The sequence below is a fragment of the Acidiphilium sp. MT5 genome, from assembly GCF_054767495.1.
Map to the genome: position 1 here is coordinate 57166 of NZ_BAABMR010000012.1, position 55141 is coordinate 112306.

At 61.7% G+C, this 55141-nt stretch carries 59 protein-coding genes (2 of these 59 running past the window's edge); 38 read left to right on the plus strand and 21 right to left on the minus strand.

Going from position 1 to position 55141, the window contains the following annotated elements:
* Positions 1 to 669 carry the 5' portion of a sulfite dehydrogenase gene (soxC, locus tag ACYUCQ_RS13315; RefSeq protein WP_460255035.1) on the minus strand. 582 nt of this gene lie to the left of the window's left edge, so 669 of the gene's 1251 nt are visible here — the first part of the coding sequence; the start codon lies at positions 667 to 669; its stop codon lies off the left edge, out of view.
* Positions 670 to 926: 257 nt separating this feature from the next.
* Here soxC and ACYUCQ_RS13320 point away from each other — a divergent pair, with 257 nt between their 5' ends.
* The 13 genes from ACYUCQ_RS13320 to phbB all read left to right on the plus strand — a co-directional run bounded on the left by ACYUCQ_RS13320 (position 927) and on the right by phbB (position 11270).
* Positions 927 to 1520: a methyltransferase family protein gene (locus tag ACYUCQ_RS13320; protein WP_460255036.1), complete on the plus strand. Its 594-nt coding sequence runs from the start codon at positions 927 to 929 to the stop codon at positions 1518 to 1520.
* A gap of 70 nt (positions 1521 to 1590) precedes the next feature.
* On the plus strand, positions 1591 to 2031 hold the full coding sequence (locus ACYUCQ_RS13325; protein WP_460255037.1) for a YeeE/YedE family protein: 441 nt from the start codon (positions 1591 to 1593) through the stop codon (positions 2029 to 2031).
* Entirely contained in the window at positions 2031 to 2447 is a 417-nt protein-coding gene (locus ACYUCQ_RS13330; RefSeq protein WP_460255038.1) for a DUF6691 family protein, read from the plus strand. Before ACYUCQ_RS13325 ends, ACYUCQ_RS13330 begins: the two co-directional genes overlap by 1 nt.
* 86 nt (positions 2448 to 2533) lie before the next feature.
* Entirely contained in the window at positions 2534 to 3931 is a 1398-nt protein-coding gene (locus tag ACYUCQ_RS13335) for an MFS transporter (protein ID WP_460255039.1), read from the plus strand.
* A 112-nt stretch (positions 3932 to 4043) separates the two neighbouring features.
* Positions 4044 to 4634 carry an imidazoleglycerol-phosphate dehydratase HisB gene (gene hisB / locus ACYUCQ_RS13340; RefSeq protein ID WP_460255040.1) on the plus strand — a complete coding sequence of 197 codons (591 nt, stop codon included), beginning with the start codon at positions 4044 to 4046 and terminating at the stop codon, positions 4632 to 4634.
* The gene (gene hisH / locus ACYUCQ_RS13345) at positions 4631 to 5290 is read left to right on the plus strand and encodes an imidazole glycerol phosphate synthase subunit HisH (RefSeq protein ID WP_460255041.1); all 660 of its coding nucleotides are present in this window, start codon (positions 4631 to 4633) and stop codon (positions 5288 to 5290) included. The genes hisB and hisH overlap by 4 nt, the downstream gene beginning before the upstream one ends.
* A complete protein-coding gene (locus ACYUCQ_RS13350) occupies positions 5287 to 5859 on the plus strand; it encodes a GNAT family N-acetyltransferase (protein ID WP_460255042.1) in 573 nt (190 codons plus the stop codon). Before hisH ends, ACYUCQ_RS13350 begins: the two co-directional genes overlap by 4 nt.
* A 3-nt stretch (positions 5860 to 5862) precedes the next feature.
* Entirely contained in the window at positions 5863 to 6597 is a 735-nt protein-coding gene (hisA, locus tag ACYUCQ_RS13355; RefSeq protein ID WP_460255043.1) for a 1-(5-phosphoribosyl)-5-[(5-phosphoribosylamino)methylideneamino]imidazole-4-carboxamide isomerase, read from the plus strand.
* Positions 6597 to 7385: an imidazole glycerol phosphate synthase subunit HisF gene (gene hisF, locus ACYUCQ_RS13360; protein ID WP_460255044.1), complete on the plus strand. Its 789-nt coding sequence runs from the start codon at positions 6597 to 6599 to the stop codon at positions 7383 to 7385. The genes hisA and hisF overlap by 1 nt, the downstream gene beginning before the upstream one ends.
* An 8-nt stretch (positions 7386 to 7393) precedes the next feature.
* Entirely contained in the window at positions 7394 to 7942 is a 549-nt protein-coding gene (locus ACYUCQ_RS13365) for a phosphoribosyl-ATP diphosphatase (protein WP_460255045.1), read from the plus strand.
* Positions 7939 to 8349, plus strand: coding sequence for a histidine triad nucleotide-binding protein (locus ACYUCQ_RS13370; protein WP_460255046.1), 411 nt, complete (start codon positions 7939 to 7941; stop codon positions 8347 to 8349). The genes ACYUCQ_RS13365 and ACYUCQ_RS13370 overlap by 4 nt, the downstream gene beginning before the upstream one ends.
* Positions 8350 to 8355: 6 nt before the next feature.
* On the plus strand, positions 8356 to 10443 hold the full coding sequence (nagA, locus tag ACYUCQ_RS13375; protein ID WP_460255047.1) for an N-acetylglucosamine-6-phosphate deacetylase: 2088 nt from the start codon (positions 8356 to 8358) through the stop codon (positions 10441 to 10443).
* Positions 10444 to 10547: 104 nt separating this feature from the next.
* Positions 10548 to 11270 carry an acetoacetyl-CoA reductase gene (gene phbB, locus ACYUCQ_RS13380; protein ID WP_460255048.1) on the plus strand — a complete coding sequence of 241 codons (723 nt, stop codon included), beginning with the start codon at positions 10548 to 10550 and terminating at the stop codon, positions 11268 to 11270.
* A gap of 15 nt (positions 11271 to 11285) precedes the next feature.
* On the opposite strand, the gene rnd is transcribed toward phbB, so the two are convergent.
* Positions 11286 to 12461 carry a ribonuclease D gene (rnd, locus tag ACYUCQ_RS13385; RefSeq protein WP_460255049.1) on the minus strand — a complete coding sequence of 392 codons (1176 nt, stop codon included), beginning with the start codon at positions 12459 to 12461 and terminating at the stop codon, positions 11286 to 11288.
* Between the two features lie 83 nt (positions 12462 to 12544).
* Between rnd and aspS the strand changes: the two genes are divergently transcribed.
* Entirely contained in the window at positions 12545 to 14326 is a 1782-nt protein-coding gene (gene aspS, locus ACYUCQ_RS13390; RefSeq protein ID WP_460255050.1) for an aspartate--tRNA ligase, read from the plus strand.
* A gap of 38 nt (positions 14327 to 14364) precedes the next feature.
* On the opposite strand, the gene ACYUCQ_RS13395 is transcribed toward aspS, so the two are convergent.
* Positions 14365 to 15126, minus strand: coding sequence for a competence/damage-inducible protein A (locus ACYUCQ_RS13395; RefSeq protein ID WP_460255051.1), 762 nt, complete (start codon positions 15124 to 15126; stop codon positions 14365 to 14367).
* A 9-nt stretch (positions 15127 to 15135) separates the two neighbouring features.
* Positions 15136 to 16134: an 8-oxo-dGTP diphosphatase MutT gene (gene mutT / locus ACYUCQ_RS13400; protein WP_460255052.1), complete on the minus strand. Its 999-nt coding sequence runs from the start codon at positions 16132 to 16134 to the stop codon at positions 15136 to 15138.
* Positions 16135 to 16296: 162 nt separating this feature from the next.
* Here mutT and ACYUCQ_RS13405 point away from each other — a divergent pair, with 162 nt between their 5' ends.
* The 12 genes from ACYUCQ_RS13405 to guaA all read left to right on the plus strand — a co-directional run bounded on the left by ACYUCQ_RS13405 (position 16297) and on the right by guaA (position 27865).
* A complete protein-coding gene (locus ACYUCQ_RS13405) occupies positions 16297 to 17571 on the plus strand; it encodes a glutamate-5-semialdehyde dehydrogenase (RefSeq protein WP_460255053.1) in 1275 nt (424 codons plus the stop codon).
* 23 nt (positions 17572 to 17594) lie between these two features.
* The gene (locus ACYUCQ_RS13410; RefSeq protein ID WP_460255054.1) at positions 17595 to 18191 is read left to right on the plus strand and encodes a nicotinate-nucleotide adenylyltransferase; all 597 of its coding nucleotides are present in this window, start codon (positions 17595 to 17597) and stop codon (positions 18189 to 18191) included.
* Between the two features lie 128 nt (positions 18192 to 18319).
* Positions 18320 to 18721 (plus strand): ribosome silencing factor, encoded by a 402-nt coding sequence (rsfS, locus tag ACYUCQ_RS13415; RefSeq protein ID WP_460255055.1) that lies wholly within the window; start codon positions 18320 to 18322, stop codon positions 18719 to 18721.
* 15 nt (positions 18722 to 18736) lie between these two features.
* Positions 18737 to 19198, plus strand: coding sequence for a 23S rRNA (pseudouridine(1915)-N(3))-methyltransferase RlmH (locus ACYUCQ_RS13420; protein ID WP_460255056.1), 462 nt, complete (start codon positions 18737 to 18739; stop codon positions 19196 to 19198).
* Positions 19195 to 19830, plus strand: coding sequence for a tetratricopeptide repeat protein (locus ACYUCQ_RS13425; RefSeq protein WP_460255057.1), 636 nt, complete (start codon positions 19195 to 19197; stop codon positions 19828 to 19830). Before ACYUCQ_RS13420 ends, ACYUCQ_RS13425 begins: the two co-directional genes overlap by 4 nt.
* A gap of 47 nt (positions 19831 to 19877) precedes the next feature.
* Positions 19878 to 21407 (plus strand): 2,3-bisphosphoglycerate-independent phosphoglycerate mutase, encoded by a 1530-nt coding sequence (gene gpmI / locus ACYUCQ_RS13430; RefSeq protein ID WP_460255058.1) that lies wholly within the window; start codon positions 19878 to 19880, stop codon positions 21405 to 21407.
* Positions 21382 to 22641 carry a murein hydrolase activator EnvC family protein gene (locus ACYUCQ_RS13435; RefSeq protein ID WP_460255059.1) on the plus strand — a complete coding sequence of 420 codons (1260 nt, stop codon included), beginning with the start codon at positions 21382 to 21384 and terminating at the stop codon, positions 22639 to 22641. Before gpmI ends, ACYUCQ_RS13435 begins: the two co-directional genes overlap by 26 nt.
* A gap of 72 nt (positions 22642 to 22713) precedes the next feature.
* Positions 22714 to 24084 (plus strand): S41 family peptidase, encoded by a 1371-nt coding sequence (locus ACYUCQ_RS13440; protein WP_460255060.1) that lies wholly within the window; start codon positions 22714 to 22716, stop codon positions 24082 to 24084.
* A 39-nt stretch (positions 24085 to 24123) separates the two neighbouring features.
* Positions 24124 to 25074 carry a divergent polysaccharide deacetylase family protein gene (locus ACYUCQ_RS13445; RefSeq protein ID WP_460255061.1) on the plus strand — a complete coding sequence of 317 codons (951 nt, stop codon included), beginning with the start codon at positions 24124 to 24126 and terminating at the stop codon, positions 25072 to 25074.
* Positions 25071 to 25577 (plus strand): RNA pyrophosphohydrolase, encoded by a 507-nt coding sequence (locus ACYUCQ_RS13450; RefSeq protein WP_460255062.1) that lies wholly within the window; start codon positions 25071 to 25073, stop codon positions 25575 to 25577. Before ACYUCQ_RS13445 ends, ACYUCQ_RS13450 begins: the two co-directional genes overlap by 4 nt.
* A gap of 2 nt (positions 25578 to 25579) precedes the next feature.
* Positions 25580 to 26245 carry a dienelactone hydrolase family protein gene (locus ACYUCQ_RS13455; protein ID WP_460255063.1) on the plus strand — a complete coding sequence of 222 codons (666 nt, stop codon included), beginning with the start codon at positions 25580 to 25582 and terminating at the stop codon, positions 26243 to 26245.
* 57 nt (positions 26246 to 26302) lie between these two features.
* Entirely contained in the window at positions 26303 to 27865 is a 1563-nt protein-coding gene (gene guaA, locus ACYUCQ_RS13460) for a glutamine-hydrolyzing GMP synthase (protein WP_460255064.1), read from the plus strand.
* Positions 27866 to 27969: 104 nt separating this feature from the next.
* On the opposite strand, the gene glpK is transcribed toward guaA, so the two are convergent.
* Together glpK and glpD are read right to left on the minus strand one after the other, a co-directional pair.
* A complete protein-coding gene (gene glpK, locus ACYUCQ_RS13465; protein ID WP_460255065.1) occupies positions 27970 to 29469 on the minus strand; it encodes a glycerol kinase GlpK in 1500 nt (499 codons plus the stop codon).
* Between the two features lie 49 nt (positions 29470 to 29518).
* Entirely contained in the window at positions 29519 to 31054 is a 1536-nt protein-coding gene (gene glpD, locus ACYUCQ_RS13470; RefSeq protein ID WP_460255066.1) for a glycerol-3-phosphate dehydrogenase, read from the minus strand.
* Between the two features lie 195 nt (positions 31055 to 31249).
* Here glpD and ACYUCQ_RS13475 point away from each other — a divergent pair, with 195 nt between their 5' ends.
* Positions 31250 to 32023, plus strand: coding sequence for a DeoR/GlpR family DNA-binding transcription regulator (locus ACYUCQ_RS13475; RefSeq protein ID WP_460255067.1), 774 nt, complete (start codon positions 31250 to 31252; stop codon positions 32021 to 32023).
* Between the two features lie 36 nt (positions 32024 to 32059).
* On the opposite strand, the gene ACYUCQ_RS13480 is transcribed toward ACYUCQ_RS13475, so the two are convergent.
* The 8 genes from ACYUCQ_RS13480 to ACYUCQ_RS13515 all read right to left on the minus strand — a co-directional run bounded on the left by ACYUCQ_RS13480 (position 32060) and on the right by ACYUCQ_RS13515 (position 36562).
* Complete coding sequence (locus ACYUCQ_RS13480; RefSeq protein ID WP_460255068.1) at positions 32060 to 32767, minus strand: DUF3047 domain-containing protein; 708 nt, start codon at positions 32765 to 32767, stop codon at positions 32060 to 32062.
* Positions 32768 to 32810: 43 nt separating this feature from the next.
* Positions 32811 to 33026 (minus strand): hypothetical protein, encoded by a 216-nt coding sequence (locus ACYUCQ_RS13485; RefSeq protein WP_460255069.1) that lies wholly within the window; start codon positions 33024 to 33026, stop codon positions 32811 to 32813.
* 111 nt (positions 33027 to 33137) lie between these two features.
* A complete protein-coding gene (gene nrtS, locus ACYUCQ_RS13490) occupies positions 33138 to 33401 on the minus strand; it encodes a nitrate/nitrite transporter NrtS (RefSeq protein ID WP_460255070.1) in 264 nt (87 codons plus the stop codon).
* A gap of 38 nt (positions 33402 to 33439) precedes the next feature.
* The gene (locus ACYUCQ_RS13495) at positions 33440 to 34108 is read right to left on the minus strand and encodes an NrsF family protein (RefSeq protein ID WP_460255071.1); all 669 of its coding nucleotides are present in this window, start codon (positions 34106 to 34108) and stop codon (positions 33440 to 33442) included.
* Positions 34095 to 34661, minus strand: coding sequence for an RNA polymerase sigma factor (locus ACYUCQ_RS13500; protein ID WP_460255072.1), 567 nt, complete (start codon positions 34659 to 34661; stop codon positions 34095 to 34097). The genes ACYUCQ_RS13495 and ACYUCQ_RS13500 overlap by 14 nt, the downstream gene beginning before the upstream one ends.
* A gap of 56 nt (positions 34662 to 34717) precedes the next feature.
* Positions 34718 to 35401 carry a haloacid dehalogenase type II gene (locus ACYUCQ_RS13505; RefSeq protein ID WP_460255073.1) on the minus strand — a complete coding sequence of 228 codons (684 nt, stop codon included), beginning with the start codon at positions 35399 to 35401 and terminating at the stop codon, positions 34718 to 34720.
* Positions 35398 to 35919, minus strand: a complete 522-nt coding sequence (locus tag ACYUCQ_RS13510; RefSeq protein WP_460255074.1) for a redoxin domain-containing protein — start codon at positions 35917 to 35919, stop codon at positions 35398 to 35400. The genes ACYUCQ_RS13505 and ACYUCQ_RS13510 overlap by 4 nt, the downstream gene beginning before the upstream one ends.
* A 55-nt stretch (positions 35920 to 35974) precedes the next feature.
* Complete coding sequence (locus ACYUCQ_RS13515) at positions 35975 to 36562, minus strand: TetR/AcrR family transcriptional regulator (protein ID WP_460255075.1); 588 nt, start codon at positions 36560 to 36562, stop codon at positions 35975 to 35977.
* A gap of 104 nt (positions 36563 to 36666) precedes the next feature.
* On the opposite strand from ACYUCQ_RS13515, the gene ACYUCQ_RS13520 reads away from it, so the two are divergent.
* Positions 36667 to 37314: a DsbA family protein gene (locus ACYUCQ_RS13520; protein WP_460255076.1), complete on the plus strand. Its 648-nt coding sequence runs from the start codon at positions 36667 to 36669 to the stop codon at positions 37312 to 37314.
* Between the two features lie 29 nt (positions 37315 to 37343).
* Here ACYUCQ_RS13520 and ACYUCQ_RS13525 read toward each other — a convergent pair whose 3' ends face one another.
* The gene (locus ACYUCQ_RS13525) at positions 37344 to 37712 is read right to left on the minus strand and encodes a 6-pyruvoyl trahydropterin synthase family protein (protein WP_460255077.1); all 369 of its coding nucleotides are present in this window, start codon (positions 37710 to 37712) and stop codon (positions 37344 to 37346) included.
* Positions 37712 to 38347: a 7-carboxy-7-deazaguanine synthase gene (gene queE, locus ACYUCQ_RS13530; RefSeq protein ID WP_460255078.1), complete on the minus strand. Its 636-nt coding sequence runs from the start codon at positions 38345 to 38347 to the stop codon at positions 37712 to 37714. The genes ACYUCQ_RS13525 and queE overlap by 1 nt, the downstream gene beginning before the upstream one ends.
* Positions 38348 to 38471: 124 nt before the next feature.
* On the opposite strand from queE, the gene ACYUCQ_RS13535 reads away from it, so the two are divergent.
* Positions 38472 to 39665, plus strand: coding sequence for a pyridoxal-phosphate-dependent aminotransferase family protein (locus ACYUCQ_RS13535; RefSeq protein WP_460255079.1), 1194 nt, complete (start codon positions 38472 to 38474; stop codon positions 39663 to 39665).
* Here ACYUCQ_RS13535 and ACYUCQ_RS13540 read toward each other — a convergent pair.
* The 3 genes from ACYUCQ_RS13540 to cysS are packed head-to-tail and all read right to left on the minus strand — an operon-like array spanning position 39650 to position 42444.
* Entirely contained in the window at positions 39650 to 40261 is a 612-nt protein-coding gene (locus ACYUCQ_RS13540) for a class I SAM-dependent methyltransferase (RefSeq protein ID WP_460255080.1), read from the minus strand. The genes ACYUCQ_RS13535 and ACYUCQ_RS13540 overlap by 16 nt on opposite strands.
* Positions 40262 to 40290: 29 nt before the next feature.
* The gene (locus tag ACYUCQ_RS13545; RefSeq protein ID WP_460255081.1) at positions 40291 to 41067 is read right to left on the minus strand and encodes an RNA methyltransferase; all 777 of its coding nucleotides are present in this window, start codon (positions 41065 to 41067) and stop codon (positions 40291 to 40293) included.
* A 3-nt stretch (positions 41068 to 41070) separates the two neighbouring features.
* On the minus strand, positions 41071 to 42444 hold the full coding sequence (gene cysS / locus ACYUCQ_RS13550) for a cysteine--tRNA ligase (protein ID WP_460255082.1): 1374 nt from the start codon (positions 42442 to 42444) through the stop codon (positions 41071 to 41073).
* A gap of 129 nt (positions 42445 to 42573) precedes the next feature.
* Between cysS and ACYUCQ_RS13555 the strand changes: the two genes are divergently transcribed.
* Positions 42574 to 43866 carry a chloride channel protein gene (locus tag ACYUCQ_RS13555; protein WP_460255083.1) on the plus strand — a complete coding sequence of 431 codons (1293 nt, stop codon included), beginning with the start codon at positions 42574 to 42576 and terminating at the stop codon, positions 43864 to 43866.
* Here ACYUCQ_RS13555 and ACYUCQ_RS13560 read toward each other — a convergent pair.
* On the minus strand, positions 43842 to 45011 hold the full coding sequence (locus tag ACYUCQ_RS13560; protein WP_460255084.1) for an FAD-dependent oxidoreductase: 1170 nt from the start codon (positions 45009 to 45011) through the stop codon (positions 43842 to 43844). The two genes, ACYUCQ_RS13555 and ACYUCQ_RS13560, sit on opposite strands and share 25 nt — an antisense overlap.
* A gap of 23 nt (positions 45012 to 45034) precedes the next feature.
* On the minus strand, positions 45035 to 45460 hold the full coding sequence (locus tag ACYUCQ_RS13565) for a hypothetical protein (RefSeq protein WP_460255085.1): 426 nt from the start codon (positions 45458 to 45460) through the stop codon (positions 45035 to 45037).
* Between the two features lie 203 nt (positions 45461 to 45663).
* Between ACYUCQ_RS13565 and ACYUCQ_RS13570 the strand changes: the two genes are divergently transcribed.
* The 8 genes in view from ACYUCQ_RS13570 to ACYUCQ_RS13605 are tightly spaced (at most 32 nt apart) and all read left to right on the plus strand, a layout consistent with a single transcriptional unit that may run on beyond the window.
* Positions 45664 to 47061 carry an MFS transporter gene (locus ACYUCQ_RS13570; RefSeq protein ID WP_460255086.1) on the plus strand — a complete coding sequence of 466 codons (1398 nt, stop codon included), beginning with the start codon at positions 45664 to 45666 and terminating at the stop codon, positions 47059 to 47061.
* On the plus strand, positions 47054 to 48844 hold the full coding sequence (locus tag ACYUCQ_RS13575; RefSeq protein ID WP_460255087.1) for a radical SAM protein: 1791 nt from the start codon (positions 47054 to 47056) through the stop codon (positions 48842 to 48844). The genes ACYUCQ_RS13570 and ACYUCQ_RS13575 overlap by 8 nt, the downstream gene beginning before the upstream one ends.
* The gene (locus ACYUCQ_RS13580) at positions 48841 to 50949 is read left to right on the plus strand and encodes an FAD-dependent oxidoreductase (protein WP_460255088.1); all 2109 of its coding nucleotides are present in this window, start codon (positions 48841 to 48843) and stop codon (positions 50947 to 50949) included. The genes ACYUCQ_RS13575 and ACYUCQ_RS13580 overlap by 4 nt, the downstream gene beginning before the upstream one ends.
* A complete protein-coding gene (locus ACYUCQ_RS13585) occupies positions 50946 to 51653 on the plus strand; it encodes a glycosyltransferase (protein WP_460255089.1) in 708 nt (235 codons plus the stop codon). The genes ACYUCQ_RS13580 and ACYUCQ_RS13585 overlap by 4 nt, the downstream gene beginning before the upstream one ends.
* On the plus strand, positions 51650 to 52243 hold the full coding sequence (locus tag ACYUCQ_RS13590) for a TIGR04282 family arsenosugar biosynthesis glycosyltransferase (protein ID WP_460255090.1): 594 nt from the start codon (positions 51650 to 51652) through the stop codon (positions 52241 to 52243). The genes ACYUCQ_RS13585 and ACYUCQ_RS13590 overlap by 4 nt, the downstream gene beginning before the upstream one ends.
* 6 nt (positions 52244 to 52249) lie before the next feature.
* Positions 52250 to 53305 (plus strand): hydrogen peroxide-inducible genes activator, encoded by a 1056-nt coding sequence (locus tag ACYUCQ_RS13595; protein ID WP_460255091.1) that lies wholly within the window; start codon positions 52250 to 52252, stop codon positions 53303 to 53305.
* 32 nt (positions 53306 to 53337) lie between these two features.
* A complete protein-coding gene (locus ACYUCQ_RS13600; protein ID WP_460255092.1) occupies positions 53338 to 54006 on the plus strand; it encodes a lysophospholipid acyltransferase family protein in 669 nt (222 codons plus the stop codon).
* Positions 53997 to 55141 carry the 5' portion of a 3-deoxy-D-manno-octulosonic acid transferase gene (locus ACYUCQ_RS13605; protein ID WP_460255093.1) on the plus strand. The gene runs 91 nt beyond the window's last position, so only the first 1145 of its 1236 coding nucleotides appear in the window; the start codon lies at positions 53997 to 53999; its stop codon lies beyond the right edge, outside the window. Before ACYUCQ_RS13600 ends, ACYUCQ_RS13605 begins: the two co-directional genes overlap by 10 nt.

Sequence of the window (55141 nt, forward strand, 5' to 3'; positions counted from 1 at the left end):
CCCGTAAGCGATGATGCAATCATCGAGGCATTTCCACAGCGGCAGCGAGCGGTCCATATGCGCGCCATCCGAACCCGAAGCCACAACCCAGCGCGCATCCGGTGCAACCCCAGCCTCGTCCAGCAAGGTCGATAATTTTACCCCGGTCCATACCGAGCAGCCGATCATGCCGTGGGTTAGTTGTAACGAATTAACCTGCGCCGCAGGCCACTCCGTCGCGCCATTGGCGGGACATTCAATGAAATGGATGTGCGAAACCGATGGGAACCGCATCAAATCATTCAGCGTCAACAGCAACGGCTTGCGCACCATCCCTGAGATCATCAAGCGATATTGATCCGGATTAATTGTCGGTCGGCCCGCATGATAGCGCTCAAAAAATAGCCCGTTGGATGTGATGATCCCGGGCTGATCCTGCAGTGGCGTAAAACTGGCATCGGCATCGCGCGTCGGCGATAGCCACGGAATATAGCGCCGCACCACATTTTTCTCGTAGCGCGATGGCTGGCCATAGGGCCGCGAATCCACACCATGGCCCAGTGAATTCGACCAGCTATTATCCGCTGGTGGCGCCGTCGGCGCGCCTGCAGCACGGGCCGATGCGGCAATCATCGATGCGCCCGCTGCGGCACCGAACTTAAACATGTCACGGCGATTTGGTTTGGTCATTTCCCCTCGATCATCTTTATAAAGGCGCTTATCACGACGACCGACGGTGCTGGACGACGCCTTCGGCCAAAAACTTATAAACTTAGGTCTATTACGTATGACGAATATGTCAAGCCAATTTCATGTTCAATTCAGCGTTGGCTGCTCACCGCTATGCGATTTCATCCACAGACACAAAACCTTATCTGCTTTATTGGTTAAGAGATAATGAATTCATCCCCAATCAGTCGCCCACTCAACCCATCCGTGGCCCAATCATGACCAGCCTGTTCATCCCCATGGCACTCTATGGCGCTTTATGGGTTAGTTTTGGTCTCGGCCACAGTTTTTTTGCGGCGTCGCCGGGTCGATCCTGGCTGCGCCGAATCGCGGGCAACCGAGAACGCCTTGTGTATAACGCGATTGCGCTGCTTCATCTGATCATTGTGCTGGCCCTTGGCGCCATTCTATTCGCAGGACACGCGCCGTTTCACCGGCCGATTCTGCTTCGTGCCTTGATGGATGGCCTCGTTTTGCTCGGTGTGATTATCCTGTATCGCGCCGGCAAATCCTATGACCTCGCCCGATTTCTCGGCCTGACATCGCCAGCGACAATGGAGCCTCTGGCCGTCAGCGGCATGAACCGAATTGTGCGGCATCCGCTTTATCTCGGCTTGATTTTGCTGCTGCTCGGCCTCTGCACAACGCCACTAAGCCTCGCCACCACCATTTTCGCGGTGATCTATATCCTGATCGGCATCCGCTTCGAAGAACGCAAACTGGTCCAGATATATGGTGCCGCCTATCAAACTTATTGTGCTGAGGTTCCCATGCTCATCCCGCGTTGGAATCGACTGCCCAGTGCGCCGTGACAACCCCTTGACTTTGAGATATATTTTATTTATCAAATATACAGAAATAACGAATATATGAGTGTTCTTCATGGAACAATTACTTCTACCCGTGCCCGTGCCAACCGCCTTCACGCCTGAATACTCGCTCGCGGGAGGCTTGATGATCGGCCTGTCCGCTTCTCTGCTTTGGCTAAGCATTGGTCGGATCGCCGGCATTAGCGGCATTATTGGCAATATTTTCACGCCCACCGAGCGCAATTGGCGAGTCGCCTTTCTCGCCGGTCTGATGGCAACGCCCTTGGCCGCGCGCCTATTTGGGATCGCGCCGGCCATGCATTTGCAAGGCTCACCGCCGCTTCTGCTGGGTGGCGGCTTGCTGGTTGGGGTTGGCAGCGCACTCGGCGGTGGCTGCACATCGGGTCACGGCATTTGCGGCCTGTCACGGCTCTCGCCGCGCTCGATCGCGGCAACCGGGACTTTTATGGCGATCGCGGTGCTCGTGGTTTTGTTGACGCGGGCGCTATTCTGATGCGCAGCACGCTCGCGGGGCTGGTTTCGGGCATTTTGTTTGGCGTCGGGCTGATGGTCTCGCGCATGGCGGACCCGGCCAAAGTGCTCAATTTTCTGGATATTACCGAACATTGGGACCCAAGCCTCGCCTTCGTCATGGGCGGCGGTGTGCTGGTCGCAAGTGTCGCCTTTGCCATTGCCCGGCGCATGCAGCACCCCTGGTTCAACCCGCAATTTCCGGTGCTCGCCACGGGCGGCATTACGCTGCAGCTCCTCCTCGGTGCCGGATTGTTCGGCATCGGCTGGGGCCTGATCGGCTTATGCCCTGGCCCGGCCCTGATCGCGTTGGTGCTCGACCCAAAGCCAGTGGCGATTTTCGTGGTTGGAATGCTCGCCGGTTTGTGGGGCGTGCGGTTCCTCAATCAGCGCCGCTAAGCCCGCCGCACGGGCGCGCGCAGTTGCATCACCACGCGCGATTTGTGTAGTATTCCCCGACAAATCAATAAATCGGGGGAACTACAATGTCGGCGCTAAAATCAGCGGAAATCGCAGCGCGGCTTGATCGTCTGCCGGCCTCGCGCACCATATGGACCATTATCATCCTGATTTCGCTCGGCGGTCTGTTTGAGTTTTACGACCTGTTTTTCACCGCCTATGTCGCGCCCGGCATGATCGGCTCGGGCCTGTTCAAGCCCGCGTCGCTCGGTATTTTCGCCTCGCTCAGCGCCATCAAGCTCGCCGGCTTCGGCAGCTTCGTGTTCGCCACCTTCTTTGGCTTGTGGGTCGGCGTTTTGATTTTCGGCCAAGTGGCGGATCGTTTTGGCCGCCGGTTGATTTTTACCCTGGCATTGCTCTGGTATTCGGTCTGCACCGCGATCATGGCCTTTCAAACCACGGGCTTTGGCCTTGATTTGTGGCGCTTCATTGCCGGCATCGGCATCGGCGTCGAACTGGTCACCATCGATGCTTTCATCTCCGAACTCATGCCCCGCCGCGAGCGTGGCCGTGCATTCTCGATCAACCAATTCATCACCTATCTGGTCGTTCCCGGCATCGCCTTTCTGGCCTTCGCGCTAAAAGGCAGCAAACCATTCGGCCTCGATTATTGGCGGGTGGTGGTGCTGGTCGGCTCCGTCGGCGCCTTGGTGGTGTTTTTTCTGCAACGCAACATCCCCGAAAGCCCGCGCTGGCTGGCGCGCCAGGGCCGCGTTGATGAGGCGGAGCGGATCGTCGCTGATATCGAGCGCAAAGTGATGGCGGAAACCGGCCAGGCGCTGCCAGAGCCAGCCCCGGCTGTGGTCGAGGAAGATGGCAATGGTACGCTCGCGGAAATATTCGCGCCGCAATATTTGAAACGCACAATTTTGCTCTCGGTCTTCAACATGGCGCAAGTCATCGGATTTTATGGCTTCGCCGCCTGGGTGCCGACCTTGCTGATTCATCGCGGGATTCACGTGACCGCGAGCCTGGAATACGCCTTCATCATCGCCATCGCCAACCCGTTTGGCCCATTACTCGGCACGCTCTTTGCCGACCGAATCGAGCGAAAAACCCAAATCATGGGCGGCCTCGCCATGATGGGCGTGGTGATGGCTTTGTTCGCGATGTCAAACGCACCGGCCCTGCTAATCGTGCTCGGCGTGTTGTTCACCTTGGCCGCTAACGTGATGTCCTATGCGTTTCACAACTACCAAGCGGAACTCTACCCAACCCGCATTCGCGCCCGGGCGGTCGGCTTTGTTTATTCCTGGAGCCGCTTGGCCGCCGCCTTTGCCGGGCTCGCCATCGGTTCATTGCTCGCCGCAGGCGGCGTTCCTTACGTCGCGGTGTTTATCGGGATCGCGATGATCGTCGGCATCACCGCCATTTCGTTCGGCCCGTCCACCAAAGGTCTCGCATTGGAGCAAATCAACCATTAGATCAATGAAATTGATCGGCAATCCCAGGCTGGAGCGTGATGGATGATCAGCAATCACGCGCCAATCGCAACCGGCGGTTGGCGCGGGCGGGTTTTTCCGCTAGTCAGCGTCGATGAACCGCATTGCGCAAATCACCCGCACCACGGCTGAGACCGCCATTGAGATCACGCTCAATCTCGATGGCAGTGGCCGCACCGATATCGCGACCGGCATCGGCTTTTTCGATCATATGCTGACGGCCTTTGGCCGTCATGCGATGTTCGATTTGTCGGTGCGCGCAACCGGCGATGTGCATATCGATGCGCATCACACCATCGAGGATGTCGGCATCGTGCTCGGCCAAGCGCTACGCGCGGCCTTGGGCGACAAGGCGGGCATCACCCGGTTCGGCCAATCATTGCTGCCGATGGATGAGGCCTGCGTGCAAGCAGGGGTTGATTTGTCCGGCCGTGGCTTTTTGGTGTTCGAGATTACCTTCGAGCGCCCAATGCTCGGCACCATGGACACACAACTCGTTGAAGAGTTTTTTCGTTCGCTGAGCGCCAATGGCGCGTTCGCGCTGCATCTCTATCAGCGCGCCGGCCATAATGCCCACCATGTCGCCGAAGCCAGTTTCAAGGCCGCTGCTCGCGCTTTGCGCCAGGCGGTCGAACCGGATCCGCGCAGCGCGGGCGCTGTTCCCTCAACCAAGGGATCGCTGTGATTTGCGCTGTCATCGATTATGGCAGCGGCAATCTCGCCTCCGCCGCCCGCGGCTTGCAGATCGCCGCCGAACGTGCCGGTTGCTCTGCCAATGTGCTGATCACCGATGATCCATCGGTGGTTGCGCGCGCCGAGCGCATCGTGCTGCCCGGCCAAGGTGCCTTTGCCGATTGTGCGGCCGGCTTAGCCGCCCGCCCGGGCTTGCGCGCCGCGATGATGGACCGGGTCGATCAGGGCGTGCCGTTTCTTGGCATTTGCGTTGGCATGCAGCTGATGGCCATGCGCGGCCTGGAGCATCAAACCACGCCCGGTTTCGCGTGGCTTGCCGGCGATGTCGCGCCGATTGAAGCGCCGGGCCTGCGCATGCCGCATATGGGTTGGAATAATCTCGATTTTATCGCCGGAGCGCATCCTTTGCTCGCTGATCTGCATCCCGGCGATCACGCCTATTTCGTGCATTCCTACGCATTGACCGGTGCCGATCCAGCAACGGTGCTGGCGCACACCGATTATGGTGGCAAATTGGTCGCGATGGTGGCTTCCGGCAATCGCGCCGGCACACAATTTCACGTTGAAAAAAGCCAGGAAGTCGGCTTGACCATCCTGCGCAATTTTCTGCGCTGGGATGGACAAGCTCCAAAAGGAACGCCGCAATGAGTTTTACCACCAAGCGCAACGAGCCGAAAAACGATTTGCCAGCGCCCGATAGTCTCGCGGTCGAGCGGCTGACCGCCATTCAAGACGACGATATGCAGGCTCTCTGCGAGGCCGCCGATGCCGCCATCATCGATGGCGGCGGCTTTGGTTGGCTGCGCCCGCCCGGTCGGGCCTCGCTCGAACAATATTTTCGCGGCGTGGTGCTGGTGCCGGAACGCGAATTATTCGTCGGGCGAATGGACGGGGTGATTTACGGGGCCGCCCAGCTCGTGCGCCCGCCCCGCAATAATGAGGCGCAAGCCTTCGGTGCAACCCTCGCTCATAATTTCGTCGCCCCCTACGCGCGTGGTCATGGCTTGGCCCGGCTCTTGATCCGCCGCGTCGAGGACCGGGCCCGGGCGCTGGGATTCCAGGTGCTCAATCTGGATGTGCGCGAAACCCAAACCGCCGCCATCGCGCTCTATGAGGCGGCAGGCTTTATCCGCTGGGGCACGCATCCCGCCTATGCCCGCGCCGAAGGCCAAACGCTGCGCGGGCATTTTTATCATAAATTACTGCAAACAGGCTGAACCATGGCGTTGACCCTTTACCCGGCCATTGATCTGAAAGACGGCGCATGCGTGCGCCTCGCCCGTGGCGACATGCAGCGCGCCACCATCTATGCGCAAGACCCGGCGGCCCAAGCACATGAATTTGTCGCCGCCGGCTTCGCAGCCTTGCACGTGGTCGATTTGAACGGCGCTTTCGCCGGCGCATCGGTCAATGGCGCTGCGGTGCGTGATATTCTCGCCACCGTCAACGTGCCGGTGCAATTGGGCGGTGGCATCCGCGACATCGCCGCAATCGAATCATGGCTCGGCTTAGGCATCGCCCGCGTGATTCTCGGTAGCGTCGCTGTGAAAAATCCCACGCTGGTGCGCGAAGCGGCACGGCAATTTCCCGGTCAGATCATTGTCGGCATTGATGCGCGCGATGGTATGGTGGCAACTGAAGGCTGGGCCGAAACCTCCAGTATAAAGGCCGAAACTTTGGCCGAGCAATTGGAAGATGTCGGCATCGCCGCCATCATCCATACCGATATCAGCCGCGACGGCATGTTATCCGGTCTAAATTTGGTGGCCACCGAAGATTTGGCGCGGCGGGTCACCATCCCGGTGATCGCCTCTGGCGGTGTCGCCGGTCTGAGTGACATCGCGCTCCTGCGCGATTGTGCGATGCGTGCGCGCAATATCGAAGGAGCCATTATCGGTCGCGCGCTCTATGATGGCCGGATCGACCCGGCTTCAGCCCTGAAATTGGCCGCCTGATGCTTAAGCTCCGGGTTATCCCCTGTCTCGATGTCAAAGATGGCCGGGTGGTCAAAGGGGTGAATTTCGTCTCGCTGCGTGACGTGGGCGATCCAGTCGAACAAGCCGCCCTGTACGATGCCGCCGGGGCGGACGAGCTGACATTTCTCGATATCACCGCGAGCCACGAAAACCGCGATACAATCCTCGATGTGGTATCACGCACCGCAGCGCGGGTGTTCTTGCCGCTGACGGTGGGCGGCGGCATTCGCTCCACTGAGGATATGCGTCGGCTCTTGTTGGCGGGGGCCGATAAATGCAGCATGAATTCCGCAGCCCTGGCCCGACCGGACTTGATCAATGAGGCCGCCCATAAATTTGGCAGCCAATGCGTCGTCGTCGCGATTGATGCACGCGCCACCGATCATGGCTGGGAAGTCTTCACCCATGGCGGACGCCGCGCCACCGGCATTGACGCCATCGCCTGGTGTCGTGAAGCCGAAGCGCGCGGTGCCGGCGAAATACTGCTCACCTCAATGGATCGTGACGGTACCGGAACCGGCTTTGACCTGAAGCTGCTGCGTGCCGCTTGCGCTTCTGTGCGCCTGCCGGTGGTGGCGTCCGGCGGCGTTGGCACATTGGAGCATTTCATCCAAGGTGCGCAGGCAGGCGCCACCGGCTTGCTCGCCGCAAGCGTGTTCCATTTTGGGCAATTTACCATCGCCGAAGTCAAAGCGGCGCTGGCCGCGTCCGGCCTGCCCGTGCGGTTAGAATCACAGGATTTGCCCGGCGCGGCGCGGCAGGATTAGAAAGCCCCATGGCCAAGAAAACCACGCTCATCGCAACCGGCAAACCCGTCAAAGCAAAACCAAAGCCCACCAAGCCGAAAGCACTCAAACGGTCGAAAGCGCCAAAGGCGCCAAAACCCAAAGTTCTGAAGGCTAAAGGCGCAAAAAGCCTCATCCAACCTCCGGTGACGTTGCCGCCGGTGCCGCCGCTCAACCCGGACGCGCCCGATGCCCGCGTGCTGGACCGGCTCTGGTCGATTGTGTTGTCGCGCAAATCCGCTGACCCGTTGATTAGCCATTCGGCTCGGCTGCTCGCGCGCGGAGTCGCAAAAATCGCTCAAAAATTCGGCGAAGAAGCGGTGGAATGCCTGATCGAAGCGGTCTCTGGCAATCGGGAGGCATTGATCGCCGAAAGTGCCGATGTGCTCTATCACATGATGGTCATGTGGGTCGGGTGCGGTTTGCGACCCGATGATGTTTGGGCCGAGCTTGAGCGGCGCGAAGGCATCAGCGGTATCGCCGAGAAGGCAGCGCGGCGTGTGCCCGTCGCCATTGCAGAAACGAGGAAAATACCATGAATTCAGAGGGTCGTAACCAAACGCTCCGGCGCGGTGTCAGTGGATTGCCGCCCTATGATGATAATAATGTCTTTGCCAAAATTCTGCGCGGCGAAATTCCCAGCCGCAAAGTTTACGAAAATGAATGGGCGCTCGCCTTCCACGATATCAACCCGCAAGCGCCCGTGCATATTCTGGTGATCCCCAAGGGCAAATACGTGTCATTCGCTGATTTTTCGGCAACCGCCAGCGACGCCGAAATCGTCGGCCTGATCCGCGCCATCGGTCATGTTGCGCGCATGCTGGGCTATGAGGTCAATGGCTACAGGTTACTCGCGAATATGGGGCCGGACAGCCATCAGGAAGTCCCGCATTTGCACGTGCATCTCTTCGCCGGACGCCCGCTTGGACCGATGCTGGTCACCTGAGCCGTCATGTTGATCGCGGCCCCTGCCCTGCTCCGCGATGGCAAAGTCACCGGGCCGGGCGTGGTCGCGATCACCGATGGGGTCATCACCGCCCTGCATGAGCGCGCCCCGGCCGATCAACCGGTCACCACGCTGGATCGCGGCATTCTTGCCCCCGGCCTGATCGATCTGCATTTGAATGGTGCCTTTGGTGTCGATTGCGCTTGCGCCACCCAAGCCGATATGGCGCGCCTCGCCCGCGACCTCGCCGCCCATGGCGTTACCAGCTTTCTCGCCACCATCATCACCGCGCCAATCCCCGATTTGCTCGCGGCGAGTGCCCGCCTCGCCGCCGTCACGCCGGTGGCCGATGGCGCGGATCTGCTGGGCCTGCATTGGGAAGGCCCGTTTATCGCGCCGTCACGCCGCGGTGCCCATCGGCTTGAGGATCTCGCAATCCCCGACCCCGCAATGATCGATCATTTGCTGCGCGACTCCGCGCTACGCGGGGTCTTGCGGCTCATCACCCTCGCCCCCGAATTGCCCGGCGGCTTGGCTGCCATCTCCCGACTGACTGAGGCCGGCTGCACCGTCGCGCTGGGCCATTCGGATGCCGATGCAACAATGACCCTGCGCGCCATCAATGCCGGCGCGAGGCTGGTTACCCATGTTTTCAACGCGATGCGCGGCTTGCATCATCGCGATCCCGGCTTAATCGGCGTGGCGCTGAGCGATCCGCGCCTATGGCCCTGCTTCATCGCTGATTTGGTGCATGTTGACCCCATCGCGCTCCGCGTTGGCTTCGCCGCCGCCGGGTCACGCGCCATTGCGGTGACCGATTCGATCAGCCTGGCAGGTCTGCCCGAAGGCTCGTCCCAGCTCTTTGGCGGTGCGCCCGCCTGGGTGCGCGATGGCGCCGCCCGCCGTGACGATGGCGCACTCTGCGGGGCCATCATCACGCTCGATCAAGCGGTGCGGCGATTGATTGCGCAAGGCATCGCGCCCGCCGCGGCCTTGACCGCCGCCAGTGAAACGCCCGCCGCGGCGCTCGGCTTGACGGATCGCGGCCGCATCGCACCCGGTCTGCGCGCTGATCTCGTTTGGCTCGATGATGATTTTTCACTCTGTGAAACCTGGATCAAAGGCCAACCGGTGCTGGGCCGTGCGCCAAAACCCGCTACCCCCCCGCAGAACCGTACGCCAACCGAACAAATCCATGCCAACGCGACGGCCCTCGATGCCCTGCCCAGTGACCAGATCATCGCCCTGTTGCTGAACCAGGAACAGCGCAGCGTGCATGCGCTCAGCACATCCATCGCCGATCTCGCGATGCTGGCCGACCGCATGGCCACAACCATCGAAGCTGGCCACCGTGTGATCACGCTGGGTGCGGGCACCTCCGGTCGGCTGGCGGTGCTCGACGCGGTCGAATGCGGCCCAACCTTCAGCCTCCCCGCCAATGTTCTGGTGCCGATCCTAGCTGGCGGCCCCGAAGCGGTCACCGGCGCGGTCGAGGGCGCCGAAGATGATGGCACCGCCGCCCTTGCCGCATTGCATGCGCATCACGTCACAGGCGGTGATTTGGTGCTCGGCATCGCCGCGTCCGGCAACACCGAATTCGTCCGCGCAGGGCTAGCGGGCGCGCGCGCCCTTGGCTGCACAACAGCCGCGATCAGCAACAATCCCGATGGCGAAATCCTGGCGGTTGCCGATATCGCGGTCATTTTGCACAGCGGCGCCGAAATTCTCGCCGGCTCAACCCGCCTCTCAGCCGGCACGGCGCAAAAAATCGCCCTCAACGCGCTCTCCACCACCGCAATGATCCGGCTTGGCAAGGTCTATGGCCCTTACATGGTCGATATGCGGCCTACCAACGCCAAGTTACACGCCCGCGCCTGCGCCATTGTCGCCGCCCTCGCTGGCTGCTCGATGCATGATGCCCAAGCCGCCCTCGCCGCCAGCGGCGATCGCATCAAGATTGCGGTGATCATGCAACGATTAGGTCTAACCGCCGCAGCCGCCCAAGCGCGCCTTGAAGCAGCGGGCGGAAATTTGCGCACCGTGATCGGGGCGGTGATCATTCAGCCCCGATCAGCGTCATCCTCGATCGCATGACGACAATATCATGATCTAAATCATGGACTTTCCGCCCGAAATCGGCGCAAAGTTTAGCACCGGCACGAAACGAGCCGGACGCATTGTCAAAAAGGGGAGAAAAAATGTCGAGAATCGCATTAGTCACCGGCGGAACGCGCGGCATTGGCGCCGCAATCAGTATCGCGCTGAAGGCGGCAGGCCACACGGTCGTGGCGAGCTATGCCGGCAATCAAACCGCCGCCGAAAATTTCACCGAAGTTCACAAGATCGAGGCGATCAAGTTTGACGCCGGTGATTTTGACGCCTGCATGAAAGCCGTTGAGCATATCACCTCCCGCCTCGGCCCGATCGAGATTCTGGTCAATAATGCCGGCATCACCCGTGACGGCACCATGTCGCGGATGTCGCGCGATATGTGGGATCAGGTGATCGATACCAATCTCGGCTCGTGCTTCAATCTTTGCAAAGCCACCTTCGATGGCATGCGCGCGAAAAAATTCGGCCGCATCGTCAATATCGGCTCGATCAACGGCCAAGCCGGGCAATATGGCCAGGTTAATTACGCCGCCGCGAAATCCGGAATCCATGGCTTCACCAAAGCCCTCGCCCAGGAAGGGGCCCGCTTTGGCATCACCGTTAACGCCATCGCCCCCGGCTATGTCGATACTGATATGGTGCGCGCCGTGCCGCCGGACGTTCTGGAAAAAATCATCGCAAAAATCCCGGTCGGCCGCTTGGGTCACGCCGAAGACATCGCCCGTGGCGTGCTGTTCCTCACCGCTGACGATGCGGACTTCATCACCGGATCAACCCTGTCGATCAATGGCGGTCAGCATATGTATTAGATCAATTCCATTGATCTAAATCGCGATGGTCTCGACCCGCTTGCCACGCGCCACGAGGGCGATTTTGCCCGATTTGAGCCGCAGCGCGTCATCACCAAACACGGTGGCGCGCCAGCCGGTTAGGCATGGTAAATCAGCCATATCATCGCCAGCCAACCGATCAATATCATCCGACGAGGCAATCAAGCGCGCCGCGACATGATGGGTATTCGCCCGCTCGGCCAACAGCACTTTTAACAACGCCACCAAAGCCGGTGACGGGCGCACCGCATCCTGCGCGCTGGGCAGGCTCGGCAAATCAGCCTCCGGCATCGCCTTCGCCGCCGCAATCACCGCAAGCAGCGACATGCCGGATTTGCCCTCGGCGAAACCCTTGGTCAGCCCGCGCACCCGGGTCAAATCATCGGGCGTCACCGGCGCCAGCGCGGCCAATTCCGGGATTTGCTCATCCTTGATCACACGCTGCCGTGGAATATTAATCCGCGCCGCTTCCCGCTCGCGCCATGCCGCAATCGTTTGCACCAAAGCAAGCTGACGCCGGTTCGAGCCACGCAGTTTCAACCGCCGCCACGCCTCTGCAGGGTCGGCGCGATACGTGCCCGGCTCGGCCAACTGCCCCATCTCCTCGGCCACCCAAGCCAGCCGGCCATCGCGATTGAGCCGCTCGCGCAAGGCCTGATAGACCAGTCGCAGCCATGTCACGTCCGCCGCCGCATAGCTGATTTGCGCCTGTGACAAGGGGCGTGCCTGCCAGTCGGAAAACCGATGCGCCTTGTCGATCACGCCGCCCGCCAACGCCGATACCAGCGTGTCATACCCAACCTGATCGCCAAATCCAGCGACCATCGCCGCCACTTGGGTGTCAAAAATCGGTGTCGGCACAACGCCGAATTTAAGCAGAAAAATCTCCACATCCTGGCGGCAGGCGTGAAACACCTTGGTCACCGCTGGATTGGCGAGCAATAGACCCAAAGGTGCCAAATCCAGGCCCGGCGCTTGCGCATCAATGACCGCGACATCCTCCTCCCCACCCAATTGGATCACGCATAGCTCGGGAAAATAGGTGCGCTCGCGCATGAATTCGGTATCCACCGTGACAAATTCCTGCCCCGCCAGCCGCGCACAAAGGGCGGCCAAGGCGTCGGTTTCGGTGATCAGCACGGGAGTGGCAAAGGAGGGGCGAGATTTCATACCCGGTCAGTGGCACGGGCTGGCTTGACAGGAAAGAGGGTGGCCCGTCATTTGCGCCACCACCCTGATCAGGATTGACGCTCATGCATGATTACCGAACCCATTCTTGCGGCGCTCTACGGAGCGACGATGCTGGAATCACCGCCCGGCTTTCTGGCTGGGTGCATGCCAAGCGCGACCATGGCGGGTTGCTCTTTATCGATCTGCGCGATCATGCTGGCCTCACCCAATGCGTGTTCGCCCAAGGCTCGCCTTTATTCGCACAGGCCGAGTCGCTGCGGGTCGAGAGCGTCATCACCATCACCGGCACCGTGGTGCTGCGCGCCGAGGGCACGCTCAACCCCAAATTACCCACCGGCGCCATCGAGCTGCGCGCCGAGAGCTTGGTGGTGCAATCGGCGGCGGAACAATTGCCGATTCAGGTCGCCGGCGACGCTCAATTCCCCGAGGATTTGCGCCTGCACTACCGGTTTCTCGATTTGCGCCGCGACAAGCTGCACCGCAACATCATGCTACGCGCGAATATCGTCGCTTGGCTGCGCCGCGAAATGACCGCGCGCGGCTTCACCGAATTCACCACACCGATCCTGACCGCCTCATCGCCCGAAGGTGCGCGTGACTTTCTGGTTCCCGCCCGCTTGCATCCGGGCAAATTTTACGCGCTGCCCCAAGCCCCGCAGCAATTCAAGCAATTGCTGATGGTCGCCGGTTTTGATCGCTATTTCCAAATCGCACCCTGCTTTCGCGATGAAGCCAGCCGGGCCGACCGCGCACCGGGCGAGTTTTATCAGCTCGATTTCGAAATGAGCTTTGTCACGCAGGAAGATGTCTTCGCCACCATCGAACCGGTCCTGGGCGGGTTGTTCAAGGAATTTTCTGGCGGTAAATTCGTCAGTGATTGGCCGTTCCCGCGCATCCCCTATGACCAAGCGATGCTCAAATACGGCTCCGACAAGCCCGATTTGCGCAACCCGCTCATCATCGCTGATGTCACCGAACCCTTTCGCGATTCTGCCTTTGGTCTGTTCGCCAAAATCGTCGCCGCAGGCGGCGTGGTGCGCGCCATCCCAGCACCGGGCTGTGGCGCCAATCCGCGCAGCTTTTTCGATAAGTTGAACGAGTGGGCGCGCGCCGAAGGCGCAGGCGGTCTTGGCTATATCCAATTTGATGCCGAGGGCGCGAAAGGCCCGATTGCCAAAAATCTCGAAGCCGAGCGCGCCGAGGCGATCCGCCAAGCCGTCGGCGCCAAGCCGGGTGACGCGGTGTTTTTCGCCGCCGGCCCGCGTGACAGCGCAGCCAAATTCGCCGGCGCCGTGCGCACCAAACTCGGCACCGATCTGGGCTTGATCGATCCTAATCGCTTTGAGTTCTGCTGGATCGTTGATTTCCCGATGTATGAATATGACGAAGAGAGCAAATCCATCGCCTTCTCGCACAACCCGTTCTCCATGCCGCAAGGCGGGCTGGAGGCGCTGAACAGCCAAGACCCGCTGACCATCAAAGCCTATCAATATGACATTGTCTGCAACGGTATCGAGCTGTCTTCAGGCGCCATTCGCAACCATAAACCCGAGATCATGATCCGCGCCTTTGAGATCGCTGGCTACGGCGCCGAGGAGGTCGAAGCGCGCTTCGGCGGCATGCTCAACGCCTTCCGCTACGGCGCCCCGCCCCATGGCGGCTCCGCGCCGGGTATCGACCGCATGGTGATGCTGCTCGCCGATGAGCCGAATTTGCGTGAAATCATCGCCTTCCCTCTCAACCAGCAGGGCGAGGATTTGATGATGGGCGCGCCAGCGGAAATCACCCCGGCACGGCTGAAAGAACTCTCACTCGCCCTCGCCTTACCGCCAAAAAAAGTCTGATCTTTCTCTCCTGATCAAGACTTCAACTCATCGAGACTTCAACTCATCGAGGGTTCGCCGGCAATCGGCGTAATCCCTTGCGAGGCAATCAAATCGCTGCATTCGCCAATCGCCGCATCGAGCGCGGCGATGTCGGTGCCCTTGGCAACCATCGCCACGCCCGAGCCTTGCTCGCGGTAAAACGGATAGGAGCCCAAATCCAACGCGGCGTACCGGGCCTGGATCGCGCCCAAACCCGCCGCAATGCTGCCCTCCAAAATCCCAAACCCGTGTACCGCGCGCATGGTAATCGGCGTTCCGCGCGAGAGGCTCGGTTCAAGTGCGGTGAACATTGACTGCATGATCCGTGGCACTCCCGCCATCACATGCACATTCGCCATGGAAAAGCCGGGGGCCACCGAAATCGCATTGGGAATCGGCACCGCCCCCCGCGGCATGGTCGCCATGCGCTGACGCGCCTCATTGAACCGCTCGCCCAAATGCTTGCGCATCGCCTCAAAGGTTGGCGCATGCGGCTCCCAAGCCACGCCGAACGCCGCCGCCACGCATTCGCTGGTGATATCATCATGGGTCGGCCCAATACCGCCGGTGGTGAATAAATTATCGTATGACGCGCGCAGTTCATTCACGGCACTGATGATCCGCTGCGCAATATCAGGGACCACCCGCACCTCCTCCAACCGATGGCCCAGTGCGGCCAAACGTTGTGCCAAAAACTGCACATTCACATCCTGCGTGCGCCCGGAGAGAATTTCATTGCCAATGATCAGAATGGCAGCCGTGGGATTATGGTGGGTCATTACCGAACCTTACAGAAAATCGCGCAACATGGGGATCAGCGGTCGATCCGCCGGCGGCAGTGGATATTCATCAAGCCGGTGTGGTGACACCCACGCCAACGCCTGACCCTCGCGCCCGACCGGCTCGCCGTGCCAACGCCGACATAAATATAATGGCATCAGCAAGTGAAAATCGCCATAGGCGTGGGAGGCGAACACAAAAGGCGCCAGATCACGCGCATGCACGCCAATCCCCAACTCTTCAGCCAATTCCCGCACCAAAGCCGCTTCCGGCGTCTCGCCAGCGGCCAGCTTGCCGCCGGGAAATTCCCATAACCCCGCCAAACGCTTCCCCGGTGGCCGTCGTGCCAGCAAAATATCACCGGCCTGATTGATCAGCGCGCACGCCGCCACCAACACCACCGGCTTTGCCACCGGCTCCGCAGTCACCGATGCGGCAAAATCCTCGTTCAAATCGCGCAAGAGCGAAAAATGCAGCACAGCGATCCGCTCATTCGGCTTGCCGATAAATTGCGCCTGCCCCGCCCCGGTTTGGCGAAAACCCAACTGTGCGAGCAACGCGCAGGAAGCATGGTTATCCTCGGCCACATCAGCGGTGATCGCACTAATCGGCAATTCGGCAAAACCCCAGGCAATCAGGCTTTCCAATGCCTCGCGGGCAAAGCCTTGCCGCCAATGCGCCCGCCCGGTCCAATAGCCCAGGCTCGCCGTGTCAGCCTCCTTGGCCAGCCGCAACCCGGCACTGCCAATTAACCGATCATGCGCCACCTCAATCATCGCAAACTCATAGGCCGTGCCCTGAATCCGATCCGTAATCGCCGCATCAACCCAAGCCCGCGCCAACGCTTCGGGGTAGGGATAGGGCGATTGCGGCAAACGCCGGCAAATTTCCCAATCATTGATCTGACGATGAAACGACGAATGATCCTGCACGGTAAAACCACGCAAGCGCAGCCGCCGGGTGGCCGCAGGTTCAGGATGAAGCGGTCCGACCGCGCGGGGAGACATGCGCTCCAGATAGCTGTTTCACGCCCCTGCCGAAAGGGCGCCACCCGGCAGGATGAACGATTTTCGCTCCTCGCGCCCTATTCGCCCCTTGCGCCAGCCATAACCGCGCCCACCAAGCAGGGAGTTGATTTGCGGCAACGCTCGGCGCACCTTGCGCCGATCATGGACACTGATGTCGCTTCCGACCCGTCGATCGAAACCGTGGCCGCCCGCGCCCGCAGCGCCGCCGCCGCACTCGCCCGCTCAACCACCGCGCAGCGCAACGCGGCGTTGCGTGCCGCCGCAACAGCCCTGCGCGCCCACGAGCCTGCCATTCTCGCGGCCAATGCGCGTGATCTGGCCAGCCTTGATCCGCAGGGACATCGGGCCAGCGAGGCATTCCGCGATCGGCTGCGCCTGACATCAGCACGCATCGCCGCCATGGCCGATGGCGTCGCAGCGGTGGCCGATCTGCCCGATCCACTCAGCAAAATCTTGGGCGAATGGACCCGGCCCAATGGCCTGGTAATCCGCCGCGTGCCCCAACCCATCGGCGTGATCGGCATGATCTATGAAAGCCGGCCCAATGTCGGCGCAGATGCCGCCGCCCTCTGCCTGAAATCGGGCAATGCCGTGCTGCTCCGGGGTGGCTCGGAAAGTCTGCACTCCGCCGCCGCCATTCATGACGCCATGCAAGCCGGGCTCGATGCAGCTTGCCTACCGCGCCCGGCGGTGCAAATCGCCCCGAACGCTGACCGCGCCTTTGTCGCTGCCATGCTCGGCGCTAGCGGCCTGATTGACTTGATCATTCCTCGTGGCGGCAAGAGCCTGGTCGAGCGCGTGCAGCGTGAAGCCCGCGTGCCGGTGCTCGCCCACGCCGAAGGGCTGAACCACACCTACATCCACGCCGCGGCTGACCCCGCAATGGCGCGCACCATTCTGGCCAACGCCAAAATGCGGCGTCCTGGCGTTTGCGGTGCCACCGAAACCTTACTGCTCGATGCCGCCATCGCCCCGACCCTGCTACCGCTGCTCGTCGCGGACCTCGCAGCCCTTGGCTGCACATTTCGCGCCGACGCCCGCGCGCGCGCCATCATGCCCGAACTGCCCGCCGCCACCGAGGCCGATTTTCACACCGAATGGCTCGATGCGATTCTCTCGATCAAATTGGTCGATGGCGTGCAAGACGCCCTCGCCCACATCGCCGCCCACGGCTCATCGCATACCGAGGCCATCGTCACCCAAGACCGCGCCACTGCCGAACTATTTCTCGCCGGCATCGATGCCGCCGTAGGGCTCTGGAACGCCTCGACCCAGTTTTGCGACGGCGGCGAATTCGGCTTCGGCGCTGAAATCGGCATCGCCACCGGGCGGCTGCATGCGCGCGGGCCGGTCGGCCTCGATCAGTTGGTCACCTATCGCTATCAAATCACCGGCACCGGCCAGGTGCGTCCCTGACCCGATTCGGCGATAAACGGCGCATGCGCATCGGCCTGTTGGGGGGCAGCTTCAATCCCGCGCACGCTGGCCACGCTTATATTGCCCGCGCCGCCTTGCGCCTGTTGCGGCTCGACCAAGTCTGGCTGCTGGTTTCCCCCGGTAATCCGCTGAAATCCAGCGCTGACATGGCCCCGTTCGCCGAGCGCCTCGCCTCGGCGGAACGCCTATGTACCCATCCCCATCTGCGCGCCACCGACATCGAATATCGGCTCGGCACCCGCTTCACCGCCGATACGCTGCAAGCCTTGCGCCAGCGTTTCCCGCGCGCGCAGTTCGTCTGGCTGATGGGGGCTGATAATTTGCGCCAATTCCCAAGCTGGAAACGCTGGGAGCACATCACCCGCCTGATGCCCATCGCCGTGCTGCCACGCCCCGGCTCCACGCGAATCGCCCTCGCCAGCCAAGCCGCCCAGCGCCTGCGCCATGCCCGTCTGCGCGCCAACGCCCAAACGCTCCTCGCACGCAGTGCCGCGCCGCGCTGGAGCTTATTGCCGATTCGCGAAAATCCTTTATCAGCAACCCAGATACGCTTGCGCGGCCAAACATTCATGCCAGCCGCCCCACCCAAGGAGTTCTGATCATCGCTCGAACCCCCTCCCGCCCGTCGCCGCCGACGCCCGCAGCCACGCGCACGCGCGCGCCCCGCAAACCCCCTAAACCGGCGGACGCAGCCCCCAAGGCGCCCGGCACGCCGCGCAAAAAAGCCGTGATCGCCGGCCCCAAAACGCCGAGTGCGGCGAAAAAAACCACGAGCCGCAAAGTCGCGCCGGATCGGCTCGCCCAAATGCAAGCGGTGATCGCAGCGAGTCTCGAGGATGACAAGGCCGAAGACATCGTGGTGCTCGATCTGGCCGGCCGCGCCAGCTTCGCGGATCGCATGGTCATCGCCACCGGCCTCGCTGATCGCCAGATCGCCGCCATGGCCACCCATCTGATCGAGAAACTCGCAGAAATCGGCGTCAAACGCGTGCAGACCGAAGGGGCCAGCGGATCAGATTGGGTGCTCGTTGATGCCGGTGACATCGTGGTGCATCTGTTCAAGGCCGAGGCCCGCGCGCTCTATGCGCTCGAAAAAATGTGGGGTGCCGACCTCGACGAACCGGCCTGATCCGGGCGCTCAGCGATGCGATTGAGCCTGCTTGCCATCGGTCGCGACCGCACAGGTCCGGAATCTGACCTGTTCAACCGCTATGCCGCCCGGATCAATCCCCGCCTGGAATTGATCGCCCTCGCCGATGGCGTTGGCAGCCCCGCCGAAATCAAAAACCGCGAAGCCACCGCCATCCTGGCGCGAATCAAACCCACCCAGCATGTCATCGCCCTCGATAGTGGCGGCGTCGCCCCCGATACGCTCGGTCTCGCGACCCAAATGGCGCAATGGCGCGAAGCCGGGCGGGAGTGCGCCTTTATCATTGGCGGTGCCGAGGGTTTGGCGCAAAATGTTCTGGACCGCGCCAATCTGGTGCTCTCGCTCAGCAAATTAACGCTGCCGCATCTGCTCGCCCGCGTGATCCTCGCGGAACAGCTCTATCGGGCGCAATCGATCCTGGCCGGGCATCCCTATCATCGGGCCGGTCGGCCATGAAACGCTGGATCGGATATGCCCCGATTGGATACGCGCTCGTCGGCATCGCCGCCTTGGCCGCATCACTCGCCTTCATCACCTTGCGCACACCCAAGGCGCAAGCGCGCAACGCCGCGTTTGGCAATCCGGTCGATGGGTTAGTGCTCGGCCTGCGCGCCGAACTCGGCAATCCGGACGCCCAATTCTGGTATGGCGTCACCTGCCAATACGGGTATGGCAGAGCGCAAAACATCAAAGCCGCCAAAATCTGGTATCGGCGCGCCATCGCCCATGGCAATGCCGCCGCCGCGTTCAATCTCGGCACGCTCTATGAGCGCGGTAACGCCCAGCCCCAAAACCTCAAACGCGCCCTCTATTGGCTGCGAATCGGGGCTGAGCGTGGCAACCCGCAAGCGGAAAATTCGCTTGGCTACCTGCTGATGACCGGCCATGGCGTCACAGCCGACCCGCAGCAAGCCTTTTTCTGGCTGGCGCGCTCGGTTGTCCAAGGTAACGCCGTCGCCGCCCGGAATCTGGCGATCATGTATCAGCAAGGCCTGTTCGTGCCGCGTGATCCCGCCGCCGCGCGCTATTGGCGCGACCGCGCCCGACAAATGGCGGCAAACGGCCCGGAAAGTCACAAAATCCAATAGAATCGTCGGCGATTACCCGGTAAGGAGCAATCATCATGCGACCAGTCATGTTAACCATTCTCGACGGATTCGGCTGCCGGGCCGACCAGGCCGATAACGCGGTAGCCCTCGCCCGCACCCCGCATTTCGACCAGCTCTGGGCGAGCGCGCCGCACGCCCATCTGCGCACAAGCGGCCTCGATGTCGGCTTGCCCGAGGGTCAAATGGGCAATTCCGAGGTTGGCCACACTAATATTGGCGCGGGGCGGGTGGTGATGCAGGAATTACCCCGGATCGACAGCGCCATCGCGGATGGATCGCTGGCCGCCAATCCCGAACTCGCTCGCTTCATCACCGCCCTGCGCCAAAGCGGCGGCGCTTGTCATCTCATCGGCCTCGCATCCCCTGGCGGCGTGCATGCCCATCAGCGCCATATCGCCGCTCTGGCCACCCTGATCGCCGCCGCCGGCATAAAAATCTGGGTTCACGCCCTGATGGATGGGCGTGACACACCGCCCCAATCCGGTGCCGCCTGCCTCGATGAACTGCAAACCGCGCTGCCCGCAACCGCCGAAATCGGCACGATCTGTGGCCGCTATTTCGCGATGGACCGCGATCATCGCTGGGAGCGGGTGCAGCGCGCTTATGATCTGTTCACCGCTGCCAAAGGCACCCCAGCCGAAACCGCCGCCGCCGCCATCCAAGCGAGCTACGCCGCCGACCAGACCGACGAATTCGCACCCCCCTTCGCCATCGCCGCCTATCCGGGCATGCAAAACGGCGATGGCCTGATCTGCGCCAATTTTCGCGCAGACCGCGCACGGGAAATCCTCACCGCCCTGCTCGATCCCGATTTCGATGGCTTCGCGCGCGCAAAAACTGTCAAATTCGCCGCGACATTGGGCATGGTCTCTTACTCCACCGCGCTTGATCGCTGGATGCCGGCCTTATTCCCCCCGCAACCGATGGACCAATTGCTCGGCGAAGTCGTCGCCGCTGCCGGCATGAGCCAGCTCCGCGCCGCCGAGACCGAAAAATACCCGCATGTCACCTATTTCCTCAATGGCGGCGCCGAGCAAAAATACCCCGGCGAAGAGCGCATCATGGTCGCCTCCCCCAAAGTCGCGACCTATGATTTGCAGCCGGAAATGTCCGCCCCGGAACTCACCGATAAGGTGGTCGCCGCAATCCGCTCAGGTCGGTTCGATCTGATCGTGTTGAATTACGCGAACCCCGATATGGTCGGTCATACCGGCAATCTGGCCGCAGCGATCAAGGCGGTCGAAGCGGTCGATACCGGCCTCGGCGCCATCGCCGATGCCATCGCGGCCCAAGGCGGCGCGCTGATGGTCACCGCCGATCACGGCAATTGCGAATTAATGAAAGACCCGGAAACCGGCGGCCCGCACACTGCCCACACGCTCAACCAGGTGCCGGTGCTGCTTGCCGGCGTGCCGGGCATTGTCGGCCTGCATGATGGGCGGCTGGCCGATATCGCCCCCACCCTGCTCGCTTTGCTCGGCTTGCCTCAGCCCGCCGCGATGACCGGGCAATCGCTCCTCATCCGCGCCGATGCCCAATCCCCCCTTGCGCGCTGATTTTTTGCTCCTGTCCCGATTAACACTGGCGCTCTGGCTGGCCCTGTTTTTCGCCCGCTTGCACCCAGCCGCGTTCATCAGTGATGCCCGCGCCGCCCCGCCGAGCCTGAGCCACGCCGAACAACAACGTGCCGCCGCCCTGCAGCGTGCCCAGGCCGATCAACAACGCGCCGCCATCGCCGCGCGCCGTGAAGCGGCGGCGCAGCGCCGCGCCGATGCGTTGACCCAACAAGAAATCACCCTGAATGCCGCCTTGCGCGCAACCGAAGACCATACGGCGCGCATCACCGCCCGCCTCGCCGCGCTCGATCAAGCGATGACCCAAGCTGATGCCACCCGCGCCCGTGACGCCGCCTCGATCCGGCCCCTCATTCCAGTCATGCTCCGCCTTGCGCTGCACCCCACCGCAAGCCTGCTCGGCAGTGGCCGCGATTTGGGCAGCGCGGTGCAGGGCGCTTTGGTGATGCGCGGCCTGACCCGCGAAATTAATCAACGCGCCACCGCCTTGCGCGCCGTCATCGCGCAAGACCGGGCGCTGCGGGCGCAAGTCGCCACCCAGCAAGCGGCGCTGCAAACCGCCATCGCCAGCCAAAAAGCCGCGCGTGACCAATTGCAAACCGCCATCACCGCCGCTCAAACCGCCCAGCAGGCCGCAAGCGAAATCCAAGCGCGCGCCCGCCGCGCCGCCGCCGCCCATGCCGCGCAAGCCCGATCGCTCGGTGGCCTGATCGCGCGCCTGCAAGCCGCACAACGCCGGGCCGCCGCCCGCGCCGCCGCCGCGCGGATCAAGCCATTTGCCTCCAACAATAACGCGCCCAACAGGAACACTCCCAACAAGAACACTCCGGGCGATCTGCGCGGCGCGCCGGTCGCTGGGCGCTTGGTGCGCCAATTCGGCGATCAAACCATGGCCGGCCCCGCTTTGGGCGATACATTCGCAACCGCCCCCGCCGCGATGGTCAGCGCAAGCTGCGCCGGGCGCGTCGCTTTTGCGCGTCGATTCCAATCCTACGGCAAGCTGATGATCCTCTCTTGCAGCGATGGAAACGATTTTGTGATCGCCGGCGTTCACCGATTTATTGTGCATGTTGGTCAAAAAATCGTGCCCGGTCAGCCGATTGCCGCAATGGCGGCGCACGGCAATGAAGGCGCCAACGCGCCGAAACTCTATGTAGAATTGCGCCATGATGGTAAGCCGGTTAACCCGGCGCTGGGATTTGCGGGGGTCCATTAGCGAAGTGGTGATGGCTGGACTTCCGCACCAAGCCCCCGCATGGTGATGGAATAGACAAGGGATTGAAAACGGATGACGCGTAAGGCTGGATTATTAGTGTCCTGCGGTTTTGTGCTCGGGATTGGTGTTGGCACCATAGCGCCCGCGTTCCACGCGGCCTTGGCCGATGACGCACCCGGTTCGAAGACCGATCAACAACTCAGCCTGTTCGGCGACGTGTTCGAGCGCGTTCGCGCTGATTACGTCACACCCGAACCCGCGCGCAAACTCATCTACGGCGCTCTCAATGGCATGCTCGCAGCGCTTGATCCGCATAGCGGCTATATGAACAAGCGCCAGTATAAGGATATGCAGGCCGAAACCTCCGGCCAGTTCGGCGGGCTGGGCCTCGAAGTGTCCGAAGCGTCCGGCTTCATCAAAGTCATCACCCCGATCGATGATACCCCCGCCGCCAAAGCCGGAATCAAACCCGGTGATCTGATTGTCGCGATCAACCAAAAACCACTGGTGGGCCTGTCACTGAGCCAAGCGGTCAATGACATGCGCGGCAAGGTCGGCTCACCAATCACCCTGACCATCAAGCGCGCCGGCATTGAAAAACCAATCACCGTCACGCTGGTGCGCGCCATCATCCACGTCAAAGCCGTCCATAGCCATCTGTACGGCACCATCGGCTATATGCGCCTGACCAGCTTCGCCCAGAACGCCAATCGCGATATTCGCCGCGCCGTGCGCAAACTCAACAAGGACGCCAAAGCCAAGGGCCACCCGATCACCGGCTATGTGCTTGATTTGCGCAACAATCCCGGCGGCTTGCTCGATCAGGGCGTCGCCGTCGCTGATGATTTCCTCAATTCCGGCGAAATCGTCTCAACCCATGGCCGCCATTCGGAAGATGACGCGGTCTGGTATGCGCATCCGGGCGATATTCTGCATGGCAAACCCATGGTCGTGCTCATCAATGCCGGCACCGCCTCCGCCGCCGAAATCGTCACCGCCGCCCTGCAGCAAAATCGCCGCGCCGTGGTCATGGGCACGCGCAGCTTCGGCAAAGGCTCGGTGCAAACCATTTTCCGCATTCCCGGCCACGGCGCGCTGCGCCTGACCACCGCCCTCTATTACACGCCATCCGGCAAGTCCTTGCAGGATTACGGCGTCACGCCGGATATCGTGGTGCATGAAACCCGCAACCCCAAGGATCATTTCCCGAAAGTGCGCGAGGCCAATATGCCCAACGCCTTCCACAACCCCTCCGGCCTGAAAGCGCCGCAACTGCCGCCAAAAATCACCCTACCGCCCATGGTGAAAACCATCGATCCGCGCCCACCCGCAAACTTCCCCGCGCTGAAGCCTGGCGTGCCGAGCACCGATTATCAGTTGCAAACCGCGCTCAAGCTGGTCGCCGCGATGGCCGCAATGCCCAACGCTGCGAAATCGCCCTGACCCGTGCAGTCCCCGATCCCATCACCCGCGCGATGAACCATGCCATGGGTAACCATGTCGCTGGTGATGCGTGAATTGGTGGCGCTGCCCCGCAGCGTCGTCTGGTTCTGGGCGATCATTCTGGGCGGCGCCGCCCTCGGTGCGGCGTGGCTTGATTATCTCGGTCCGCCAACCGAAAACCCGCCCATCGTCACGATTGCCGCCCCCAGCGCGGCTTTGTCCCGCCCCAGCATTTACAATGCCGCCTGGTCCATCCCCCGGCCCAGCCCCTATGGCGTGCCGCCCAAACATTATTACGCCGCACCGCCCCCGCCGCGCGAACCCCATCAAGCGCGCATCGCCCTGCTGGTCACCGGCTTCGGCGCGCTGAACGGCCCAGGCCCCGACGCCATTGCCCATCTGCCGGCTTACGTTGCCATCGCGATCACCCCGTTCGGTCTGGAATTGCACCAACTCGCCCGCGCCGCCCGCCGCTCAGGCCACGAAACCCTGGTCAGCCTGCCCATCGGCGGCGTGTCTGCGCGTCAAGAACCCTATATTCTGAGCATCGGCAATCAATCGGACGTCAATGGCCGCGCCCTGGACTGGGCGCTCTCGCGCTTTGAAGGCTATGTTGGCGTCACCGATGCGGGCGGCCTGTCCACCAGCGGGCGCTTCCTGCAAGATCCCGCCGATGCGTTCTGGCTGATCAACAGCCTGAAAGCCGATGGTTTGTTCATGCTCGATATCAATCCCGCCGCCGCCCTGCCGGACGGGCCGGATACCGGGCGCGCGAGCGTGGTCATGACCGCCGATCAGGGCGTTACCGGCCTCAAAGCCGGCCTCGTTCGCCTCACTCGCCTCGCCCATCGCAGCGGTTCGGCCATCGGCGTCATCGAATCGCCCAACAGCGCCGAACTGGCCGCCCTGACCGCCTGGGCCGCGCACCGCCCCGCTACCACCGCGCTGGTGCCAGTTAGTGCGCTCATCGCAACCGGAGCCCACAAGTGACCCAACCCGCCGAAAAACCCACCGCCCTGCCCTATCGCGCCAATGTCGGTGCCGCTTTGTTCAACCGCCAAGGCGAAATCCTGGTCGCCCGCCGCACTGACCTTAAAGCCTTCGAACGATTTCCCTGGCAACTGCCCCAAGGCGGCATCGATGCTGGCGAAGATCCGCGCCGCGCCGTGATCCGCGAATTGCGCGAGGAAATCGGCACCGATGCCGTAACCATCATCGGCGAAATACCCGAGTGGCTCACCTATGATTTTCCCGATGAGGTGATGCAAAAACTGGGTAATCGCCATCGCGGTCAACGCCAGCGTTGGTTCGCGCTGCGATTTCTCGGAACCGATGACCTGATCCGGCTGGATGCCGATCCGCATCCGGAATTCTCCGAATGGCGCTGGGTGTCCCTGGCCACCATCGTGGCTCTGGCAGTTCCGTTCAAACATCATATCTATCAGCGCGTTGCTGACGAGTTTTCACGTTTTACCAAACCAGATGGAGCATAATCATGGGCGAAATGATCGAATTAACCGCCGCGTGCGGCCATAAATTTGCAGCCTACGCCGCAGGCGAAACCACCGCCCGGCGCGGGCTGGTGGTCGTGCAAGAGATTTTCGGGGTCAACAGCCATATGCGCCAAGTCGCCGACCATTTGGCCTCCTTCGGCTACCGGGTGATCGCGCCTGCTTTGTTTGACCGTGTCGAACGCGGCGTCGAACTCGCTTATAACCAGGACGGCATCCAAAAGGGTCTGGCACTCCGCGCCAAAATCGACGAAGCGGACGTGATGCTCGACATCGAGGCCACTGCCGCGGCCTTGTCGCCGCGCCCCACCGGCATCATCGGCTATTGCTGGGGCGGCACCATTGCCTGGTGGGGAGCGACCCGCAGCAAAAGCTTCAAAGCCGCCATCGGCTGGTATGGCGGGGGCATCGCCGCCAGCAAGGACGACGAACTCCATTGCCCGGTGCAACTCCATTTCGGCGCCGAGGATAAAGGCATCCCGCTCACCGATGTCCAAGCGATCCAGAAATCCCACCCCGAAATCCCGATTTTCATCTATCCCGGCGCCGATCACGGCTTTGGCTGCCATGATCGCGCCAGCTTCAACAGCCAGGCCAACGAAATTGCCGAGCATCGCAGCCTCGCCTTCTTTGCCGAACATCTGGTCTGACCCGCACACACCCCAACAGAGATTGAACCGCGCGGCGGGAAGTGCTCATAGATTGCCATGACCGAGCACCAAAACGCCGAGCGGATTCTGATTCTCGATTTCGGCAGCCAAGTAACCCAACTGATCGCCCGCCGCCTGCGCGAAGCCGGCGTCTATTGCGAGATTTGGCCGTTCGACGCCGACCCCGCGCGCATCGCGGCCTTCGGCGCCAACGGCTATATTCTCTCAGGCGGCCCCGCCAGCGTCAGCGAACCCGGCTCGCCGCGCGCGCCTGAGCTGGTGTTTCACGCCGGCGTGCCGGTGCTCGGCATTTGCTACGGCCAAATGACTATGTGTGCGCAACTCGGCGGTGACGTTGATAGCGCGGACATCCGCGAATTTGGCCGCGCCACAGTGCACATCACCGAAAATTGCGGCTTGTTCGAGGGGGTTTGGGACGCTGGCAGCCAAGAAACCGTCTGGATGAGCCATGGCGATCATATCAGCGCCCCACCGCTTGGCTTTCGCACCGTCGCCGTCAGCGAAGGCGCACCCTATGCCGTCATCGCCGATGATACCCGTCGATTTTACGGGCTGATGTTCCACCCCGAAGTGATGCACACGCCGCACGGCGCGCAATTACTCGGCAATTTCGTCCATCGGGTCTGCGGCCTCTCGCGGCGCTGGACCATGGCCAATTTCCGCGATACGGCGCGCGCCGCCATCAAAGCCCAAGTCGGCACCGGTCGGGTCATTTGCGGCCTCTCCGGCGGTGTTGATTCCGCTGTCGCCGCAGCACTGATCCATGAAGCGATTGGCGATCAACTCACCTGCATTTTCGTCGATCACGGATTGCTGCGCGCGCAGGAGGCGGACGAGGTGGTGGGCCTGTTCCGTGATCGTTTCAATATCCGCCTGATCCATCGCGACGCCTCGGACCTGTTTTTCGCCGCCCTCGCCGGTGTGAGCGACCCCGAGCTAAAACGCAAAATCATCGGCGGCTTGTTTATCGATGTGTTCGAGCAGGAAGCCCAGAAACTCGGCGGTGCCGACTTCCTCGCCCAAGGCACCCTCTATCCCGATGTGATCGAAAGCGTCTCGGTCAGCGGCGGCCCCAGCGCCGTCATCAAATCACACCATAATGTCGGCGGCCTGCCCGCGCGCATGCGCCTCAAACTGGTGGAACCACTCCGCGAATTATTCAAAGACGAAGTCCGCGCGTTAGGGCGCGAACTCGGCCTGCCGGAAAATTTGGTTGGCCGCCACCCCTTCCCCGGCCCCGGCCTCGCCATTCGCATCCCCGGCCCAGTTGATCGCGAAAAAGTCGCGATCCTGCAAAAGGCGGACGCCATCTACCTGCACGAAATCCGCGCCGCCGGCCTCTATGATCAAATCTGGCAAGCCTTCGTGGCGCTCCTACCCGTGCGCAGCGTCGGCGTCATGGGCGATGGCCGCACCTACGACTACGCCTGCGCCCTGCGCGCCGTGACCAGCACCGATGGGATGACCGCCGATATATACCCTTTCGAAATGACCTTCCTAAACCGCGTCGCCGGTCGCATCGTCAACGAAGTGCGCGGCATCAACCGCGTCACCTACGACATCACCAGCAAACCCCCAGGCACCATCGAGTGGGAGTGATCGTGGATGATGTTCCCGAGTTTATGGCTTTGACGCCAGCGCTGCGCGTAACAATGACGCTGGATCTTACGATTTCTACCGGGCGAATTTCTCCAATTTGATTGTTAATCGACCCAGGCGAACGAGCGCTGGACCGCTTTTTTCCACGATTTATAATGATGTTCACGCTTCTCCGCGGTCATTTTTGGCTCCCAAATCTTATCGATTCCCCAATTTGCCCGCAGATCATCAACATTTTGCCAATAGCCCACCGCAAGCCCCGCAGCATAAGCCGCGCCCAAGGCCGTGGTTTCCGTCATGAGCGGGCGAACCACCGGCGCATCGAGAATGTCAGCCTGGAATTGCATCAGCAATTCATTCGCCACCATGCCGCCATCGGTCTTTAAAGTCGCGAGCCTGATGCCGCTATCTTCTTGCATCGCCTCCACCACGTCACGCACTTGATAGGCTGTGGATTCGAGCGCTGCACGAGCCAAATGCGCCCGCGTCGCATAGCGTGTCAGTCCGGCAATCACGCCACGCGCATCATCGCGCCAATACGGCGCATAAAGCCCGGAAAATGCCGGCACGATATACACATCGCCGTTATCATCCACACTGCGCGCCAGCTTTTCAATCTGCGCCGCCTCATCGAACAATTTCAGATTATCGCGCAACCATTGCACCAACGCCCCCGTTATCGCAATCGCGCCTTCCAGCGCATAGCGCGGTTTTTCGGTGCCAAATTGATACGCAATCGTTGTTAGCAGCCCCGCCTTTGATTGCACCGGCTCAGTGCCGGTATTCATCAGCATGAACGAGCCAGTGCCATAGGTATTTTTCGCCTCGCCCGGCGCAAAGCAGGTCTGGCCAACCAACGCTGCCTGTTGATCACCAAGCATCCCGGCTAACTTGGTTCCGCGCAATGTCGCGGTCTTGATCTCACCATAAACCGTCGATGACGCAACGATCTTTGGCAAACATGCGCTTGGAATATTAAACTTCCGCAGCATATCCGCATCCCAATCGCAGGTCGCCAAATCAATCAGCATGGTGCGGCTCGCATTCGTCACATCCGTCAGATGCAAACCACCCTGCGCACCGCCCGTTAAATTCCAGGTCAACCAGGAATCAATGGTCCCAAACAGCGCCTCGCCTGCTTCCGCTTTCCGCCGTGCTCCTTCAACGTTTTCCAGAATCCACAGTAATTTCAAACCCGAAAAATAGGTCGCGAGCGGCAAGCCGGTTTTGGCCCGGAACCGATCTTGTCCCCCATCGCGCGCGAAACGATGCACAAGCTGATCCGTGCGCGTATCCATCCACACCAGCGCATTGCATAAAGGTTGGCCGGTCGCCTTGTCCCATAGCACCGTCGTCTCACGCTGATTGGTAATGCCCACGGCGGCCAGATCAGCAGCCGTCAAATTGGCGCGCGCCAAGGCTGCACCAACAACTTCATTGGTATTCGCCAAAATCTCCATCGGGTCATGCTCAACCCAGCCCGGCTGTGGATAGATTTGTTTATGTTCTTTTTGTGCGACCGAAATAATCGTGCCGTGCTTATCAAAAACAATAAAGCGCGAACTCGTCGTTCCTTGATCGATCGCACCAACATATTTTGTCATTTCGTTTATTTCCCGGAACAATAACGACTAACCTAATTAGCAGACGCTCCTACGCCATTGCCGTCGCATGCGCCACGCCCGCCGTCTGCAAATAGGCCGCAAGCCTTGCTGGCGTTTCAGTCGGCACATGCAAAGCCAATTTCGAACGGCGCCAGAGAATATCTTCAGCTGTGCGCGCCCATTCGTGCTGAACCAGATAATCCACCTCGCGTGCGGTCAAGAAGCTGCCAAAATCCTCACCCAAATCCGCAAAACAGGTCGAGTCCCCTAATATATGCACACAGCGCGTGCCGTAAGCCCGCACCAAACGATGCAGAAAGAGCGGTGAGAAATTCGGATATCGCGCAATAATGGTGGCAAGGTATGCCGTGAAATCAGCCCCCGGCAAATCCCCGCCCGGCAAGGGCGAGCCAGCACTCCAACTGCGCCCCACATCACGCCCCATCGCCGGCAGCAGTTTTTCCAACGCATGCTCAGCGAGCTTACGAAAGGTCGTGATCTTACCGCCAAACACCGAGAGTAGAGCAGGTTGCTCTCCCCCACCGTCAACATCGAGCACATAATCGCGGGTAACCGCCGAGGCATTCTCCGAATGATCGTCATAAAGCGGCCGCACCCCCGAATAGCTCCGCACCACATCCGCAGGCGTGACCGCTTGACGAAAATAGCGCGATACATTCTCGCATAAATACTGGGTCTCATCGTCAGAAATCGCAATAGCGCCCAAATCACCATCATACGGAATGTCAGTAGTGCCAATCAGCGTGAATTCATGCTCATACGGCACCGCAAAAATAATCCGCTGATCGGGGTTCTGCAAAATGAATGCAAAATCGCCTTCATAAAGCCGCTTAACAATAATATGGCTGCCTTTCACCAATCGCACCGTCTTCGTATTGTTGCGGCCCAGCTTCGAACTCAGAATATCACCGACCCAAGGCCCTGCGGCATTAACCATCGCCCGCGCCACCACCGTCTCGCATCGGCCATTTTCATCCTGGATCACTGCTTCCCACAGCGCTCCCACAGGCCGCGCCGATAACAGCTTGGTGCGCGTGCGAATATCAGCGCCAAGTTCCGCCGCGCTCATCGCATTCAGCACCACCAACCGGCTGTCCTCAACCCAACAATCAGCATACGTAAAACCGCGCCGATAGTCAGGTTTCAAAATCATTGCAGCCGGATGCGGCCCAAACCGCACCGCCTTGGAGGCCGGAAGCCGTTCACGCTTGGCCAAATGGTCATACAAAAACAGCCCCATTGCAATAAGCCAAGCGGGACGCTGCTCCTTTGAATGGGGCAGCACAAATTCCAGCGGCCAAATAATATGCGGTGCCATAGCCAGCAAACGCTCGCGCTCCATCAACGCCTCGCGCACCAGCCGAAATTCATAATATTCCAAATACCGCAAGCCGCCATGCACCAGCTTGGTGCTGGCCGACGAGGTGTGTGAGGCAAGATCATGCTGCTCAACCAGCAACACCGAAAGCCCGCGCCCCGCCGCATCGCGCGCGATCCCAGCGCCATTAATCCCGCCGCCGACAATCAATAGGTCGACCGGATGGTTCTGATCGGCATCGAACATAGCGGACCTGATTTCCTCTCAGATGTTGCCGTTGAGTGTAAACAATCGCAAAAATGTTCGCAAGCGAAAATTTGATGGACATTTTTAATTCTAATTGTTGACAATATCCCTCACAGGCTTTCGCACTGCAACATAGCCGAAGGATGAAATGGCGCCCCAATGATGCTAATCTAATCTCACAACAGGAGAATAAGCGTGTCTGAAAATCAAGGGAACGAGCAGCGTCAGGCCCGCATTATCAACATGGTCAGCAGGCAAGGCTTCCTGACCATCGAGGCGCTTGCCAGAGATCTTGGCGTCACCGTGCAAACCATCCGGCGCGATGTGAATCTGCTCGCAGCCGAAGGTCGGCTATCGCGCTATCGCGGCGGTGCTGGCATCGCCTCCTCAATCGAGAACATGGAATATGAGCGCCGCCAGGTGGTGAACCTCGCCGCCAAACAGCGGATAGCGGCCAATGTCGCGAATGACGTTCCCAATCAAGCCTCACTCTTTATCAATATTGGCACCACAACCGAACAGACCGCGCGGGCCCTGCTGTCGCATCGCGAGTTGAAAATCATCACCAACAATATCAACGTCGCCAAAATCATGAGCGAAAACCCGAATTTCTCCGTGGTGATGGCCGGCGGCAAAGTCCGCAATCGCGATGGCGCGGTCACTGGCCAGCTCACCGTGCAAATGCTCAATCAATATCGTTGTGATATCGGTATTATCGGCATCTCCGGCATCGATATGGATGGCGATCTATTCGATTTTGACCTTGACGAAGTTCTCTGCGCGCAAGCGATCATCCGAAACTCACGCCGCGTGTTCCTCGTCGCCGACCACTCGAAATTTGGTCGGCCCGCCATGGTTAAGGTCGGCCATATCAGCGAAATTACGGCACTCTACACCGATGCCCCGCCCCCAGACTCCATCGCCGCCATACTAGAAAATGCCGGTGTTACACTCGAAATCTCGAACTAAGCCAAGCTTACGCGCCCCGTGCAACCTCCACCCGCCTCATTTCGGTGCGGAATCGTCCGGCTTGAGGCTGATATCCCCATACCAAGCTTGGCCATGATTGTGAGAATCATCGCAATCGCTCATCACCGCAATTGCGCCAATAACCTGCCGATGTCCGCCAAACGCCCGCGCTAAATCGGCGCGCACATTGCGCTGCTCGCTGACCCAATCACCAACTTTGCCACTTCCCTGCTCAAGCGCAACAATTTCAGCCTGCCCCGTGTAAGGATCAGGATAGAACGGTGTGCCATGCAGCCCATGCACCGTAGCCTGCACCGGCCCATTCGCCCAAACATACACAAGACTACGCAACGTCCATGGCAATAGCGGATTACCCGCAACCACATAAACCCGCGCAGGATAATCATCTCCCGCCTTCTGATGCGGATCAAGACCCGGATAAATCCGCCCAATTTTCCAGCGCCAACTCAAAATCGGCGTCTGGCGCAAATCAATCCGATGCGCCCAAATCAACCCCGACGAGCTATTCTGGCAAACAGCATGCAACACTTGGTCATGACCATCGCGGGTAATTTGGTAGCGCGTCGGCGCCCGCCCGGAGAATAATTTTGGCTTCCAGCCGCTGAGCGAACCCGCCGAAAATGCCGGTGGTTGTGTTGTCAGCGCCTGCGCACCGGCAACACAACCAACCACCATCAACAAAGCGCCACCCGTCAATCTAACCAACCGGTGCAATCCCATCATGCCTCCAAAATATCAACCAATTTAAAAGCTCATCCCAGCACGATCAGCAATGATGCGCGCTTGATGGCCGCACGTGAGCCACAGTCGCCGATGCCGCTGCGTTGGTGCAGTGCGTCGCGAATTGCGTATGGTATGACGCATTGATCGCTTGCACCAGCCGATCATGCGCCGTGCATTGCTGAGGCGCCGAAGCATGCGCCACCGAACCCACCACAAGGGCACCAACAGTGGCAATCGCGAGAATGAGATGTTTGGACATAACCGAAACCCTTTCATGAGTAGCGATATCGACAATCGGTATCGATATAGAGTATTCGTAATCAACATCGATTTAGTTACGCTAATTGATGTCCGATATATGCATATCACATCAAGCGTTTTTGCAATCATTCCGATCGACTAACGCCGCGCGCTCGAGCCCAATCCGATAGGACACTGCCCCATAGGTCGCAACGCAATAGGGCACAATGTAAGTGAGGATAATTTTGATAAAATTGATCTTATCGCCAGCAACCAACTGATCGCCTTGATTAATCACGTTCAAAATCGTGCCAACAACCAAAGCCACCATTGACGAGCGCCGTGGCACCTGACCTGTGATGCTATAACGATACCATTGCACAAGTTTACCCATTCAAAGCCAGCCCAACGTCATCACTGATCGGCCACACATCAAGCCTCAATCCGTCTGCTTCGTATCCCGCCAGGCAGGTGCGCTAACACCCACTTGCCAATCAAACTGCCACTGATCGTCAGCAAAATCACACTGCCCATCTGCCAAACCAGCAAGGTTAGAAAACTACCCTCCGCGTGAAACAGCCGCAACGCAAATTCCGCCGCCGCCGTCGCCGCCAGCGCACCACACAGACACGCATGGGTCGTGCGGAAAATCGGGCTAAGCCGCAACAGCAGCACCATCGTGATCGAGGGGATGAACCCAGCCAGCGCCATTGCCGGAACGCACGCAAAATCGATATGCAACGCCAGCACCCCCGGCTTGCCACCGATGGTCATCAAGGCGCATTGCCCCACCATCACTGTAAACCACAGCATCATCATCATCACCGGTAGCGCCAGCTTCCATGTCGGCTGGTCAGGGCGCCCCGCGCAAACCGCGCCATAGGCCGCAATCACCGCCGTTGATAGCGCCAAGGCCTGATCGAGCAAAAACTCAGGGCGCAACGGCAATGTTGGGCGCAATCCCATCAACCAAATCACCAGCCCGAGCGAGGGCACCGTCACTGCAAGCCAAATCGCCAAAGCGCGTGCCGGTGAAGGTGCCCGGCGCACCGGTTGCAAATCCGCCACCAGATTATCGATCAATTGGTCAGGGCGCATCATCAACCCCCATCGCCCGGCGCAACCGCTTGATTGCGCGAAACGTGCCAACTTTGAGCGTCGCAATGCTCAACCCCGAATGGGCAGAAGCCTCCTGCAAGCTCATCTCGCGCATTTTCATCATATCCAAAATCTCCCGATCGCGCTGGCTCAATGTCGCCATCGCCTCGTGCATAGCGGCATGGTCGAGTGCCGCCTCCTGAGTTGCATTCGTCGCAATAGCGGGAGAGGTTACAGGTAGATCATCCAAATTCGCTTCGCGCATCGCATGGCGCGCACGCATCCTGCGCACATCAGCGCCGCGCAACTTCATAATCCCAAATAAAAACGGCGCGACGGGCCGAGGCGGCTGATATAAATCCAAGCTGCGATGCAAAGCGAGCAACGTCTCTTGAACGATGTCCTCAATATCCGCACCACTCACCTGCGGCCACCGCCCCCGCGCCCGCCGCCGCAGCCACGGCACCGCCGCCGTCAGCAACGCCGCATAAGCCCGCCGATCCCCGTGCTGGGCCGCAATCAACCAAGTCACCCATTCGGTCTGATCATCGTCCACAATGCTGCGTTTAACCCCCACAAACACGCCAACACCCCAAGGGCCGGTTGCTCACCTTATCGAGAATTGATCTGTCCTGGCAACGCAGTCAAATTCTCTAACAACAAGCTGGGCTGCCCGGGCAGACGCTCCGGTGGCTGGCCACTGCGATTACACCACGCGACTTGAAAGCCAAAAGCCGCAGCCGCATAAGCATCCCAGCCATTGGAAGACACAAAACAAATCGCCTCGCGCGCAATCCCCAGCCGATCAACGGCATATTGATAAACCCGCCCCGAAGGCTTGAACACACCAAGTTGATCAACCGACAAAACATGGTCAAGCTGCGCCCCAATCCCCGCATGCGCAACCGCCGCTGCCAGCATCGATGGCGTGCCATTCGAGAGAATCGCCGTCACCAGCCCTTGCGCTTTCAACGCCTCTAACATCGGCTTCACGTCAGGATAGGCCGACACTGTGCGATATAAATCCATCAAAGCGCGCTGCCGCCCCGCATCGGTCAGCCCCACACTCTCCAGCGCGAAATCAAGCGCTTCCCCCGTAACCTGTTCAAAATCAGCATACCGGTCCTGCATGCTGCGCAGCAAGGTGTATTGAATTTGCTTATCCCGCCATAAACCAATCAAAGTTGCGCGCTTTTCATCCGGAATATCCGCGCAGCGCGCCACCGCTGAGCCAAAATCGAACAAAGTGCCGTAAGCATCGAAAACACAGGCTTTGATCCCGGTCAGGCCCCTCATCGATGCGTGCCCCGCACCGGATACGCATTGTTGATCACAAATTCGAGTCCGCCCAGCAAAACATCAAGATCAGGCCGCGCAAATGGTGCATTCGAAATATCAATAATCTGCAACGCCCCCTCTGGGTTAACCACAAACAAGCCGGGCTCTGGAAAGAGATGATCGGTTTCCGCGGCTGATCGTGGCTGCGAAATATACAAGCCCAATGCGCGCATCCCCGCCTCATCGAGCCCATAAAGCAGCGGGAAATTCGGATGCACCTTGTCAAAAGTCACCCGCGCCTGCGCCTCATTATCGGCTGACAGCGCCGCCACCTGCACGCCAAGCTTTTCAAAGCTCGAAAGTCGCTGCTTAATCTTGCCCAAATACCCCGTGCAAATCGGGCAATGCTGGCCCCGATACACAATCAAAGCCTGCCACGCCCCGGCGCCACCAAACTGATACGCCGCACCGTCCAAGCACTTGAACGTGAGCGGTTCCATCTTCTGGCCCGCATGCAATTTTGCCGTTTTCTCCATGATCAACAACCTTTCCCTAACATTAAAATATCAAAGACAGCCGCGATTATCAGCCCTAAACCACCTCACGCAGCGGCGCTAACGCATGATCAACCAACCGCTGCAACCGCGCGCGCTCAGGCCCCAACCGCGCCAGCACCCGGATCGCCAGCACAATCGCCATCAAACTCTCCGCCAAACTCACCGGATCAAGCGCCGGAGCGTTCCCCCGCATGGGCAACGCCGCAATCCGCTCGCGAAAAAACGCCTCAACCTCGCGCAGCCGCGCCCACGCCAACGCCCGCGCCTCCGCAGACATCGCGCCGCCATCGAGCACAGTATTGACCAAAAAACAGCCTAGCCGATCCGGATCATCCATCGATAAGCCAACAATCTCGGCGAAAAATCGCTCCATCGCCTCTAACGGATCGTCACAAGCCGCCAGATCCGCGAGGCGCGCCGTCAAGCCTTGATCGGCATAATGCGCGAGCGCTGCCGCAAATAACCCATCCTTGTCCCCAAACCGATGATATAACGACGCCGCACTCAACCCGGTCGCGCCGGTCAGATCGCGTAACGACGCATCGGCGTAGCCATGGCGCCAAAACACCCCAACCGCCCGATCCAGCACCGTCGCATCACTCACCATGCGTGGTCGCGCCATCAGAATTTTTCTCCCGCTTGCATCATCTTTTCTTCTATAATAGAACGATCACTATAAATCAACCGATATGACCGATGTCCTTCGCCCATCCGCACGGAGCGCCCATGTCCCAGCCCGCAAACTCGCCCCATCTGATCTATTTCGCCGATCCGATGTGCTCATGGTGCTATGGCTTCGCCCCAGTCATGCGCGCCATTCGCACCGAATTTGACACCCGCCTGCCCTGCCGGGTCATCCTCGGTGGCCTGCGCCCCGGCACCACCACGATCATGGACGCGGACGCCAAAGCCAGCATCCGCAGCCATTGGGCGCATGTGCAGGAAGCCTCCGGCCAGAAATTCGATCTCGCCTTCTTCGAGCGCGATGATTTCATCTATGATACCGAACCGGCTTGCCGCGCCGTGGTGCTCGCCCGCCGCCGATCGCCTGACGCCGCGCTCGACTTGCTCGATCGCCTGCATCGCGCCTTCTATGCGCAAAATCGCAACATCACCCAGCCGCACATTCTCGCCGAACTCGCTGCCGAACTCGGCTTTGACCCAGCCAAATTCGCTGAAGACCTAGCGGACCCGTCACTCCACCAGGAAACATGGCAAGATTTCCACATCAGCCAGCAAACCGGCGTCACCGGCTTCCCCACCCTGATCGTGGGCACCGACCCAACACAGAACTACGCGCTGGTCACCGCCGGCTTTCAGCCCCAGCACCGCATCATCCCGGCACTTACCCACTGGCTCACCAAACAAGCCTAACCGGCACCGCCAAGCCACAACGCGCCACCTCAGCCACGATAAATGCAGCAATCCCCCTCGCTATCGCGATACACCGCCACCCGGATCATGCCGGGCAGCTCAGCCTCCAAGCCGCGCCAAATAAACGCCGCCAAATTCTCCAGCGTTGCCGGACCCAACCCGGCCACATCATCCAAAAACTGATGATCCAGCAGCAAGCGCACCCGCGCCAGCGATGAAGCAACCCGCTCCAAATCCAGCACCATCCCCTGCGCATCGCGCTCACCGCAGATCGTCACCTCCGCCCGATAGGAATGACCATGGATCCGCCGGCTCGCCGCCTCGGTCTCCGCCCCCAACCCCACACGCTGCAGCGTATGCGCCGCCTCGAAGCGAAACTGCTTACTCACCTCAAACATTATGGAATCCCAAGATATTTATGCGTCTGCATCGATAAGCGCCAGCGCGGATGCGCCAAACAATACGCAATCGCCGCCGCCGTATTCTCCGCGCGCGCTGGCCCATCCATCGGCTGCAACAAAAAATGCGCGAAATCCAACCCTTCAAAGCGCTCCGGCAGCGCCTTTGGCTGCGGATAAACCAATTTCAACTCATCGCCCCGCTCAATCACCATCGGCGCATCAGCCTTCGGGCTGACGCATAACCAATCAATCCCGGCGGGCGGCACCATCGTGCCATTCGTCTCCACCGCAATGGCAAATCCCGCCTCATGCAACGCCGCAATCAATGGCGCATCCAGCTGCAAAAACGGCTCGCCGCCGGTACACACCACCATCGCGCCCTCCAAGCTCGGCGCTTGCCACGCCGCGCGCGCAGCCTGTGCCAATGCCTCAGGCGCGGAAAACCGCCCGCCGCCCGGACCATCGGTGCCGATAAAATCGGTATCGCAAAACGAACATACCGCCGTGGCCCGATCCTGCTCGCGACCACTCCATAAATTGCACCCGGCAAACCGGCAAAACACCGCCGCCCGCCCCGCATTGCGGCCCTCGCCCTGCAAGGTCAGAAAAATTTCCTTCACGCTATACGCCATGCCACCATCCTCTCGCCGTGCTGCTATCGCAGTTCGCAAGCTTTGGCGAGGTTGCAAATAGCTGCGTAGCTATTAGGTATTTGCACAGAATCCATCGCCGCATCTGACAACAGGGAGATCACCAATGGCGCCGCGCAAACCGGGACGGCTGTTTTTTGCCAATCCTGGACCGACCAACATCCCCGATTCCGTCCTGCGCGCCATGGACCGCGCCACCATCGATTTCATGGCCGCCGATTTCCTCGACATTTATGACCAAGCCGTCGCCGGGCTGAAGCGCCTGCTGCTGACCCGTCAAGACGTTTTCCTCTATGCCGCCACCGGCCACGGCGCGTGGGAAGCGACGCTGCAAAATCTGTTCTCGCCCGGCGATGCCATTTTGATGCCCCAAGCCGGCTATTTCTCGGCCTCCTGGGGCAAAATCGCCCAGCGTTTCGGCCTTGAACTGATCGCCCCCGATCATGATTGGCGGCGCGGTGTCGATGTCGCGGCCCTACAAGCCTCCCTCGCCGCCGATACCAGCCACCGGATCAAAGCCGTCTGCATCGTCCATAACGAAACCTCAACCGGCGTCGCGCTCCCGCTCCCCGAAATCCGCGCCGCCCTCGATGCCGCCAGCCATCCCGCCCTGCTCCTGGTCGATACCATCTCCTCATTCGGCTCGCTTGAATTTCGCATGGATGAATGGGGCATCGATGCCGTAGTCGGCGGCAGCCAGAAAGGCCTGATGCTCCCCGCCGGCCTCGCTTTCACCGCCGTCAGCGCCAAAGCCCTCGCCGCACATCAGCACGCCAAACTCCCGCGCTTTTACTTCGATTGGTCACTGATGATGGCGCGCCGGCATCGCAGCTTCATGGGCACCGTGCCCACAGCCCCGTTCTATGGCATGCTCGAAGCCATCGCCCTGATCGAAGCCGAAGGGCTCGAACGGGTCTGGCAGCGCCATGCCCGCCTCGCCGAAGCCACCCGCCGCGCCGTCTCGGTCTGGAGCGGCAATGAGGGCGTCAGTTTCTTCTGCACCGATCGCGCCCGCCGCTCCAACTCCGTCACCGCCGTGCTGATGCCCGAGGGTCACGATGCCGAATTGGTGCGCAAAATCGCTTATGACCGCTTCAATGTCTCACTCGGCAGCGGTCTCGATCCACTCGGCGGCAAGCTGTTTCGCATCGGTCATATGGGCGATCTGAACGAGCCGATGCTGCTCGGCACCCTCGGCGTGGTCGAACTCGCCCTCGCCGCCACCCATGCCCCGTTCGCGCGCGGCGGCGTGCAAGCCGCCATCGACTATCTCGGCCATGAGGATCACACGGCGCGCTGATACCGCGCATACATAAAATTCTGCACCGCACCGCCCGGCGTCTGATGCGCATGGCGGTGCGTCTCCACTAGCGCAAACGAATCGCCTAGTTCCGCCAGCAATAAATCCGCATCATAGCGGCGCACCGGCAGCCCGCTGCACCGCTCCGGCCCGTCCGGCGCAAAACTCGCCATCACCACAAACCCGCCCGGCAGCACCGCTTCCCGCAAAATCGCCATATACCGCGCCCGATCCGCAGGCTCGGTGAGAAAATGAAACACCGCCCGGTCATGCCACAGCGCAAACCGCGTCTTGGGCTGCCAATCGGTTGCATCGCCCACCACAAAATCAACCCGCTCCGCCGCCGCCCCCATCCGGTCGCGCGCCAGCGCCAGCGCCGCCGCCGAAATATCCAAAACCGTCAGTCGCTGATAGCCAAGCTCCAGCAACCCCAAAGCCAAACCCGAAGCCCCCCCGCCAATATCCACCATCGGCGCATCCGCCGCCAACCCGCAGGCGGCAATCAACCGCAAGGACAGCGCAGGCCGAGGCTCGAACCAACTCACCGCTTCCGCGCCGTTGCGTTGATACGCCCCATCCCAATGACTTGCCGACATTTTTTCGCTCCTTTGGTTTGCCCTGGCCGTTATGGCGCCCGATCACGCCGCCCATGCGCCAACTCGGTGATAATCCCATGCAACGTGCGCAATTCCTGCTCGGTCACCTCGCCACGCTGAAAAAAATGCCGGATATTGCGCACCATCCCCGGTCGCTTCGGCGCGTTGCGCAAAAACCCGGACGCATCGCATTCCGCAATCAAATGGCTCAGAAAATTCTCAAGCTCGCCCTTGGTCGCAATTCGGGTCTTATGCGTCATCAACCGGCGCGGCGCCGTCTCATCCGCCGCCATCCACCATTCATGCGCCATCACCATCACCGCCTGCGCCAAATTGAGCGACATGAAATCCGGGTTCAACGCATAGCGGATCAAACTATCGGCATGGGCAATATCATCATTATCCAGCCCCGCCCGCTCCGGCCCGAACAAAATCCCCATCCGCAAGCCCCGGTCACCAATCGCGCGCAGCTCCAAAGCCGCTCCGCGCGCGGAGAGCAGTGGCTTGACAATATGGCGCGGGCGCGGGCAGGTCGCAAACACTCGGTGCAAATCGGCAACCGCCTCGGCGACATTTTCAAAAACCTGTGCCGCCTCCAAAATCCGATACGCACCGGACGCCGTGCGCATCGCCCGCTCCTGCGGCCAACCATCGCGCGGCGCCACCAGCCGCAAATGAAACAACCCGCCATTGCCCATCGCCCGCGCCACCGAGCCAATATTCTCAGCCAATTGCGGGCGCACCAAAATCACCACCGGCGATGGATCAATCGGCTTTAAATCCGCCCCCTCATCGCGCGCGGTCATCGCTCAAGCTTTCCGCACGGAAGACCCGCCCGGACCATCCTCAAGGATCAACCCCATCGCTTCGATCTCCTGGCGCAGCCGGTCCGCCTCGGCAAAATTTTTCGCCTGCCGCGCCGCAGCCCGCTGCGCAATCAGCGCATCAACCCGCCCCTGATCGATCTCGCCAACAAACCAGGCCTCCGGCTCATGATTGAAAATACCCAGCACCGCACCCGCCGCCTTCATCCCACGCGTCGCCGCACGATCACCCGCCAACGCCGCGTCGGCCAATTGATGCAGCGCCGCAATCGCCCCTGGCACATTCAAATCATCCGCCAGACACGCCAACACCCGATCCGGCAACGGCGCCGCATCCTCAACGCCCGGATGCGCCCGCAACGCCCGATAAAACCGATCAAGCTCACGCTTGGCCTCCTGCAATCCAGCATCGGTAAAATCGAGCAGACTGCGATAATGGGTCTTCAACAACAACAACCGCACCGCCTCAGCGGGCGCCTGCGCCAATACATCCGCCACCGTGCGAAAATTCCCCAGCGATTTCGACATTTTCTCGCCATTGACTTGCAACATCCCATTGTGCAGCCAATAGCGGGCAAATTCCGCCCCCGGAAACGCGCAGCATGATTGCGCCATCTCGTTCTCATGATGCGGAAACAGCAAATCGCTACCCCCGCCATGAATATCGATGGTTTCGCCTAAATGTTTATGGATCATCGCCGAGCATTCAATATGCCAACCCGGTCGCCCGCGCCCCCACGGGCTATCCCACCCCGGCAATTCAGGGTCAGACGGCTTCCACAACACAAAATCACCCGGATCGCGCTTATAAGCCGCGACATCGATCCGCGCCCCGGCCAGTAATTCATCCGGCGAACGCCCAGAAAATTTGCCGTAATTCGGATCGGTCGCCACCGCAAACAACACATGCCCCGCCGCCGCATAGGCATGACCCAGCCCGATCAAGCGCTCGATCATCGCAATAATCTCCGGGATCGTCTCGGTCGCCCGTGGCTCAATATCCGGTGGCCGCACATAAAGCGCCGCCATATCCCGATGAAACCACGCCGTGGTGCGCGCCGTCACCTCGCCAATCGCCACCCCTTCGGCCCGCGCGCGCGCGTTAATTTTATCGTCAATATCAGTAATATTCCGCGCATAGGTGACCCGTGGATAAAGCACCCGCAACAGCCGCACCAACACATCAAACACCACCACCGATCGCGCATTGCCAATATGCGCCAGATCATACACCGTCGGCCCGCACACATAGAGCGTCACATGCGCGGGATCGCGCGGCACAAACGCCCGGCGCGCACGGGTCTTGGTGTCATGCAGGTAAAGCATAGTGGGCAAGTAAAGCTCAGTGGGCACCATCATATCCTTAATCATACCGTCGCGCATTGAAGCCGCCAGCGCCACCCTGTCAACTCAGCGCCGACGCCGCTATAGAGGCCGCGCAAGAACAGTCACAGGGCGCACGCCACCGCGATGGGAGCGATCATCGGCATGACGATATTGAAGCGAAACATCATTTTCATCCTCGCCGCCATCATCACCGGGCTGATCTCAATCCTGTTCGGCATCGGCGTGGTGCGCGCCAGCGCCCTGTTCGCCCATCTCACCACCGGCCATGAAATGCTGACCTTCGTCCTCTGCCCCGCCGGCCTCGCCCTGATCGTGCTGCTCACCCGCCGGGTATTTCCCGGCGCGCAAGGCTCCGGCATCCCGCAAGCCATGGCCGGGCTGAACATGCAGGATCACAATAACGTCGATCAGGTGTTGTCACTCCGCATCGCCATCGGCAAATTCCTGCTCACCTTGATGGGCTTTGCCGTCGGCGCCTCGATTGGCAAAGAAGGCCCCACCGTGCAAATCGGCTGCGCGGTGATGAATCTCTGCGGGCGCATCGGCATGGAACGCACCCATGCCCTCCAGCGCCTGCTGATCCTCGCGGGCGGTGCCGCTGGCATCACCTGCGCCTTCAACGCACCGGTCGCGGGCGTGGTGTTCGCCATCGAAGAAATGGCGCGCAGCTTCGATGATCGGCAAGTGCGCTCAATCATTTTCGCCGCCTGCGCCAGCGGCGTCACGCTCCTGCTGGTGCTCGGCTACCATCCTTATTTCGGCACCTCCCCCGCGCAATTGCCCCTCAGCCCGATCTGGCTGCTGGTGCCCATCTGCGCCGTGCTTGGCGGCCTCGCTGGCGGCCTGTTCGCGCGTATCCTGATCGCCCCGGCGCGGGTGATGCCCCGCCTGATCAACCAGCTCGCGCAAAATCAGCCGGTCGCCTTCGCTGGCTTGTGCGGCCTTGGCCTCGCGATCCTCGGATTTCTGTCCCACGGCCAGATTTTCGATGCCAGCTATAGCGAAGCCCGCGCCGCCCTCACCTCCGGCACCCTACCGCCGCTTGATTTCGCGCCCCTGAAATTCATGGCCACCCTGCTTTCTTACCTATCCGGGATTCCCGGCGGCATTTTCGCGCCTTCGCTGGCCATCGGCGTCGGCGAAGGCACCATGTTCTCCTATCTGGTGCCCGGCGTGCCGGTCGCCGCCTTCGCCATGATCGGCATGGCCGGCTATTTCGCCGGCGTGGTGCAAGCCCCGCTTACCGCAACCGTGATTGTCATCGAAATGACCAGCGATCCGGCCATGACCGTCCCGGTCGGCATCGCCGCCATTCTCGGCACGCTCTCCTCGCGTCTGATCTGCAAACAGCCAGTCTATCACGCGATGGCACAGCAATTCCTGCGGGTGATCGAACCCAAACCCCGCCCTCAATCCGCCGCGGATGGCATCTGATAGCGGCGCATAAAACGCCGGTCGATCCAATCTTTCCAGCGCCATACCAAACGCCCGCCTACAACCCAGCGCCCCCGATTCGCCACGGCATAACGATCACCGGTGCTCAGCAGCGCCAACGCCTCGCGCTGCGCCTGATGATAAATCAGCTTGCCGCCGATAAAACTGCGCCGCAAATTCTCCGCCAAAGGCGGTCCCTGCCGCACGGCAAACACCCCCGCCTTCGGGCGCGGCGCGCCGATCACGCTGGCAACATCACCGGCGGCAAAAATCGCCGGATGCGAGAGCGATTGCAGCGCCAAATTAACCGCAATAAACCCGCGCTGATCAAGCGTAATCCCCGCCTCGCGCAGCCAAGCCGGTGCCTGCGCCTCAGTCACGAACAACATCTCATCCGCCGGAAAATCGCGCCCATCGGCACAGCGCAGCAAACCTGGCTCGGCACCGCTGATCACCGCGTTACAATGCAGCTCAATCGCCCGCTCGCGCAAAATCCGCTCAAACCGCACTTGCATGGCCGGCGGATAGCCCGCCAACACCCGATCAGACCGGCCAAACAGCGCATAGGTCACCTGCGCCGGATCGCGCCCCTGCGCCGCGAGCAACTGGCTCAGCCGGTATTGCACCGCGAGCACCATCTCCACGCCACCGGCCCCAGCGCCAATCACCGCAATCCGCAACTTCCCGCTGGCCGCCAGCACACGCGGCACCAACCGGTCCCAATAGGCCAAAAATCCGTTGATCGGCTTCACCGGCACACCCACCGCCTCAGCCCCCGGCACCGCGTTCAAATTCGGCGATGATCCGATATTGATCGACAAAATATCATAAGAAATCGGCGGCCCGTCCGCACAGCGCACCAGCCGCTGCTCCGGATCAAGCCCCACCGCCCGATCCTGGATCAATGTCGCGCCGGCGAAATCGCAGAGCGGTTTCAAATCAATATGCGCATCTTCAAAACTATAATGCCCGGCGACAACACCGGGCAGCATCCCCGAATAGGGCGTGAACCGATCGCGCCCAAGCACCGTCACCCGCACCGCCTCCAGCCGCGCGAGCCCCAACCGGCGCAGCACCTCGACATGGCTATGTCCGCCGCCAATCAGCACCAAATGGTTACGCGCCGCAATGTCCCGGTTCATCATCGCCACTCAAGCTTGATCAGCGCTCAAATCACCGCACGCCGCCGGGACACCGCCTGCAACAGCAGTGGCAAAATAATCCCAACCCCCAGCCCCCAACTGCCATTAATCAGCAATGAGCGTTCCCACACCCCCAATGGCGGCAAGCCGCTCGGCGCATGGCCCTTCAACGTCGGCACCACAAACATGCCCACCAGCGCAGCCGCAACGCCCAGCGCCAGCCCAAGCACCCATAACGGCGATCGCCCGGTCACCGAGGATAAAATCAGCCCAAAACCCGCGCCCCAAACCCCGCCCCAAAAACATAAATCAACCAGCAGCGGCACCCCCAACGGCGGCACTTTGGTCAATTGATATGCCGGCGGCATCATCCCCGCCCCATGCAGCACCGCCCACATTCCCTGGTGAAATGTCAGCACCGACAAAACCGCAGCAACAAAACCCAGCATCATTCGGATCATGGCGTTTGGCACAAGGCACCCCTATCAATATTAACCTCATGCCAATAACGGTATTTCCAGGCCGAACGCAAACCAACCCAGACCCCTCATCGATCACAGGCTGCAATTCTTCGGTCGATCCCGATGTAACCAAATTACGCGCTTTGACGTAATACCAACACACGCTCCTTTTCCCCTGACCGATGAGAGATCGAATGGCCCTGCCGCATGAAACCGCCCGCGCCGATCACGCCATGCTCGATATCCTGTCCAATCTGCGCTGGAATCGGTTTCACACCGCCATCGTCCTGCTGTTCGGCCTCGGCTGGGCGCTCGATGCGTTCGAAGTCACGCTGATCGGCAATGTGCTCGGCGCGCTGCGCCACCATTTTCACCTCGGCAGCAACGCCATGTCCTTCATTCTCGCTGCCTGGTTCGCCGGCCTGATGATCGGCGCTTCCGGCTTTGGCATCCTTGCTGACCGCTATGGTCGGCGGCGCGTGTTCCTGGCCAGCTTGGTGCTCTATGGCCTCGCCACCCTCGCCACCGCCTTCGCCCCCAATCTCGCCTCCTTGCTGATCCTGCGCCTGATCGCGGGCATCGGCGTCGGCGCTGAATATTCCGCGATCAACGCCGCCATCGCCGAATTGGTGCCCAGCCGGTCGCGTGGTCGCGCCTCGGCCATCGTGCTGAATTTCTGGCCCATCGGCAGCTTCGTCGCCGCCCTGCTCGCCTGGCTCGCCCTCGCGGCTCTGCCCGCCGATATCGGCTGGCGCGTGGTGTTTGGCTTGGGCGGCCTGATCGCCCTCTCCGCCGCCTGGTTCCGCCGTCATCTGCCCGAAAGCCCGCGCTGGCTGCTCGATGCCGGGCGGCCCGATGACGCGCGGGTGATCATCGCCAGCATCGAAGCGGGCCTGACCAATATCCGCCCACCCGCCGCCACCCCGATCAGCCATCGCGTGCGCCGCGAAGCCAACAGCCTGATCCGCCTCATCCGCCTCTATCCCGGTCGCCTCGCCCTCGGCGCCGCGCTCGATTTCGCCGAAGCCTCCGGCTATTACGGGTTGTTCGCCTTTCTCCCGATCGTGGTGCTCCCCGCCTTGCATCTACCGCCCGCCCGCCTGCCAATCTTTTATCTCGCCGGCAGCGTCGGCGCCCTCATCGGCGGACTCGCCGCCGCCTTCCTGCTTGAGCGTCTTGGCCGCAGCTGGACCGTCGGGCTATTCTATCTCGCCACCGCCCTCAGCCTGGTCGGCTTCGCCGCCTCCGTCCATCTCGGCGCGGGCGCGATCATGCTCGGCTTCGCCGGTGTGAACATGCTCGCCACCGGCAGTTGGATCGCGGCCTACCCCACCTTCTCCGAACTGTTCCCCACCGCCCTGCGCGCCACCGGCATCGGCGCCTCGGTCGCCATCGGGCGCATCGGCGCGGCCTTGTCGCCGTTCCTGGTCGGTTATGTCGGCGCGCGCAGCATGCCGGCGGCTTTGCTTATGCTCGCTGGCTTCTGGGCCATGGGCGCGCTCGCCATCCTGATCTGGCGCCGCCAAGGCGGGGTCGAAGCGCGCGGCCTCTCGCTCGAACAACTCAGCCCGGAGCCGCTCGCCCATGTTTGATGCGCCGCTCAAGGCTCCCACCGCCGCCGCCCCGACGCTGCTGCTCGCCGATGGCCCGATGCTGATTTTCGGCGGCAATTACAGCAATCTCCAAGCCACCATGGCCCTGTTCGACGCCGCCAACCGCCACGGCATCCCGCCCGAGCGCATGGTCTGCACCGGTGACATCATCGCCTATGGCGCGGACCCGCAAGCCTGTATCGATCTGATCCGCACCCACAACATCGCCACCGTCATGGGCAATTGCGAAGAACAACTGGCCGCCGATGCGCTCGATTGCGGCTGCGGTTTCACCCCCGGCTCGGCCTGCGATATGCTGGCGGCAAGCTGGTTCAGCCATGCGCGCCGCCATCTCGATGATGATGCCAAAAACTGGATGCAAACCCTGCCGCGCCGGATCGACCTTCTGATCGGCGATCACCGCCTCGCCATCGTGCATGGCGCGCCCAGCCAAATTAATCGTTTCATCTTCGCCTCGGACCCCGATGCGCTGTTCGCCCCCGAAATCGCTGCCACCCTCTGCGACGGCGTCATCGCCGGCCATTGCGGCCTCGGCTTCACCCGCTTCATCGGCACCCAAATCTGGCATAATGCCGGCGCCATCGGCCTCCCCGCGAATGACGGCACGCCCCGTGGCTGGTATTCCGTGCTCACCCCGCAACCCAACGGTTTTCGCCTCACCACCCACCCGCTCAGCTACGATCATCACGCCGCCGCCGCCGCCATCCGCCGCGCCGGGCTGCCCCATGATTACGCCGACGCGATCGAGACCGGCATCTGGCCCAATCTCGATATTCTGCCCCTGCCCGAACGCGCCGCCACCGCGCAGCCGCAAACCCCGCAGACCATCCACCTGCCCGCCTCGATTCCGGTCCCGATCCCAGCATCGCCAACAGTCCCCATCGCCCAAATCCCGCTCGATCAGCTCGAAACGCTCTGGTTCAACACCGGCACCCTCTGTAATCTCGCCTGCGCCGGCTGCTACATCGAAAGCAGTCCGCGCAATGATCGCCTCGCTTATCTCTCGCACGCCGAATTCACCCGGATCATCGATGAAGCCCGCGCCACCCAACCCGCTTTGCGCGAAATCGGCTTCACCGGCGGTGAACCCTTCATGAACCCCGCAATCATCGAAATGCTCAGCGACGCCCTCGCCCATGGCTATCGCAGCTTGGTGCTCACCAACGCCATGCGCCCGCTCCAGCGCCATTTCCCCGCGCTGCAATGCCTGCGCGAAGCCCATGGTTCCCAATTGGCACTCCGCGTCTCGCTCGATCATTACACCCAAACCGGCCACGAAACCCTGCGCGGCGCCCAAGCCTGGGGCCCGGCGCTCGCGGGCCTCAACACCCTGTTCAACGCCGGTTTTTCACCCTCAATCGCCGCCCGATTTGACCCCACGCAAGAGAGCGAAGCCGCCACCCGCGCTGGCTTCGCTGATTTATTCGCCGCGCAAAACTGGCCGATCAGCGCCGATGATCCCACCCATCTCGTGCTGTTCCCCGAAATGAGCACGCCCAACCCGGTCCAAGGCGTGAGCGCCGCCGCCTGGGCCGCCCTCGCCCCGCGCGGGGCCGATGCCATGTGCCGCACATCGCGCATGGTGGTCCAGCGCAAAGGTGCGGCCCAAGCCAGCCTCGTCGCCTGCACCTTGTTACCTTACGCACCGCGTTTCGAGCTCGGCACCACCCTCGCCGCCGCCGCCCGCCCGGTCACGCTCGATCATCCCCATTGCGCCCGCTTTTGCGTCTTCGGCGCGTCTTCCTGCATGAACGCCCGATGAGCAGCACCACCCAACCCCGATCCACCCTGACCCGGCCCCTGCTGTTCGGCCTGTTGGTCATCCTGATCATCGCCATCGCCACCCAGCTCGGCAGCCACACCCTCACGCTCGCCAATCTACAACATCACGCCACCACCCTGCGCACCATCATCGCTGATCACCCGATCATCAGCGCTGCCGCCTATTTCGCGCTCTACATCGCCGCCACCGCCCTCTCGATCCCCGGCGCCATCATCCTCACCCTCGGCGCTGGCGCGCTGTTTGGCGTCATCGAAGGCAGCATCCTGGTCTCCTTCGCCTCCTCCATCGGCGCGAGCCTTGCTTTTCTCACCGCGCGATTCTTGCTCCGCGACGGCGCGCTCGCCCGCTTCCCCGGCCTGTTTGCCCGCATCGATCAAGGCATCGCCCGCGATGGCGCGCTCTACCTGATTTCGCTCCGCCTCGCCCCGGTGGTCCCGTTCGTTGCGGTCAATCTCCTCGCCGGCCTCACCCAATTGCCGCTTCGCCGCTTCTATCTCGCGAGCCAAATCGGCATGCTCCCCGCCACCCTGATCTATGTCAACGCCGGAGCCAGCCTCACCACGCTCGGCCAGCACGGGGCGATCCTCACCCCGCGTTTGATCATCGGCCTGCTGCTCCTCGCTGCCCTGCCCATCGCCGCCCCGTTCCTGCGCAACCAGCTCGCCGCCCGTCGCGCTTATGCCGGCTTCACCCGTCCGAAGCGCTTTGATCGCAATCTGGTGGTCATCGGCGCAGGCGCTGGCGGTTTGGTGAGTGCTTATGTCGCCAGCGCCGTGCGCGCCAAAGTCACCCTGATCGAGGCCGCACGGATGGGCGGTGATTGCCTGAATTCCGGCTGCGTCCCCTCCAAAGCCTTGCTCCACGCCGCCCGCCACGGCGCTGATTTTGCCGCCGCCCGCGCCGCCGTTCACGCCGCCATCACCGGGATCGCCCCGCACGACTCCATCGCGCGCTATCAATCACTCGGCGTCGATGTGCGCAGCGGCCACGCCACCATCACCAGCCCTTGGAGCGTCACCATCAACGGCGAAACCCTCACCACGCGCGCCATCATCATCGCCGCCGGTGCCGAGCCGTTCGTGCCACCCCTGCCCGGCCTCGCCGACTGCCCGTTCGCCACCTCCGAAACCCTCTGGGACATCGAGACCCTACCCGCCCGTCTCGTCATCCTCGGCGGCGGCCCGATCGGCTGCGAAATGGCCCAAGCCTTTGCCCGGCTGGGCAGCCAAGTCACCCTGGTCGAAATGGCCGACCGGCTGATGGTCCGCGAAGATGACGCCGTCTCCGCCGCCATGGTCACGCTCCTGGCGCGTGACGGCGTCACCATCCGCACCGGCCACCGCGCCGTCGCCGTCGATCACCAGGAAAGCACCTACAGCCTGCGCGCCGATCACGCCGGCACAAGCCTCGACATTCCCTTTGATCGCATCCTGGTCGCCATCGGTCGCAAACCACGCGTCACCGGCTACGGGCTGGAACAATTAGGCGTGCCGCTCGGCAAAACCGGCATCATCGAAACCGGCGAGGCCCTGCAAACACGCTTCCCCAACATCTATGCTTGCGGCGATGTCTCCGGCCCCTACCAACTCACCCATATGGCCGGCTATCAAGGCGGCCTCGCCGCCCTCAACGCCCTGCTCGCGCCGTTCTGGCGCTTCAAGCCGCGCTATCACGCCGTTCCCGCCGTCACCTATACCAGCCCCGAAATCGCCCGCGTCGGCCTTAATGAGCGCGAAGCCAAAGCCCGCGCCATCGCCTTTGAGACCACCCATTATAATTTTTCCGAGCTGGACCGTTCCATCGCCGAAGCCGACATTGAAGGCTTCATCACCGTGCTCACCCGCCCCGGCTCCGACCAAATCCTCGGCGCCACCATCGTCGGCACCCAAGCCGGCGAAATCCTCACCGGCTTCACCCTCGCCATGCAACACAAGCTCGGCTTAAAAAAACTAATGAGCGCCATCTACCCCTACCCCACCCGCAGCGAAGCAATCCGCGCGGTCGCCGGCCAATGGCGCCAAAATCACACCTCTGCCCGCAGCCTAGCATTCCTCGAATTTTTTCTCCGCTGGCGGCGTGGATGAACCCGGCCAGCCGCTGTGAAGCGCCCCTCAGCGTCATCATCCCCACCCTGAACGAAGCAGCGCACCTGCCCGCCTTGCTCGCCAGCCTTACCTCTGCCAACCCCACTACTGCCTGCACGATCATCATCAGCGATGGCGGCAGCACCGACGCCACAAGGCAAATCGCCCAACAAGCAGGCGCGCATCTGATCGATGGCCCGCCCGGACGCGGCGGCCAATTCCAGCGCGGCATCGCCCTCGCCCAAAGCATCAACCCCGAAAGCTGGTTGTGGCTGCTCCACGCCGATAGCGCGCTCCCGCCCAACTGGCCCGACGCTGTTCGCGCCGCCTACACCCACCCCAACCGTGCTTATTATGGCAGGCTGCGCTTTGACAGTGCCGATCCCCGCGCCCGCCTGCTGGAGCTCGGCGTGCGCCTCCGCTGCGCCCTGTTTGCCCTGCCTTATGGCGATCAATCGCTGCTGATCCATCCCGCCTTGCTCACCGCCATCGGCGGCATGCCCGGCTTACCGCTGATGGAAGATGTCGCCCTCGCCCAAAGCCTCGGTCGCCGCCGCCTCGCCCCGCTTGATCTGTGCATCACCACCGATCCCAGCGCCTATCTCCGCGATGGCTGGCTGCGCCGTGCGGCGCAAAACCTCACCCGCCTGCTGCGCTTTCTGCGCACGCCACACACCCCGCTCGCCGCCGATTATCGCCGATGAGCCGCCCGGTCGTAATCATTTTCACCCGCATCCCCCGCCTTGGTGTCGGCAAGCGCCGCCTCGCCCGCCAAATCGGTGACCGCGCCGCGCTCAATTTGTCACGCACCCTGCTGAAAAAACTTTTGCGCCGCCTGCGACCCTTGCGCGGCGTCACCCGCATCATCGCCGCAACCCCCGATCATCATGCCAAATTTCACGCGCCGGGCTGGACCCGCCTGCCCCAAGGCCGAGGCGATCTCGGCGCCCGAATGCAGCGCGCCATCGCCCGGTTTCCACGCCGCCCGGTCGTGCTGATCGGCAGTGACATCCCCGGCATCACCGAAGCCGATCTGCGCACCGCCCTGCATGTCCTGCGCGGCCATCACGCCGTATTCGGCCCCGCCGCCGATGGCGGCTATTGGCTGATCGGCCAATCCGCCCGCCGCCCGGCAACCCCCTTCGCCAATACACGCTGGTCCAGCGCCCACGCGCTCGCGGACACCACCAGCAATTTCCCCCGCCGCCGGATCAAATTGCTGCGCCCCCTCGCCGATATTGACGACGCCCCGCCGCAAACCGGCCTTTTGCGCCGCCGATATTCGCTCCTATAAATCACCATGCCGCCCAACGCGCCGCCAATCCCCCCATCAGAATCCTCAACTGCCGGAGCGCCCACCACCGATCATCCCCGCTCGCTGGTCGGCCTTTCGCTCCGCGATCTCGAATACGCCCAAGCCGTCGCCGCCTTGCGCCATTTTGGCCGCGCCGCCGAACGCTGCGGCGTCTCCCAACCCGCTTTGTCCGAACAAATCCGCAAGCTCGAAGCGATTCTCGGCACCCCGCTCTTCGAACGCACCAAGCGCCGCGTCGCCCCTACCCAAACCGGCACCGCCCTACTCGTCCAAATCGAACGGGTGATGCTCGAAGCCCGCCATCTGCTCACCTTGTCGCACGGCCCGCATGACGGGGTCTCCGGCGAAATCGCCCTCGGCGCCATTGAAACGCTCGGCCCCTATTACCTGCCCTTCCTGCTCCGCCTGCTGCGCCAGGAACGCCCGGATGTGTCGCTCCGCCTCACCGAAGGCCGCACCGCCCGCCTGATCGATCGCCTGCTCGATGGCTCGCTCGATCTCCTGCTCCTCGCCTTGCCCGTGCCGCGCCCCGGCCTGATCGCCGCACCGTTATTTTTCGAGCGCTTCCTGCTCGCCACCCCACCCGGTCACGCGCTCGCCACCCTGCCGATCCTGTCGCTCGATTCGCTGCCCGCCGATGATTTATTGCTCCTCGAAGACGGCCATTGCCTGCGCGATCAAGCGTTAAGCCTGTGCGATGCCAAACCCGTCACCCGCCACGCCACCAGCCTGGAAACCCTCTGGCAAATGATCGCCGCCGGCGAAGGCTATTCGCTGCTGCCCGCCCTCGCCGTCACCGCACGCCCCGAATTGCAAGACCTGGTCTGCTGCCGCAAGCTGAATGATGAAGCCGCGGGCCGCGAAATCGGCCTCGTCTGGCGCCGTTCAGACCCGCGCACCCCCAGCTTTCGCACCCTCGCCACTCTGCTCGCCGCACAACGCCCGCCCGCGACCGATAATGCCGCCGCCATTGATCGCGCAGCGCCCGATCCCGCCTCAGCCCACCAAGCGCCCCCAAGTCGGCGCCGCTCGGGAGGATGACGGCGCGGAGCACAAATGCTACCGCCGAAGCCATGCGCGATTCGCTTTTTCACTCAGACCGGCTTCGCCAAATCGCCGCCGATGGGGCGGGGCTTTACGTGCAAAGCGCCATCGCCACCACGCGCTGGCGGATCGAGGCGGATTCGCTCCTGCACGCGCTGCGCGCCCGCCCGCCTTGCATCGTCGCCTTCTGGCATGAATGCCTGCCCAGCATGCCCGCACTCTGGCGTTTTGCGGCGCGCGATCCCGCCTTGCCCATCGGCCATGTTCTCGCCAGCCGCCATCGCGATGGCCAATTGATCGGTCGCGCCATGCGCCGCTTCGGCATCGAAACCGTCCCCGGCTCCACCTCACGCGGCGGCGCGTCTGGCCTGCGCCAATTGCTCAAACTGCTCGCCACCGGCCACCCGATCGGCCTCACCCCGGATGGCCCGCGCGGCCCGCGCCACCGCGCCGCCCCCGGCGTCGCCCAACTCGCCGCCCGCGCCGGCGTGCCGATTTTCTGCGCCGCCGCCATCACCCGCGCCGCCATCACCACCGGCGGCTGGGATCGGATGCGAATACCGCTTCCCTTCAGCCGTGGCGCTTTGGTCGCCCTGCCCCCGCTCACCATCGGTCGCGATGACTGGCAGACCGCTCTGCCGCTGATCGAGAATGGACTGAACACCGCGCTGGAGCGCGCCTGGGCCCTATGCCGCTAAGCCTCACCACCTATCGCCTCGCAACCGGACTGATCGCGCCGCTGCTGCCCCGCTACCTCGCCCGCCGCGCCGCGCGCGGCAAAGAACAAGCGGATCGCCTGGCCGAGCGGTTTGGCCACGCCTCCATCGCCCGCCCCGCCGACAAACTCATCTGGGTTCACGCCGCCAGCATGGGCGAAACCATGTCGAGCCTGATTTTGGTCAATCTTCTGGCCCAGCGCTCGAAAATCTCGGTGCTGCTCACCACCGGCACCCTCACCTCGGCGCGCCTCGCCGCCGCCCGCGCCCATGCGCTGCATCAATTCGTCCCGCTCGACACCCAAGCCGCCAGCAATCGCTTTCTCGATCATTGGCAGCCAGATTTGGCCATTTTCATCGAGTCGGAAATCTGGCCCAACCTGCTCACCGCACTTGATGCCCGCGCCATCCCGCGCATCTTGCTCAATGCCCGGCTCTCGCCGCGCAGCGCCCGGCGCTGGGCGCGCGCCCCCGCCGCGGCCCGCGCCCTGTTCGGCGGCTTCGCCTGGATCGCCGCACAATCCGCCCAAGACGCCGCCGCCCTGCAGCGTCTTGGCATGCGCGATGTGCTGTGCTGGGGCAATCTGAAATTCTCCGCCCCACCCTTGCCCGATCACCCCAAAGCCCGCGCCAGCCTTGCCACCTTGTCCAATCGCTGGTTTCTCGCCGCCTCCACCCATGAGGGCGAGGACGCGATCATTCTGGCAACCCACCGCGCTTTGCTCGCTGATTACCCCGACCTGATCACCGTGATCGCCCCGCGCCATCCCGAACGCGCGCGCGCCATCATCCCCCTCGCCGGATCGCTCCCGGTCGCTTGCCGCTCGCAGGCGCAAACCCCCAAACCAGGCGGCATTTACCTCGCCGACACGTTGGGCGAGCTTGGCCTGTTCTACCGGCTCTGCCCGATCGCCCTGATCGGCGGCTCGCTGATCCCGATTGGCGGCCATAACATGATCGAAGCCGCCCAGCTCGGCTGCGCCATCCTCACCGGCCCTTATGTCGAAAATTTCACCGAAATCGCCGATCATTTACGCGCCGCCCACGCTTTGCTCGATGTCACGCCAGCAACCCTCACCCCGATTCTGGCCGATCTGCTCGCCCACCCGGATCGTGT

What these genes read in the sequence shown, in the direction of transcription:
- hisA (WP_460255043.1), top strand. Translation starts at nt 5,863, where the DNA reads ATGGCGTTGACCCTTTACCCGGCCATTGATCTGAAAGACGGCGCATGC.
- ACYUCQ_RS13580 (WP_460255088.1), top strand. Translation starts at nt 48,841, where the DNA reads ATGAGCAGCACCACCCAACCCCGATCCACCCTGACCCGGCCCCTGCTG.
- ACYUCQ_RS13525 (WP_460255077.1), bottom strand. Translation starts at nt 37,712, where the DNA reads ATGTTTGAGGTGAGTAAGCAGTTTCGCTTCGAGGCGGCGCATACGCTG.
- ACYUCQ_RS13455 (WP_460255063.1), top strand. Translation starts at nt 25,580, where the DNA reads ATGGGCGAAATGATCGAATTAACCGCCGCGTGCGGCCATAAATTTGCA.
- ACYUCQ_RS13335 (WP_460255039.1), top strand. Translation starts at nt 2,534, where the DNA reads ATGTCGGCGCTAAAATCAGCGGAAATCGCAGCGCGGCTTGATCGTCTG.
- ACYUCQ_RS13320 (WP_460255036.1), top strand. Translation starts at nt 927, where the DNA reads ATGACCAGCCTGTTCATCCCCATGGCACTCTATGGCGCTTTATGGGTT.
- ACYUCQ_RS13405 (WP_460255053.1), top strand. Translation starts at nt 16,297, where the DNA reads ATGGACACTGATGTCGCTTCCGACCCGTCGATCGAAACCGTGGCCGCC.
- aspS (WP_460255050.1), top strand. Translation starts at nt 12,545, where the DNA reads ATGCATGATTACCGAACCCATTCTTGCGGCGCTCTACGGAGCGACGAT.
- ACYUCQ_RS13515 (WP_460255075.1), bottom strand. Translation starts at nt 36,562, where the DNA reads ATGGCGCGACCACGCATGGTGAGTGATGCGACGGTGCTGGATCGGGCG.
- ACYUCQ_RS13600 (WP_460255092.1), top strand. Translation starts at nt 53,338, where the DNA reads ATGCGCGATTCGCTTTTTCACTCAGACCGGCTTCGCCAAATCGCCGCC.
- ACYUCQ_RS13565 (WP_460255085.1), bottom strand. Translation starts at nt 45,460, where the DNA reads ATGATGCTGGGTTTTGTTGCTGCGGTTTTGTCGGTGCTGACATTTCAC.
- nagA (WP_460255047.1), top strand. Translation starts at nt 8,356, where the DNA reads ATGTTGATCGCGGCCCCTGCCCTGCTCCGCGATGGCAAAGTCACCGGG.
- ACYUCQ_RS13540 (WP_460255080.1), bottom strand. Translation starts at nt 40,261, where the DNA reads ATGTCGGCAAGTCATTGGGATGGGGCGTATCAACGCAACGGCGCGGAA.
- ACYUCQ_RS13595 (WP_460255091.1), top strand. Translation starts at nt 52,250, where the DNA reads ATGCCGCCCAACGCGCCGCCAATCCCCCCATCAGAATCCTCAACTGCC.
- rnd (WP_460255049.1), bottom strand. Translation starts at nt 12,461, where the DNA reads ATGAAATCTCGCCCCTCCTTTGCCACTCCCGTGCTGATCACCGAAACC.
- ACYUCQ_RS13555 (WP_460255083.1), top strand. Translation starts at nt 42,574, where the DNA reads ATGACGATATTGAAGCGAAACATCATTTTCATCCTCGCCGCCATCATC.
- hisF (WP_460255044.1), top strand. Translation starts at nt 6,597, where the DNA reads ATGCTTAAGCTCCGGGTTATCCCCTGTCTCGATGTCAAAGATGGCCGG.
- ACYUCQ_RS13410 (WP_460255054.1), top strand. Translation starts at nt 17,595, where the DNA reads ATGCGCATCGGCCTGTTGGGGGGCAGCTTCAATCCCGCGCACGCTGGC.
- ACYUCQ_RS13440 (WP_460255060.1), top strand. Translation starts at nt 22,714, where the DNA reads ATGACGCGTAAGGCTGGATTATTAGTGTCCTGCGGTTTTGTGCTCGGG.
- nrtS (WP_460255070.1), bottom strand. Translation starts at nt 33,401, where the DNA reads ATGGGTAAACTTGTGCAATGGTATCGTTATAGCATCACAGGTCAGGTG.
- ACYUCQ_RS13445 (WP_460255061.1), top strand. Translation starts at nt 24,124, where the DNA reads ATGCCATGGGTAACCATGTCGCTGGTGATGCGTGAATTGGTGGCGCTG.
- ACYUCQ_RS13435 (WP_460255059.1), top strand. Translation starts at nt 21,382, where the DNA reads ATGCCCAATCCCCCCTTGCGCGCTGATTTTTTGCTCCTGTCCCGATTA.
- ACYUCQ_RS13520 (WP_460255076.1), top strand. Translation starts at nt 36,667, where the DNA reads ATGTCCCAGCCCGCAAACTCGCCCCATCTGATCTATTTCGCCGATCCG.
- ACYUCQ_RS13485 (WP_460255069.1), bottom strand. Translation starts at nt 33,026, where the DNA reads ATGTCCAAACATCTCATTCTCGCGATTGCCACTGTTGGTGCCCTTGTG.
- ACYUCQ_RS13545 (WP_460255081.1), bottom strand. Translation starts at nt 41,067, where the DNA reads ATGACCGCGCGCGATGAGGGGGCGGATTTAAAGCCGATTGATCCATCG.
- ACYUCQ_RS13350 (WP_460255042.1), top strand. Translation starts at nt 5,287, where the DNA reads ATGAGTTTTACCACCAAGCGCAACGAGCCGAAAAACGATTTGCCAGCG.
- phbB (WP_460255048.1), top strand. Translation starts at nt 10,548, where the DNA reads ATGTCGAGAATCGCATTAGTCACCGGCGGAACGCGCGGCATTGGCGCC.
- ACYUCQ_RS13585 (WP_460255089.1), top strand. Translation starts at nt 50,946, where the DNA reads ATGAACCCGGCCAGCCGCTGTGAAGCGCCCCTCAGCGTCATCATCCCC.
- cysS (WP_460255082.1), bottom strand. Translation starts at nt 42,444, where the DNA reads ATGATGGTGCCCACTGAGCTTTACTTGCCCACTATGCTTTACCTGCAT.
- ACYUCQ_RS13365 (WP_460255045.1), top strand. Translation starts at nt 7,394, where the DNA reads ATGGCCAAGAAAACCACGCTCATCGCAACCGGCAAACCCGTCAAAGCA.
- glpD (WP_460255066.1), bottom strand. Translation starts at nt 31,054, where the DNA reads ATGTTCGATGCCGATCAGAACCATCCGGTCGACCTATTGATTGTCGGC.
- ACYUCQ_RS13535 (WP_460255079.1), top strand. Translation starts at nt 38,472, where the DNA reads ATGGCGCCGCGCAAACCGGGACGGCTGTTTTTTGCCAATCCTGGACCG.
- hisB (WP_460255040.1), top strand. Translation starts at nt 4,044, where the DNA reads ATGAACCGCATTGCGCAAATCACCCGCACCACGGCTGAGACCGCCATT.
- ACYUCQ_RS13570 (WP_460255086.1), top strand. Translation starts at nt 45,664, where the DNA reads ATGGCCCTGCCGCATGAAACCGCCCGCGCCGATCACGCCATGCTCGAT.
- ACYUCQ_RS13325 (WP_460255037.1), top strand. Translation starts at nt 1,591, where the DNA reads ATGGAACAATTACTTCTACCCGTGCCCGTGCCAACCGCCTTCACGCCT.
- ACYUCQ_RS13590 (WP_460255090.1), top strand. Translation starts at nt 51,650, where the DNA reads ATGAGCCGCCCGGTCGTAATCATTTTCACCCGCATCCCCCGCCTTGGT.
- mutT (WP_460255052.1), bottom strand. Translation starts at nt 16,134, where the DNA reads ATGTCTCCCCGCGCGGTCGGACCGCTTCATCCTGAACCTGCGGCCACC.
- ACYUCQ_RS13495 (WP_460255071.1), bottom strand. Translation starts at nt 34,108, where the DNA reads ATGATGCGCCCTGACCAATTGATCGATAATCTGGTGGCGGATTTGCAA.
- queE (WP_460255078.1), bottom strand. Translation starts at nt 38,347, where the DNA reads ATGGCGTATAGCGTGAAGGAAATTTTTCTGACCTTGCAGGGCGAGGGC.
- ACYUCQ_RS13370 (WP_460255046.1), top strand. Translation starts at nt 7,939, where the DNA reads ATGAATTCAGAGGGTCGTAACCAAACGCTCCGGCGCGGTGTCAGTGGA.
- ACYUCQ_RS13480 (WP_460255068.1), bottom strand. Translation starts at nt 32,767, where the DNA reads ATGATGGGATTGCACCGGTTGGTTAGATTGACGGGTGGCGCTTTGTTG.
- ACYUCQ_RS13560 (WP_460255084.1), bottom strand. Translation starts at nt 45,011, where the DNA reads ATGATGAACCGGGACATTGCGGCGCGTAACCATTTGGTGCTGATTGGC.
- ACYUCQ_RS13330 (WP_460255038.1), top strand. Translation starts at nt 2,031, where the DNA reads ATGCGCAGCACGCTCGCGGGGCTGGTTTCGGGCATTTTGTTTGGCGTC.
- ACYUCQ_RS13575 (WP_460255087.1), top strand. Translation starts at nt 47,054, where the DNA reads ATGTTTGATGCGCCGCTCAAGGCTCCCACCGCCGCCGCCCCGACGCTG.
- guaA (WP_460255064.1), top strand. Translation starts at nt 26,303, where the DNA reads ATGACCGAGCACCAAAACGCCGAGCGGATTCTGATTCTCGATTTCGGC.
- ACYUCQ_RS13510 (WP_460255074.1), bottom strand. Translation starts at nt 35,919, where the DNA reads ATGGAGAAAACGGCAAAATTGCATGCGGGCCAGAAGATGGAACCGCTC.
- ACYUCQ_RS13425 (WP_460255057.1), top strand. Translation starts at nt 19,195, where the DNA reads ATGAAACGCTGGATCGGATATGCCCCGATTGGATACGCGCTCGTCGGC.
- gpmI (WP_460255058.1), top strand. Translation starts at nt 19,878, where the DNA reads ATGTTAACCATTCTCGACGGATTCGGCTGCCGGGCCGACCAGGCCGAT.
- glpK (WP_460255065.1), bottom strand. Translation starts at nt 29,469, where the DNA reads ATGACAAAATATGTTGGTGCGATCGATCAAGGAACGACGAGTTCGCGC.
- ACYUCQ_RS13420 (WP_460255056.1), top strand. Translation starts at nt 18,737, where the DNA reads ATGCGATTGAGCCTGCTTGCCATCGGTCGCGACCGCACAGGTCCGGAA.
- ACYUCQ_RS13505 (WP_460255073.1), bottom strand. Translation starts at nt 35,401, where the DNA reads ATGAGGGGCCTGACCGGGATCAAAGCCTGTGTTTTCGATGCTTACGGC.
- ACYUCQ_RS13395 (WP_460255051.1), bottom strand. Translation starts at nt 15,126, where the DNA reads ATGACCCACCATAATCCCACGGCTGCCATTCTGATCATTGGCAATGAA.